Raw genomic sequence first — 45,519 nt, forward strand, 5'->3', positions numbered from 1 at the left:
CTCTCACAGCCAGCGGCTCGAAGCCGTCGCCTCACATCATCCCAGGCTAAAGTCTATGGGTGCAGAAATTTATCTATTTTGATAAGTAGATAAAGAAAAAGGATTAGTTACCTAACAAGTTGCGCTACAAAGTCTGATGCACGAGCGTCTATGTCTTCGGTTTCCCCGATTTTAACCACAACAGCATTCGACAGAACACCGCCACTTTGAAGGGCTGCAACGCCACCTTTGATTTGAGCGATATCTTCTGGAGTCGTTGCACATTGGCCACTTCCGAAAACGCCGACTTTAGTGTTTGCGTCAGGATTTAGGCTATTTAGCGTGCCAATAACCGAAGCTGTTGGTGCCCCTGCATAGATTGGTCCCCCAACAACGATGACATCGTATCCTGAGGTGACCGATGCAGCTGAACTTTTTATCCCTGCCAACGTAACCGTAAAGCCCTGGGATTGTAACTCTGAAGCAACTTTTTCTGCGACACGAGTTGATGCGCCAGATAAGCCGGGGTCGTAGAGAACCAAAGCAGTTCCCATAGATGCCCCTTGAGGTGTTAGGGTCTGTGTGCCCGTTGCAGTGTATGCGGCTAAATCGAGAAATAATATGGCTCCGATGATGACGAAGGCCAGGATTATAACTGCGAAAACTGCGAGGATAATTTTTAAAAGCTTTTTCATTTTGATTTCTTCTCCTTTAGTGTGACTGGTCTGATTTTCCATAAAAGGCTTGTGCAGCGATGAAGAATCGTACAAAAAAGAAAGCAGAACACACCTCAACCTCAAGGGTTTTGTTTACTTTAACGACAAATGTCGTATCTAAAGGCTTAAACCAAGCCGAGAGTAGGATAGCATATTGCGGTTTATGGTGGAGGTGAAAAAGGAAAATGCTGACATACAGAATCGAAGAAGATGAAGATTGGGAAGAAGGCGAAGACGAAGAATGGGAAGAAGAAGAATGGTAAACTAGCCAACTAACTATCTAATTATCTTTCTTTTAACTTTAAGGCAGTTATCGATGTGCTGCTTGCTCAACTTTTGAACAATAACTATTTAGGAGATAATCACATAATTTTTATTGGTATTTCTAATGGAAAAAACTAAACCTGAGAAATCATTAGAGAAAGCTGCCCACGGTATGGCTGACACCATGCTAGCAGTTATAGATAAATTGGCCGGGAAAGAATCGGACATTAAACTGAGTTTTGAAGACTTAACGCTCGATTTAGGAATGTTTAAAGCTACACTCAATGGCTCAATCGTTTTAGACATCGTTTACTCCAAAGAAGCAAAAACCTAACTTGCAGGGCAACAGATATGTCCCTAGCAGACATTTTAGGCCAGATGTTGCTGTCAGGGAAAGTAACTGTATCAACAAATAACGTTGAATCCATTGAAATCAGGGCTGCAAACAAAAAAATCGACGTTAACGCCGTCAACAAAACTATAGTAAAAGAAGCCCTGAAGGCGTCCCGAACTGGCGGAAACCAAGGCTTACTGAAAAGCTTAGATGCAGTGCGGAACAACTTGGATATGTTGAGGGGCGTGGCGGAGGAACTTTCAGACGCCGGGGTAACCGTTACGCTTTCTTATAAGGGCGATTTGGTTGCGACTTTGGGGTCTGAAGCTAAGCCTAAACTGTCAAGTGTTGTCACAGGTACAAAGGCTATTGAGATAAACAACCCGATTAAGCTCATCGAATTAGGTTTATAGTGTGAACCTTTTTCTTTTTTGTGTTAGTTCCGCTCAGAGATTACGTTTAGTAGGTTTTATCTTAAGTTTTAGATTTATAACTCACAAGTTCATTTCATACTTGGACGTTTAGCTATGACGCGAATCGCTGTATTGGACACCGACAAATGCAAAGTCAAAAAATGTAACCAACTCTGCGTAACCTTTTGCCCGATGGTACGTAGCAGAGTCGAAGCCATAAGAGTCGAAGGCAACAAAGCCATAATCTCCGAAACACTCTGCAGCGGATGCGGTATATGCGTCAAAAAATGCCCCTTCAAAGCCATAAGCATCGTCAACCTGCCAGACGAGTTAGAAAAAGATTGCAGCCACCGCTTCAGCGAAAACAGTTTCAAACTCTTCCGACTGCCCATGCCTTCACCCGGCACGGTGTTAGGTTTGCTTGGGCAAAACGGTATCGGCAAAAGCACTTCGCTGAAGGTTTTTGCAGGGGAAATAAAACCCAACCTCGGCAAATTTGAAGAACCGCCCTCTTGGGAAGAAGTTATCCAGTATTACCGTGGCTCCAGTTTGCAGGATTACTTTACGCGCTTAAGCGAGAAGCGTCTCAAAGTCAGCAATAAACCTCAGTACGTGGATAAAATCCCCAAAGCAGTTACGGGTAAAGTCGGGGATTTGCTGGAAAAAGTTGACGAACGCAAACAGCTTGATGCCATCGCTGACGAGTTGGAGTTGCGAAACATCTGGGATCGCCCCCTTGAGGTGCTCAGCGGCGGAGAGTTGCAGCGGGTTGCGGTTGCGGCGGCGCTTAGCCGAGAAGCAGACGTGTACCTTTTTGATGAACCTTCAAGTTACTTAGACGTTAAACAGCGGTTGGTGGTTGCCAGAGCTATTCGCAGCCTCAAGGAGCAGCAGAAAACCATAATCGTCGCCGAACACGACTTAGCCATCATAGATTACCTCTCAGACCAAATCTGCGTTTTCTACGGAGAACCAGGCGTTTATGGCGTCGTCAGCCACGTTCATGGAGTCCGAACAGGCATCAACATCTACCTGCAGGGCTACATACCCGACGAAAACATCATGTTCAGAAAAGAAAGCATAACTTTTCACGAAAAACCCCCCAGCACAGGCGAAAACATCGGTGCCTCTCTGCTTCATTGGGAAAAGATGGAGAAGACCTTTAGTGAGTTTAAACTCGTCATCGAACCAGGCGAAATCAAGACCGGTGAAATCATCGGTATCTTGGGACCAAACGGCATCGGCAAAACAACCTTCGTTAAAATGCTTGCGGGCATCGAAGAAACCGATGACAAACGGCAACTTAGCAAATTAACCGTCAGCTATAAACCTCAATACATAGCGCCAGACTATGAAGGCACCGTGCAGGAGTTGCTCATGAGTGTGGCGAAAGAGAATTTCACGTCAAGCTGGTACAAAACCGAAATCGCTAACCCTCTGCGGTTGCAGGTACTCATGGACCGCAACGTCATGGAGCTCAGCGGCGGCGAACTTCAAAAAGTCGCTATAGCAGCATGCCTCAGCCGAAAAACTGACCTGTTTCTGCTTGACGAACCCAGCGCATACCTCGACGTCGAAGAACGCTTAAACGTAGCCAAAACCCTGCGCCGCGTCGTCGAAGCGCACGGGATCCCCGCGTTTGTGGTGGAGCATGATGTGGTTACGCAGGATTTCATAGCTGACCGTTTGATGGTTTTTAACGGCAAGCCAGGTGAATACGGTTTAGCTCATCCGCCTACAAGTCTGCGTGGTGGGATGAACACTTTCCTCAAAGAAATGGGCATCACCTTCCGACGGGATTCTGTCACTTTCCGCCCGCGCGTCAACAAGGAAGGTTCACAGATGGATGAGTTCCAGAAAGGCATCGGCGAATACTACTACACCAAGATAGCTAAAGATAAAGAAGACAAAGACGAAGAGAAACCTAAACATAAAAAGTAGCCCTAAACCACGCGACGTCTCAACGTCTACCTCCCCTCCCTTATTTAAAGGCACAATACCGCCGCTTTGCCGATCCGCCACTGACCCCCTCCCTAATATATAGAACAGCGGACTAAGTGGATGCCCCTGTGATTACGCGCGGTAATCTCTTTGATGGGTTGTACGAAATAAGCTTAAAGGTGTTTTTTGCTTCAACGTGTTCGAGATTTGAATAGGTCAATGTTGACATCTTCACGGGTTAGTGGCATATTTATAAGGCAGGTGTGACAAATGAATTATTCGGGAGATAGGCGTCTGCAGATATGTTTCGCAATTCGTAATATAGTTTAAAAGCCTAGACGCCTTAACTGTATCAAAACGAAAGGAGATACCCAAATGGTGAAGAACGTGGACGAAGAGAAGATAAAAAGCGTGCTAACTGAGCCGAAGCTCGCCGCCATCAAAGCCATGCTCGAAAAAGATCATGCAATTGACTGCCTGCTTTTGCTCTATGTCGGACGCGGCAAATGGAAAGACGCCAAAGATTTCATGCGAGACAACAAGTTGACCCTAAGTGACGGCACTTTTAGGGCTAGAATGATTGAAATTGAATCTTTGGGTTTAGCCAAAAGCGAACGTATTGACCCACTCAAAAAGTATTATATGAAGACTGAGTTGGGTGAGAAAGTCGCGAAGTTGCTTCTCAAGTTCTTTGACGAGTTAAGTGAATAGAAGAGTCTTTCGCTTTTACTTTTCTTCTTATTTTCTTGTGTATGTTTGTTTTTGTGTGTTTTTTGGTGTAGTATTTGTGGTCTGTATTTTTGTTCAACAGACCAATAGTATTGTTTAGTAAGTCATAATATTTAAAAGCGTCTTTTTGAAAACCATAAGTAAAGCAAATAGGAGACAAACCAAAAAATGAACCCAATATTTAGAAAACTAAAGAAAAACTCGAAAGCACTAAGCCCCGTAGTTGCTTCAATCATCCTCATCGCCGTAACAGTCGCAGTCAGCGTCGTCGTCGCAGCATGGATGGGCGGCATGACCATCGGACTGATGGGAAACGCCGAACAAGTATCAGTAACCAATTATCAGTTTAGTGCTCCTGACACGGTGGTTATAAGCGTAAGAAATACTGGAACCGCTACAGTATCATTGAGTTCTGCAACTATTGATGGTGTCGCAGTTCAAGAAATCGCCCCAGTTGCTCCATCTAGTGATATGAATATTGCTAAAGGCCAAACCGGTACATATTCGCTTACAATTCCAGGCTCAGTTGCAAACTCAGAAGGCGAATTCAGCGCAGGCGCTCAATATTCAATAAAATTGGTCACAGCTAAAGGGACAACCATTCCATATACCATAACATACAACCCATAAAAAACCTACCTTTAGAAAACAATAATTCAGGGGTAAGGTGAAGGATTGCTTCACCTCTATTTTCCTTTTCTCTTTCAAAATCTGGAAGGAGCACACATATCATGGTAACACAAATCAAAGAATACACATCAGCCCAAGCAATAGCAGAAGCCATGGACAAACAACTCGCCGAAACAAAAAGCGTCCTAGGCGAATACCTGCGCAAACTCGACGACATCCGCACTTTGGCGGAAAAATCCAAAAAAATCCGCGACACCGTCCTACGGTTAGCAGGCAAAAAAGCCCCAACCGAGAACCCTGGCGAAATCACCGTGGGTACATTGAACATTGTTTTGGATGCCACACCGTTTCATGAGTTGTCCGCTATAGAATCCGTGGTCCGCAGCCACCAAGAACGGCTGCTGGTGTTGCAGAAAGTGCGTGAAGCCTTGAAGTGGCTGGATCAACTTGGCGACACGGAGGGCCTCAAGTACCTTGTTTTGGAGGACGAGGGCATCCCAGAACGTATCTTGTTCAAAATAGCTTAACCAAAATGGAAAGGAGCACACTTTGTGACTGAGGAACTTCGATCTGTTCTCGGCGAATTCCGCGTTTTAAGCCCAGATATCACAACCGCAGTGGTCTTCGGCTCAGACGGGGAAGCCATAGCCGCCACCGAAGGCACCACACCTGAACAAACCCAAGCCCTTATCACAAACCTCAACAGCATAACCCACGCGCAGTGCATAGGTGGAATCCAAAACTTAACCATCCAAGACGTAAATACTCAACTAACCGTTAACGCTGTTGACGAAACCTATTTTGCTGTGGTTTCTTCTCGGGGTGGGCAGCAGAAAGTTGTAAAGTCACTTACTGAAGTTGTGGCTCCAACGATTATTCGGCTGGCATTGGGGAAACTTGTTGTGAAACCGACAAAAACCGAGTTTACCGCTGAACCCGCTGAGGTGAAGGCTGAACCTGAGGTTTTAGCTGAAGTTGCCCCAGAAGAACCCGCCTTTGAATCAATCACCCAGCCAGAGGAACCACTGGAACCACTTGAACCTCCGTTGCCTAAAGCCCCAACCACGCAGTTTATGGTGGAAAAAATCAGCGGGATCCTAGTGCCTCCCGACACGGTTCGCATAGACAGCGAAGTCATAGACAAGTGGCGCGAACTCTACGGCAACAGACAATTCACCACAGTTCACATCGAAACCTTAGAGGGCAAAACCTTAACCTGCAAATTCAAGCCCATAAAAGACATCAAAGCAAACGAGAAAGGTATGATTCAAGTTCCAGAGCGAATTATCCAAATTTTGGGAAGCGGCAGGGGTAAGTTGGTTGTGGTTAAACCAGTGGTTGAGGAGGCTTAGTCTTGAAACAGGACGCCGTTACCGAAACTCAGCCTCTGCCTGATGCACCGACCATTGCTGTCGGCGAAGACAACTCGGTCTTCACAAGCTTAGCAGCTACCCTGACTGAAATCCGCAAACTCAAAGGCGTCGTTGGCTATATCTTGCGAAGCAACACAGCCGCCATCGTTGACCTGCCACAGCCAGAAACACCTGAATATGCGATGCTATCTGCACAGGTATCTGACAGCAGTAAAGGGATAGCCAAACAGTTCAACTTAACCGACGTAGAAAGCGTTTTGGTAGAAGGAAAAACACATAAACTGCTCTGCATACGCCTCGGCGAAAACAAAATAGGCATCTTCATGGAGAAAACATGCGCTCATGCGTGGATTGTGAAAAGAATTCTCCTCTAAACCCAGAGCCCTCCTTTATTTGTTGAGCAAACAGTCTAGTTAACATATAAAAATCACGTTTTGCCAATTCTTATTGGAAAACATCACTGTTTTCTGTTTTGCCCGCTGTGGCTGCTGCAGGGTGCTTCCATATTTTGAGAGGCGCATCGGCGATGTTTGTTATTAGGTATGTTGCGGGTTTGTTTTTGGTTTTCATGGGCGCCATGGATTGCTTAACCACGGTAGTGGGCACGCTTTACTTTGGTACAGTTGAACTGAACCCGCTGATTTCGGAGTTAGTGAATACAAATTTGTCTGCCTTTGCCGCGTTAAAATTGACTGTTACGGTTATGGTTGGTGTAATTTTTGTTTTAGCCGAAAAAACCTTACAGCGTAGCCGAAACGTTAATGACAAATCGTTTAGAACTGCCTATAAAATCCTGCGGTTTTCCTACATTGGGATTGTTCTGTTCCTTTTAGTTGTCGTCTTAAACAACCTCATCGTTCTGTTGCGGATGCTCTAAGGCAGGCAAGGACTTTAAAGCACCCCATACATACGCTTAAGCTGTGAATACTTTGCCCAGAGAATTCGTCCTGTTTTCACGTATGGGGAAAACCGACCCAAACTTCACCAGTCTCCACGACGCAGGAAGACTAGACATAGTACACGAATGCATCGTAAGTAGCCTATTCCTCTCTCATGGCTTGCGAAGAGACGTGAATTTCCACGCAGTCCTCAACGGACCACCCAACCCTCCAGTCCACCTTCAAATCAACGGCGAAACCCTCTACGACGTACGCACTGACATGGAAACATGGCAGCAAATCCTCAAAAAAACCCTCGCAGGCAAAACACACCCCGGCATCAGCAAAGATAAAACAGCCTTCGAAACCCTCCTAAAAAATAAAGCGCAGACGCATCAAGTGTTTATTTTGGAAGAGGATGGCAAAAACGTCTCGGATGTGGCGTTTCCAGAGCACTGCCTTTTTGTTTTAGGCGACCATGTGGGTTTGCCGAAAAAGGCAGAAGACTTCGCGCTTAGGTTTGGTGAAAAAATCAGCCTCGGCAAAACACCCTACTTGGCGGCTTCCTGCATAACCATAATCAACTACACCCTTGATCAGCAAACTAAACATGGCTCTTGAAGTGCTCCCAGCCTTTTGCCTCAACCTTGCGCCGTTTGCCCTCGATTTCCAGAACAACTTGCCTGTCAAACGTTGCGTGCCCGATGGGGATTAAGCATCCGCCGACGGTTTGAACCACCGCCTGCGCCTCTGCAAACTTGCCAGGCTTAACTGTTAGAACTAACTCGTATTCCTCGCCACCATAGAGTGCTAATTCTAGTGGGTCCAAGTTGTTTTGAGATCCGAATTCTTGGGCTTCAGGTGCGATGGGAGGTTTGTCGATGACGAAGCCTACTTTGCTTTTGCGTGCTAACTCATGTATGCTCCAGGCTAAGCCGTCGCTGGAATCCATAGAAGCTGTAACAAAGTCGTATCCGCGTAACGCCAACCCCTCGCGAAGCCGAGCTTTTGGGTTGTAAACTGCGTCTTCCAAAGCCGCACGCACCGAAGATGACGCCTTACCGCCGTCGAGAAGCATGCGTAGTCCGGCAGCGGTCTTGCCAAACAGCCCTGTAACAGCTAAAATGTCGCTGCCACGTGCGCCACTACGCAGCATCAAACCGCTTCTTGCAGTGCCAAACAGCGATATGCTGATGATTAACTCTTGGGTTTGGTTGGTGTCTCCACCGATAACGTATGCGCCGTATTCTCGTGCGCCAGTGTTGAGGCCGTTGGCGATTTCTGTCACGGCTTGTTCTGTCGCCAACTCTTTGGGTAACCCCAGAGCTACCACAATCGCCGTGGGCAAGACGCCTTTGGATGCGAAGTCGCTTATGTTCATGACAACAGCTTTGCGTGCAGCGGCAAACAGGCTCATCCCCGGCGGCACATCCGTAGAACCCACCAGCATGTCGGTTTTTAGGACAGCCATCCCTTCACCCCAAAGCGGCGCAGCAGAAACGTCGTCGCCGAAAGGAATGGGAAGGTCAGGCATAACGGTGAGGCGTTTCTGGATTAACTTGATGATTTCATGTTCGCCTAAGCGTGCTTCTCCACTCAAAGCATTATCCCAGCTGATAGGGCAAAAAGGCAAACTAGCAAATAAACAAGTAGATACCCCAACACACCTTAAACCAACATTTAAAAATACCCAGCGCCCTCAGATACGCAAAGAAACCATGCCTCGATGGCTCAGCCTGGTAGAGCGGCTGCCTCGTAAGCAGCAGGCCGCGGGATCAAAGCCCGCTCGAGGCTCCATTTGTAGTTTTGTTCTACGAATAGGCGTCAACTTGGCTGGGTTGGGAAGGTTTATTAGATTTTACTATAGGGATGTTTTTGGAGGCAAAGTACATGCGCCTTTTTACGCACGGTTCGCAAGAGAAACTTCGGTGCCCCTACAAGGGATGTGAAAAGCACTTCGATAAGCCAACCGTGATTACAGACACCTCAACTATTCCGCGTCAGACGCATTATGCTTGCCCCTACTGCATGTCACGCCTCGACATAGTCACTGAAAAAACGAAGATAGTGGAATTAAAAGCAGCAGAGTACCCAACAGTTTTTGATTCACCCGCCAAATGCGCCCACTTCAACGGGTTGCTAAACGCACCACCAGGCAGCATGCTTACCCAAGACGAATGCTTAGTCTGCCCGAAAGTGCTCCAATGCAACATACGCAAAAAATAGCTATACACCTTTTGTTGTTCAGCGAAGACGCCGCCTTAAAAGCTTCAAAGAGAAAACATTGTGGTTGTCTCATAACTACTGCAAACGCTTTTACGCTAAAAAAAGCGCAGTTTTAGCGTGTGCCTTACCCTTTAGTTGGGTGAGCACCGTTTTTAGGCAACAATAAGAGGCGCATCATCATTGGTTTTGGTTGAAGGACTAGAAATGCAAGGGGAAACAATCCCCAGATGGCAACTGGAAAAAGCATGGAAAACGCTGAGTGACAAGCCCTTGCCTAAAGTCAAAATGCTACAGTTAAGCGACTACGAATTCAACCATGTGCTGGAGCATAGACGATGCTTGGAGGATGACCTGCGGGAAATAGAGGAATGGGGACGAGTGCTGTCCACGCATGGTACAGACGCCTGTATCTTTAACGCTGAAGACACAGACGACGCAGATTACATCATATTGGTCAGGAAAAATCCGTATCACAGTTTAGAAGAGATTATTCTTCACGAATTGAGGCACATCGCCAACGGTGACCTCTAACCTAACTTGGCTACTGCGCGGCTAAACAGTTCAATTCCATCGGTGCTGGGCAAATCGGCGAAGTACAACATAAAATGAGTCACACCTAAATCAACATAAACCCCCAAAGCCGCCTCGCATTCATCCACTGTTCCGACTAGAGTGTATTTTTTGAAAGCTTCAAGCGAAGTGCCAGCGGGCTTGTATTTGGCGACTCTTTCATCCAAGGCTTTTTGGTCTGCTGCAACAATGATTTGCCCACTTGGCCAGCAAGACCGCTCTATCGCCCAAAAATCTCGGCCGACAGTTCTGCAGTGCCGCTCTAAAACCGCAAGCTTTCGCGTGTAATCCTCCACTGAGGGTATGAATCCCCAGTCGAAGCGGTCGGCGTGTTTGGCGGTGACTTTTAGAGTGTGTTTTTCTCCTGCTCCGCCGACGGTGATTGGGGGGTGTGGTTTCTGTTTGGGTTTGGGTTCGCAGACTGCATCTTTTAGTGTGTAGTATCTGCCTGAGTAGTTGGCTTTGCTCTCTGTCCAGAGTCGAGTGATTACGTCTAATGCTTCATCTAACTGTGCGACCCTAACAGACGGCTTAGCAAAGTCGAAACCGTACGCAGTATGCTCAGCTTCCTGCACGCCTGCGCCGACACCAAATTCTAAACGCCCCTCAGAGATCACATCTAGGGTTGCGGCTTCCTTAGCCAGTAACGCGGGGTTTCGGTGGGCGTTACAGGTTACCATGGTTCCGAGACGAATTCTTTGGGTTGACGCGGCAAGGGCGGCTAGTGTGGTCCAGCATTCAAGAATCTGGGCGTTGTTGTACATGAGGTGGTCGTCTATCCAAACCGAGTCATAGCCCAACTGTTCGCAGGTTAGAACGATTTTTTTGAGTTGCTCGTAGTATGGTTTGGGGTTTTGGGTTTGGAAAGCGTAGAAGGGGAGGAAGACTCCGAATTTGAGGTTACCCAAACATACCACTCTGAGTTGATTAAGCATCTATGGCCGTTGGACAGTAATAGCTTTAGCTATAAATCAGCAGAGCAGATGGGAGTCAGCGGATAGTTATCAAGGTCATTTTTCTTTGAGTATTTTGCCTTCAGCGCCTCTTTTTGGCAAACACAACAGCTTTATAGAATCGCCAATTTGCAGCCCCATTTTGAACAGTTAACCATCCATATACGTTGAAAAATGCACGTTTTCACCATAAAACACCCAAAGTCACCCCAATAAGTAATTATAATTCATAAAACCTATCTAAAACAAACCTAACTACCCCAGTGAATTCCCTATGCCGACTAAACCGCCTTCTATATTCGACTTGATGAATGAAGAAAGCGAAGCGGTTGATGAGGCAGAAGAAAAACGGCGGCAACGCAAAGAACTCCTCGAACCTACAGGCGTCAAAGACCTCTTCAAAGAAGGAAAAATCAGCATAAACAAGTTCACCTGCGTCGGCGGACAATGCAAACTCTGCATCAAAGCCTGCCCAACCAACGCGCTCTACTGGGGCACAGGTGAAGTCGGCATAGTTGACGATCTCTGTGTTTACTGTGGCGCGTGTGTTGCAAGCTGCATGGTGGATGACTGCATAAAGGTCGAGCGTACAGGCGAAGACGGCAAAGTTGAGAAATTTAGCAAAATGTCTGATTTGATTAAGCTGCAAGAGAAAAAGAACGCTAAAAAACGGTTTGAACGAGTAAAGTCAAACGCTATTCTTCTGCGGCGCGCGTACAAAGGAAAAGACGAAATTAAAAAAATTCGTGAACAGCAAAAACTCTACGTCGACCAAGAATACAGAATATAACAAGTACAACACCAACATCAATTTGCAGCTAGTTTGGTTCATTTTTTAGGGGCAATGTAACGTGGAACACGGTTCCTCGACCGGTCTCGCTTTCGACCATGATTTTTCCACCATGTGCTTCAACGATTCGTTTGCAGATAGGCAACCCCAACCCCATGCCCTTTGTTTTGGTAGTAAACAGCGGCGTCCAAAGTTTTTTCTGTGCTTCTTTCGGGATGCCTTGGCCTGTGTCTTTGAATTGGAATTGGATTTCTTCGGGTTTGCTTTGTGCGGTTATTGTTAGTGTGCCGCCGTTTGGCATTGCGTCAAAGGCGTTTGTGATTAGGTTTACAAAAACGCGGCTAACCTTTGCTACATCCACCGACATTTTTGGGGTGTCTTCGAGGTTTTCTTCCAATTTTATGTGGGGTGGCACTTTGACCATGGACAGCGCCATATCCAGTATCGACCTCGGAGTCGCAGTTTCTATCTCAAGCTTCATTTCGCGGGAGTAATCAAGTAGATCTTTGACGATTTTGTTTGAGTAATCTATGCTTTTCTCTATGGCTGAAAGCATATCTCTGCCTGTATCATCCATCAAGGCGCCGTAGTGGTTTTTGAGGTAGAAAGTCGCGGCGCTAATGCTGCTAAGCGGGTTCCGAAGGTCGTGACCAACCATACCTGCCAATTCACCGATGGAGGCAAACCGTTCTGCGGCAACAAGTTTAGCAGCCATCAGTTTGCGGTTGGTGATGTCGTGGATCACACAAGCGAACCCTAAATCATGACCTTTTTTGTTTCGAACAACCGACAGCGAGACCAAAACGTTTCGTGGTTCACCTGATTTTATGGTGAAAATAGTTTCGTGGTTTCGGATTTCTCCTGTTTTAGACAGCTCCAAAAGAATTTGGCGGTCGTTCTTTTCTGTTTTGAATAATTCTGAAAGGGGTTTGCCTATGATTTCTTTCTCGCTGTAGCCTGAGGCTGTAACGAATTCATGGTTTACTCGGATGATTTTTCCGTCGGCGTTTGCCAAAACTAAGGGGTCAGGCATCGCGGACAGGATGTTTTCTGCTGCCACCGCAGGGTTTAGGTTGAATAGCTTATAGCGCCAAATGGCGTAGGCAATTATTCCGCTGAAGAGGCATGTGGTGATGGAGTTTAGGCTTGGAAAAGGTATGTTCATCAAAGGAAAGATTGAAGTCGTGAACAGAGAAGAAACCACGGGGAAGGCTAATCCGAAAGTGATGAATTTGGTTTGGGTCTTTTTAGTATGGTCAGTGCTTCTAAAGTAGTATAATCCGCAAATGATGAGCGCCGAAAGCGCCAACGACGACGCCCAAACACTGTTAACCAACACTACCACGGATTCGGATACTGGCGGCGCAGAAAAATCAAAACCCCACTGTCTGAGTACAGGCGGCGCGGAGATCCAGTTGGTGGTTAAGTCTATGCCTGAAAAGATGGCTGCTGGAACATACATCAAAAGGTAAGTTACCTTGTGTTTGAGCAGGTCGCTTTCTGTGTAGGCAAGGGCGAAATGTATCAGAAACGCTGAGTAGAAGGGCCACAGGAAAAGGATTTTGCCCAATATCGAAGCGGTTTCTATAGATGTGGCTTGATAGCGTAGAAACTCTGCAAACGACCAAAAACTGCTCCACACCAAAGTTAACATGAAAACCTTGTTTACAAGGGCTTTTTTGTCTAGGTAGTAAACGGCGACGGCGGTGATGAGGCAGATGATGCTTGTGAAAAGAGAGAACCATGCAAACGGGGTCATACAGCACCGCCTCTAACTAGACGGCTGTTTTCTCTCTTCTGAATCAGTAAGCATCGTTGTTTAAGCAAGTTTTTCAGCGAGATTTTTGTATTCGCAAAACGAATATAAGGTCTGTGAACAATTAATTCGTATTAAAATGCCACGTTTAGGCTTCTTTTTGTTCTTTGCTTTGGTGTGTTGGGAGTGCTATGGTTATGGTTGTGCCTTTGCCGAGGCTGCTTTTAACAGCGATTTTTCCTCCATGAGCATCTATGAAGCGTTTGCAGACAGGTAAACCAAACCCCATACCCTTCGCCTTCGTCGTAAACATAGGGGTAAAAAGTTTCGTGAGAGTTTCTTGATTCATGCCTAAACCGGTATCTTGAAAACTGAAAACGACAACGTTGTCACTTTTTTTGGTTTTGATTGCTAGTTTTCCGCCTTCTGGCATGGCGTCAAGGGCATTTTTGATTACGGCAGCGAAGGCATGTTCAATCTTGCGAACATCAACTTCCATTGCAGGGTCGTTGGTTGCGTTGTTAACTATTTGGATGTTTGTTGGAATAGTTATCTGTTTAAGCGATGCATCGATCAGGTTTTTAGGGTCAGTCTGCGAGGGGTGCAGGGTGATGGGTTGGGAGTAATCTATTAGGTCGTTGATTATTTTGTCTGAACGCCTAATGCAGCTGTCGATTTCGTCAAGCATCTCGCTGCAAGCAGGGTCCTCGTTGGCGATGTTACTGTGAGTTTTGAGGTAATATGTGGCACTTCGGATGCCCTGCAAAGGATTACGGAGGTCATGCCCAATGATTCCCGCTAATTCCCCGATAGCCGCCAACCGTTCCGCGTTAAGCAGTTTCGTCTCCATTTCTTTGAGGTTTCTGTTTGCTTCTTCCAGCTTCTGCTCTAAGACTATGAAAGAGGGCAGACTGCTTGGGTTCACGGTTTGGGGTCGGTGGAACATGAAAGCGATGAACACCACCCCGAAAACCGCCAGCATAACGGGGATATCAATTGAAGTACCCAGATCAAGAACTAACCCCTCAAACAAAAAGCACAATGCGGCAATCAAAAAATTAAGGTCCGCTGAATCACGGCTTTTAGAGAAGAGGTAGATCAAAATTGGGACAGCGGTTCCAGTTAATAGAATCATCAACCCTAAACGCAGCTCCGTAAAGGGGAACTGAGCAAAAAACGCAGCCAAAGAAAGCACAGTTCCAACCATAAAAACAGCGAATGGAATTTGGAAGTTTTCAACTTTGAAGAGGCTTGACAACGCCGCTATGGCAACTGCAAGAGCCATCGGCATAAACAGCCACTCTCCAGCGGGAAAAAGCGGTGTTCCACCCAACGTTGCTATAATGGGGGCATAAAAACCAAAGGCTGATGTGAAAAGACCGAATGAGAACACGAGTTTACGTTTGTTTTTGTCTTTAAAATAGAGGTATATGAGTATGAAGGAAAGCGTCAGTGACGCAAGGAATGGAACGAACAAGAATAGGCTGTCTTTTAATGCTTGATACATTCATTTCCTCTACGCTAAAGCTGATATGGACCGTTAAAAACCTCTGCGTAACTGAGTCACTTAGTGCTTTGTGTGTAAATAAAATAACGTAAAGTAACGTACTAACGCAAACAAGAACCGCATCCAGATAGGAAAAACATGAAAGCAGACAGGAAAACTGATAAGCCAAAACATTATTCTACAAAAACCACAAGGAAGAAACCGTTATGACTAAAACTTACACTATAGCCGCGCTTAAAGGCGACGGCATCGGCCCCGAAGTCACCGAAGCCACCGTCAAGGTGCTTGAAGCGGTAGAAAAAAAATCAGATTTCAAACTTAACATTCTCTACGGCGAAGCAGGAGCACACTGCATTCCACAACACGGAACAAACCTGCCCGCTGAAACCGTGGAACTTATCAAAAAAACCCACGCATGCCTCAAAGGTCCCATGACCACTCCTGAAGAACCAGGCGCACCCGTCAGCGTCGCTGTTACCCTTCGACGAATGTTTAACCTTTACGCTAACGTGCGTCCATCGCGTACTTTCCCAAACGTGGAATCACTCAAACCCAACATCGACCTCATCGTAGTCCGAGAAAACACAGAAGGCCTCTACTCAGGTGCAGAGTCACTGCTTGCCCCCGGCGTTGGGGTGGCGCTTAGAATTATCACGCGTGAAGCCTCCCTAAAAGTCGCGGATTTCGCCTTCAAGTTGGCGATGAAACGCAAAAAACACTTAACCTACATCCACAAAGGCAACATCCTGCGCATAACCGACGGCATCTTCAAAGATGCAGTTAAAGAAGCACAGAAAAAGTATCCTGAAGTCGAAGTGGACGATTTACACATCGACGCAGCCACCATGCAACTCATCAAGCAACCCGAAAAATACGATGTCATGGTTACAACTAACCTCTTCGGCGACATCCTCTCTGACGAAGCGGCGCAGGTTACAGGCAGCTTGGGCTTGGCGGCAGGTGCAAACATTGGCGAAACCTATGGCATGTTTGAACCAGTCCACGGTTCCGCACCCAAATATACAGGCATGGACCGCGTGAATCCCATCGCAACTATAATGGCGGGCGCTATGATGCTGGATTGGCTGGGCGAGAAGGCAGCGGCACAGAAAATCGAAGATGCAGTCATCGCAGTGCTCAAAGAAGGCAAAGTCCGTACCCACGATTTAGGCGGCACCGCGAAAGGCAGCGAAATCACCGCGGCCATAGTTGCAAAAATTTAATCAACCTTTTTTCTTCTTCTTTGTTTTAGTTCACTGAAACAAAAGTGTTAGAGTCCACGTGGACTTCAACGCCGTTGTTTGCTTCCTTTATTCGGGAGTTAATCAACAAAAGGCGGGGGCTTTCACGTAGCAACCTCTCCAACTCTTCAACCTTCTCGTTCCAAACAACCACCACAACCTCGCCTGAATCATCCCTCAAAGCCAACCGCATAACCACCCCATCCGTGTCGCCTCTGGTGAACCCGTTTTTGCCATAAACCGCCTTCACAGTTCCACACACGTGAACATTGCCCATGTTGCTGTTTAGAGCGCCGATTTTTGTTGTGAACCTCTCTATCGGGGGGATGTTGGTTTTTTCGGGGGGTAACGGTTCGATTTGACTTTTATTGCCCATGTGTAACTCGACTTTGCCATAGCGGTCTTCCCGCGTGTACCCATGCAGGAGGCGAACGGTTTGCCCAGGTTTTAATTCGCCGCGCTCAACTAACTCGGCTTTCTCATTCCAAAGCACCACTCGCAAAAGCCCATCGCAGTCACCCAGCATCAAAGTGGCGAATTTACCAGATTTCTCTTCGCCCTGAAAAGTTTTCACAGGAAAAACCGCAATTAACCGCCCCGACACATTAACATCGTACAAGCCTGCAAGCAGCCGCCCTGACGTTATGGTACCGCAACTCTGAAAGTTGTTCTGCTGAACCGAAACGCCCAGCTTGGCGGCAATCAACCGCAACAGCGTTTCGTCACCCAACAACCCGTTGGTTCTAGCCCGCTCACGCTCCAGTTGCTCTAGGAGCTGAGTTTGGGTTATCTGTGGGTTTTTGGCTGTAATCTCCGCGATTAGGTCTTGGGTGGTCATTGTGCGCCGACACGATTAAACAGTGCAAGCACTTTAAATTTTTGCCTCTCGACTTGGTTTTGAGTATGTTTATTAAAAACGCAGAAGCCATGTTGTTTAGGTGCGCTGCAGTTGGAGTTGTCCCTTTTAATCACAATCGGCATAGCACTAGTAATAGTTGGCGTTGTACTGATTGTTGCCGCGCTTATCCGCGCCTCAGTTGGCGGCGAAAAAAGCGGTGAAAGCCGAGTAAGCGGCGCTGGGGTAATCATGATTGGGCCGATTCCCATAATTTTTGGGACAGATAAGAAAGCGGTTAAAACGGTTTTGGTTTTGGCGATAGCGCTTTCAGTGGTTGTTTTAGTTACTTTTTTGGCGTATTATTGGCTGTTGAGGTAGATGAAATTGTTCAGTGAAGAAAGCAGTGAAGGGGGAGTTGCTGTTTCTGGCAGAGTGATGAGTTTGCTGCTGGCTGGTTTTGTGCTTGTTTTTGTCGGCATCGCCGTTATAGTTGTGGCGTCGCTGGTTTTTGGCAACGGTGGAAGCGTGGGCGGCGTAATCCTCATCGGGCCCATACCGATCGTTTTCGGTTCAGGCCCAAACGCTGCATGGTTAATCGGCATAGGCGTAGTTTTAACAATAATCAGTGTTGCAGCGTTCTTTATCCTAAACAGGCGTACTAAAAGAAGCAACTAAAAATTGGGGTTTATTCTTCTGTTTTCTCTTCATCTCTACCGTAGTAGGCATAAAGGAAAATCAACGCTAAAGCAATGCCAATCGAGCCCATCAAGACGTACTGGAGTGTTACGAAGTATTCGCTTAATCCCATTGGGGTTCCCTCTGTATATCCTACTGTTGTAGCAACTTACATATTTAAATCTAAACCCAAAAAACCGCTTGAGCTTAAACTTCTTTTTTGACCTTGTCAGCAGGCGGCTTTTTCCATTCGTTCATAAGCATGTCGTAGCATTCGTCGTTTTCCTCGTAGGTTTTGAACCAGCCGAGGTTTTGGGCAAGCTTTTGTGTCAACAGATGGTAGCACATGTGGACTTTTTTGTCGAGCACCCGAAAGTAGAAGTCATCGCAGGTACAAAACTCCGCTTCAGGCATGATAAGGTAGTCACGTTCTCTGCCCACAACTATCCAGACAACTCTGCCTGACGGCTTAAAGATGTACTTTTTTACTCTGCCTTCTGTTACGGCGTCGAGGGCTTTGGTGAATCTTTGCCCAAACAATTCGTAGAGATCGTTGAGGTTGTCGCCTGAAAGTTTACCTGCAGCTTTGGCTTCTCTACAGATAGCATTTAGCGTTTCAACCTCAGAGTTATCGCTCATCGTACTCAAGCAACATATAGAAGGAGAGAGAATTTAGACTTTTAGCCTATACTAATTGGTTCACCACGGCTTTTAGAAGGTTCCTGCTTTGGCAAAACCACTTCTAAGACGCCGTTTTTGTAGGTTGAGGTGGCTTCTTTGACTTTAACTTTAGCTGGCAACTGGACTTCCTTGTAGTACTTGTACTGTGGCGTGTCCACGGAGATGTCAAGGGAGTCTTCGGTTCCGTGCAGTTTTATGTCGGTTTTCTCCACACCTGGCAACTCGGCTACCACGCGGACTTCAGCAGGGTTATCCACGATGTCCACCAGGGGTTCGCGTTCTTCTTTGACTTCTGGAGGTCCTTTGAGGCCTTTTTTGATGTTGCCGAACTCTTGGATTTCAGGTTTGCCGTCGGGTCCGATTTTCATACTGTAACCGTACACGAATGGCCCAAGCTCCTTCACAGTGCTGCCGTCAGGCAAAGTACGCTCCTTTACATATTCTTTGGGCACTTTCTGGGTGAAGTCTTTGAGTTCCTCATCCATCATCCGCTCCATCTCTTTAAACATGTTATCTATGTCGCCGAAGAAGGGGTCTCTGTTTGAGCTACGACGTTTTTTGACCCATTCAGAAAAATCGTCGTTATCTGACACACACATCACCAGTCTATTGAGGGGGATTGCAAACCAATAAATATATTGTAACAAACAAACCCAAACAAATGTCCTTTAAATAAAGAAAAGAGTCCTCACAACAGAAACAGCTGCATCTGAGGGTTATTTGCCGATTACACGCATATTCTCTACCATAACCCATGGAGCAATCAAAGAACCCATCTGCCGCTCGTTACCCCCCACTACCGCGACGTTTTTAAGGAGGTCAAATATGTTGCCTGCTAACATCACACCTCTACATGGATGCGCTGTTTCGCCGTTTTTAATTCTCCAGCATAATGTTGCCACCACTGAAAATTCTCCGTTAACGGGATTGCTGCTGTGTGCACCTTGAAGGTAGTAGACAAGCAAACCGTCACCCAACTCTGAGAGCATTTGCTTGGAGGTTTTGTTGCTTGGAAGTATGTGGAAGTTAGTGGTTTCAACTCCTGGCGTGGAGAGGTAACCTGCGCGTGATGCGTTGCCAGTACTTTCTTTTGATTCCTTTTTGGCGGTGTAGCTGTCGTAGAGGAAGTTACGTAAGATACCCTTTTCGATGACTGGCGTTTTTTGTCGAGGTATGCCTTCGCCGTCGAATACGGAGGTCCGTAATCCAGCAGGGTACAAGCCGTCGTCGTAGACAGTTAGATTTTCCGAGGCGACCTGTTCACCAATTTTGCCCTTAAACGGCGATTGATTTCTCTGTACACTATCAGCTTTAACCGCACCCATTAGAGTGTATGCAAAGAGGTCTTGGAGAGCAAATTGAGTTAGAATGACTTTGGCTTTTTTTGATTCGACAGGTTTAGGTTTTAGCGCTGAAACCGCCAGTTTAGCTGCTTCCTTGCCAACCCACTCGGGGTCAAGACGGTAGTTTCTTGCGGCGTTGAATTCAAAGCAAATCGGAGTCACCGCGCCGCCTTCTTTTGCCAGCGTCGCGAGGCTGCACTCGACGATGGTGCCCTTATCGTAGCCAGTGATGCCACTAGAATTAGCGATAGCAGCTGAAACACATCCGCTTCCCACTCCGCCCTCAACTGGAAACACACGCTTATCCACACCGCCCGCGGCATCCAGCATCGTCGAGGTGACTTTAACTAAATCTTCAGGGCTGAGCGCAACAATTTTCTCGTCGAAAGTGCCTTCGGTGCCGCTGTATTGTTTCTTTTGGGGGAGTCCGTTCCAGTCTGGGTCGGGTTTGCTTGCTTTCGCTGCGCCTAGTGCACGGGCAACCACGTTTTCGATGGCGCCTTGGTCGTTGATTATGTTGGTGTAGGCGAAGCCGATGGCCTTGTTTGCGACGACGCGCACGCCTATGCCGCGGTCGATTATGCGGTTGGTTTTGCTGATTTGCCCCAACTCTACGCCGATGTTAACTGCTTGACCGTCGTAAACGTAAGCTTCTGCTTCCGCTGCACCCAACTTAAGCGCCGCTTTCACCGTGTTCTCCGCTAAGTTGAGCATAATGTTTTTTTCAAGCGCTGCCACCGACAACCACCTCGCTGACTCTTATGTGCGGTCCACCGTCACAGATAAACGCTGTCTGACCCTTACCACACCTTCCAGGGTCCAAATGAAAATCTTTCCCGACACCATCCACTTTATGCAGGGTTTCAAGTGTGTTGCCGCTTATGGATGCGTTGCGCACTGCTGGGCCGATTTCTCCGTTTTTGATTTCGTATCCTTCTTGGATACCGACTTGAAAAGTGCCGTCTAAGCTGGCTTGACCTCCGCGGAAGCTCTTGAAGTAGTAACCTGATTTGACGCCTTCAAGGAGTTCTTCGAGTTTTTGATCGCGGGGTGCCATGTAGGTGCATCGCATACGGATGATGGGTTCCACACGGAAGTCTTCTGCCCGCGCGTTGCCTGTTGGGGCGGTGTTGAATTTGTGTGCGGTGTCGCGGTTATGCATCAAGCCAGAGACGACGCCGTCTTTTATGAGCAGGGTCTTTTGGCTGGCGACACCTTCGTCGTCGTACTTGAATGCGCCAAACGAGCCCTCCACTGTGCCGTCGTCGTAGAAAGTGACAAGATTTGAGCCTATTTTTTTACCCATATTGGAAGCCAGTACACCGCCTGAAAGCGCCAAATCCGCCTCCGCCAAGTGCCCAAACGCTTCATGCACAAACACGCCAACAACGTTTGGACCCAACACAACGGGGAATCTGCCACCCTTTGGGCATTTTGCACTAATTTGTTCGACGGCTCGTTTCGCAACGGTTCTGCCTAATTCTTCGGGTGCGTATTCGTCAAAGAGTTCGTAGCCTTTAGTGGAACCTATTTCTTCGCGGCTAAACGTAAACTCGCCGTTGTTTTGGGCTGAAGCGGTGACACGAGCCCACACGTAGAGCTTATCCTGCTCGATTGCAGCGCCTTCACTGTTAACGAAAAAGCCCTTAATCAACAAGTCAGCATAGTCTATTCCACAACTTTTGATTTGCCCATCGAAACCGAGGATAGCTTTATTTATAGTCAGCGCGGTTTTGATTTTGTCCTCCACTGACACTTCAGAGGGGTCTTTTTTCGGCTTAACTGTTACATGGTCTTCAACTGCCTTCGATGGCGCCAGCTTAATCGGCGTCTTGAGGCGTGTGCTCGCCAGTTTTGCCATCCGACAGGCATCCGACAAGGCACCCTCCAAAATGGCCGCGTCCAGCGAACCAACCGAGGCAAAACCCCATGCACCATTGACGAGCACACGGATGGCGACGCCGTTTTCTATCCCCTGCTTGGCGGCTTCCACCCGTTCCTCTTTGAGCGTCAGCATCGTTTTTGCGATGTGCTGTGCTCTTGCTTCTGCGTACTGTGCTCCGAACTTGTCGGTGGCGGCTGTAGTGATTTTTGTGAGAAGGTCCTTCAAGATAATCGGTCCTATAGCGGTAATAGGATTTTTGTGGGGGGATAAAACGGTTACGTTTTCTCATCTAATGGGGGCTGGTGCTCTACAGTACGCTTTAAGAATCTGGTTACGTCTTGTTTAACTAGAAATGGTTTTTAAGGTTTCCTAAACGGGTTTCGCAGAGGCTTTTGATGAACAAAAAACTCGTCATCAGCACAGTTTCACTTCTGACAATTACACTGATAGCCACGCTTCCTCTCGTAGATTACCATTTCAACTCAACTAAAACGATGGCTCTTCACACTTCCGGCAGCAAAATCTTGGATGCTTACGGCAACGTCGTTTATTTGCGAGGCATCGGCCGCTCGGGGGATTTGCAGTCGCCGTCTGGCATGTGGTCAGAGCCAGGAGAACAGGTTTTTAGCTGGGACCAAAAATGGCGACCTATAGAGGAGAATCTGCACAAAATGGATGCCACATTGCAGTGCTACCGCGATTACTGGCACGTCAACATGATACGCATCTTCATACCCGTGGATTGGTGGTGGACAGACAACATCTCACGCGCGACCTATGAACCCGAAGCCGCCAACATAACCATAAGCTATCGACATTACCTCGAAACACTGGTACAAGAAGCAGCCAAATACGGCATCTACGTCGATCTATGCCCCTACAGCGCCGTAAACGGCTACCTGTTTAGCAGAACCTTCGAGGGGGAACCCGGCACATGGGTACCCAACACCGCCAGCTACCAATTCATCCAAACCGTAACCTCCGATGCAGGACGAAACGAGATGGAGTTTTGGCGGCTATGGTGGGGCAGCGTCGTTGAACGGTTGGGTGGATACAGAAACGTGATTTTTGAGTTGTGGAATGAACCAGGCGACAACAAAACCGCCTTCTTTAGCTACATGATTGAAGCTTACAAAACCATCCGCAACTTAGGCAACCAAAATCTGGTGTTCATGCAGTGGGAAGTAGGCATCGTGCCAGGCTGGCAGAGCCTCACTTGGGCACCTGAACTTTTCAGCCAACTAAAAAACGCCACAAGCAAAGCACCCCTAAACGTAGCCTTTACCACACACACCTACATGCATTCCCCTTACCCCAACCTGCAATGGGCACACAACTACGAAGAAGTCAAACGCCAACTAAACGCACCCGACATGGTGCCCCAAACCAGAAACATCAACTGCACAGTACCACTGGTTTTCAACGAAATGGGCGTGCTCGACGCAGATTTCATCTACAACTACTGGGCCAGTGTTGAGGAACGCTTCGGCGGAGGCAACTTGACTTTGGCGCAGAGACGCGCCCGCGAATACAGCTTCTGGACAGCGATTCTGCAAAACGCCAAAGACCTTGGTATAGGTGTCTGCGCTTACTATTGGATGCAGGACTCGGTGTCGGTTGCTTACGGTTACGCTGGGGAAGCACTAGTTTCAAGTGATGTATGGACTGGAGGTTCGCCTACACCTAACTTTGCAGGCAAAACCTTCATAGAAACCGCTTAAACCACAACAGAATATTTGGGCAACGCTGAACCACGCGACGTCTCTGCGGAGAGGCCCCCTCCCCTTATATAAAGGACAAGCGGTTTGCCGCTCCGCCACTAAACCAACCTGGAAAAACGTTTAGCAATACTTTAGTCCTGATCGTCTTTGCTGAAGGTAACGCTTTTTTCCTTCAAACCCCCATCAAGTACAACGTAGATGGTTGCCGATGAGGTTAAGTTTGTCTAACGGAATTTTCAGTAAACTTCGCATTAACGAGAATTTCAAAGCTGCCAAAAACCTCGGATTCCAAGACATCGAATTCAACATGAAATCCATCAAAAAAGAACATGACACCGACGTTTACCGCGAACAGAAGGCGTTGGCGGCTTCAGGCTTAAACTGTTTAACTCTACATTCAGCCGTGTTGCACGTTAAAGACCCCATTGAAGTGCATCAGGCGGTGTATTACGGCAAGATTTCGCTGGAGTGCGCCCGAGCCTTAAAGGCGCCATTGATGACTGTGCACTCAAACGTCTCAAAGAAGCTGCCAGCTAAAGTTAGAGCTGAATGTTTAGAAGCAGTTTTTGGGGAAATCAACCCTTTCGCAAAAAAGTTAGGCATCAAACTCTCACTGGAAAATCTCTCGTTTAACTCAACTGGGTTTGGCAAAAATGTTGAGGAACTCGAAGAGGTACTTGGCGTCATCGACCCAAAGGGTGAGATGGGGTTCACGTTTGATTTGTGCCATGCATTGGAGACAAAGGTTGTTGATGAATTGCTAGACAGGTTTGGTAGCCGCGTCTGCAACGTGCATATGGCTGATAAGCATCACAAGCCTTTCTTTGAGAGAAAAACCGAACTTACCCATTTTCTATCGGCGCTGCATGGTTTCGGTTATGATGGCCCTATTACGTTAGAGCTTGTGCATACTACTTCGATGGCTGACATCGCTAAAACCAAAAAATTATTCGAAAACCTGTTAAAAGAGTATTAAACGTCAAACTGTTTCGACACTTTTTCTTTTTTTGTTTAATTTTTTGAGGGAAACATTTTTCTTTTTTGCTTCAGGATGCTAAAGGTGAGAAAGAGGGCAAACGCTTGCGTTCACGTAAGGTTAGGGAGGACACTTTAGGTAGCGGAAAATTTTTACTTGAACTATACCGAAAAGCCCTAACATTGCCTGACCAAGAACTCTACGATTACTTTTTAGACCACGCAGTTAACCTCACAAAAAGCAAGATAGGTTTCTTTCACTTCGTTAGCGACGACCAAAAAACAATCGCGTTAACCACTTGGAACAAAGAAGCGCTGAAAAACTGCACAGCCAATTATGTTAATCACTATCCGATGGCTGAGGCGGGGAACTGGGCTGACTGCATCCGTTTCAGGCGCCCCATAATTTACAATGACTTCAAAAATAGCCCAAACCAGAAAGGTCTCCCAAAAGGGCATGTTCCACTAAAACGGATGCTGGGAATACCCATAATTGAGAAAGGAAAAACAAAAGCAATTTTTGGGGTTGGAAACAAAAAAGCTCCCTATACTCAGAGAGACATTGACCAGCTTGAATTAATCGGAACAGAACTCAACCGAATAATAAGTCAGCGCCGCGCGGACGCAGAATTGTTGGAGTCTAAAGAGAAGTATCAGGTGCTCTTTGAGAACATGGTTGATGGGTTTGCTTTCTGTCAAATGGTTTATGATAAGCAGGATAAACCGCGGGATTTCATATGTTTAGAGGTTAACCAAGCTTTTGAGCGGATATTGAGGGTGAAAAAGGAGCAGGTGCTTGGAAAAAAAGCAACAGAAGCTTTCCATTCGCTTAGAAATGTTGACCCGCATGTTTTTAACACTCTGGGGTTAGTAGCGTCTACTGGGTTTGAAGAGAAATTTGAAATATTCATAGATGCATTCGGTATTTGGTTGGATGTATCTGCTTTTAGCCCAAAAAAAGGGTACTTTGCTGTTATAATCGAAGATATTACTCAACGTAAAAAAGCTGAAGAAGCGCTAAAAGAAAGCGAAGGACATCTAAAACGAAGCCAAGAAATCGCGCATGTAGGCAGTTGGGAACTGGATTTAGTTGCTAACAAGCTGGTGTGGACTGATGAGGTTTACAGAATTTTTGGAGTTAAACGCTCAGAATTCGGTGCAACCTATGGAGATTTTTTAAGTTGTGTGCACCCTGTCGACCGCGAAATTGTTGATAAGCAGTATAATGCTTCACTCGACGAGGGTAAAGACAACTTTGAAATTGAGCACCGTGTGGTAAAAAAAGAATCAGGCGAAGTACGGATAGTTCACGAAAAATGTTTCCATATACGGGACAAGTACGGCGAAGTAATTCGCTCTGTTGGTATGGTTCAAGACGTCACTGAACGCAAAAAGGCAGAACAAGCCCTAAGAGAAAGCGAAGAACGCCTTAAACTGAAACTTGACTCAGTACTCTCTCCAGATATCGAGATAGGCGAAAACGACCTCGCAAACATAATCGATGTGCCTTCATTACAGTCCACCATGGATCGTCTCTACGAAGTTACAAACATGGGTTTTGCGTTAATCGACCTCAAAGGAAAAGTTCTCGTTGGGACAGGGTGGCAAGATATCTGTACCAAATTTCACCGCGTCAACCCTCGCACATGCAAAAACTGTATCGAAAGTGACATTGAACTTTCAAGGGGCCTCAAAAAGGGTCAGATAAGCCTCTATAAATGCAAAAACAGCATGTGGGATGTGGTTACTCCGCTTTTCATCGGCGACAAACACGTCGGCAACGTCTTTTTCGGTCAATTCTTCTTTGACGACGAAATCCCAGACCGAAGCATTTTCGTTACTCAAGCAGAAAGATATGGGTTCAACAAGGAAGAATATCTCGCGGCATTTGACCGTGTTCCCAGGTTTAGCCGCGAAAACACTGAGGCATTGATGCGGTTTTATGCGGGGTTGTCTGAGATGCTGTCTAAAATTAGCCTTGCAAACCTAAAGCTTGCTAAATCGTTGAACACACAAAAAGAGTTACAGTTCAAGCTGGAAGATAAAGCTGCTGAAGTAAAAGCGTATGCTTCCCAGATGGAGCAGCTAGCCGAACAGAGGGCTAAGCAGCTTAAAGATGCCGAACGCTTATCTGCGATTGGCGCCACCGCTGGTATGGTTGGTCATGATATCCGTAACCCGCTGCAGGCTATTACTAATGAACTGTACTTGGCGCGCAAAGAAATAGAGGCCCTGCCAAATGGGGAAGAAAAAACCAGCTTGCAGGGAAGCATCCACAGTATTGAAGAAAATCTTGTCTACATCAACAAGATTGTTGCGGACCTGCAGGATTTCGCCAGACCACTTAACCCAAAACCAGAACCAGTTTTCATAAAGAAGTCGATTGCCGACGCGCTTTCGATAGTGGTTGTTCCAGATAACGTGAAGGTTACTTTGGAAATCCAAGAAAACATGCAGCAACTAAAAGTAGACCCTACAATGATAAAGCGGGTTATTGTGAATTTGGTGCAGAACGCAGTTCAAGCTATGCCTAAAGGCGGCGACCTCACCATAACCGCTTCAACCAAGAAGCATAACATGGAGATTTCGGTGGAAGACACAGGTGAAGGCATCCCAGTTGTTGTGCAGCATAAACTTTTCACGCCTTTGATGACTACTAAAGCCAAGGGGCAAGGTTTCGGTTTAGCTGTAGTTAAACGGATGACTGAAGCGATGGGTGGAACAGTGGCTTTTTGGAGTGAAGAAGGCAAAGGAACCAAGTTTACGCTGAAATTTCCAGTTTAGGGCTGTTTTTTGAAGCACACAGCTGCGTATCCGACGACGCTTGAGGGGTCGCCTGTTATGTCGCCGCTATTGTGGTAGCTGAGAAGTTCAGCTTTGGCGCAGACGCCGTCTGCGTAGGTGATTAGGCTGGTGATTGGAGCGTAACCGCAGGCACTGATGTTTTCTGCTTCGACGACATCAAAGAAGCCTTTGGCGTCAAGAGCGGCAACTCGATTTAGCGCTTTGTGGTCTTTGGCGGCTGCTGATTTAGCGGATTCGTAATGCGTCATATCTGAGGAAGCGATAACCACGGTGTTTGTGGCGTCTAGGGCTTCAGTTAGGGCTCTGCCGATTTCGACGGCTGAATCGTAATCCTGCATCAGGTAGCTTATCGGCACGATTTTGAAGTTGTCGCCGTATAGGTACTGCAGAAAGGGTAACTGCACCTCCAAAGAGTGTTCGAAGCGGTGTGCTAATTCGTCGATGTCGAGGTATTTGGTTTCGTGCAGTATGTCGTCGGCTAAGGCTGTGTCGATTTCGATTTTGCCCAGTGGTGTCTGCCAGGTGCCTTCACGCATAATCGAGAGGGCGCTTCCGTAACCCGTGTGGTTGGGGCCAAGCAAGACGACGGTGTCGGGTTTGCCATCTTGGGCTAAATGGTAAAAAGCATGTGCCGCCACGGGGCCGCTGTACATGTAGCCTGCGTGGGGGCAAATTAAACCCACGATTTCTCGTGGATGGGTAGTTTTGTTTATGGTTGGATGTTTTTGTGGTCCGAGTCTATGAAGGAAACAGGAGGTAAGCTGTGCTCTAAGCGCTTCGGCGTCGCCCTCATAAAATTGAGAAGCAACAACTGGACGCCGAATGCTGGGCAAACCTCTAGGGTTCCTCCTCCTCTTCGCGTGTAACTTTGGCTTCGAAGTCTTCGATGGTGACTGGTGGGTCTTTGTCGGGGCCTAGTTCGCCTCTTTCGCGGAGGACTTGGCGTGCAAGTAGCCAGAAGATGACTGCGAGTGCGCGGCGGCCTTTGTTGTTGGTTGGGATGACTAAGTCGACGCCTGCGAATTCGTTGTCGGTGCTGCATAATGCGACTATTGGTATGCCGACTGTGGATGCTTCTTTAACTGCTTGAGCGTCTGCACGTGGGTCACATACAACTATGACTTCGGGGTCAACACGGTTCTGGTACTGTGGGTTGCTGAGTTGTCCTGGGATGAATCTGCCGATGAGTGGGGTTGCGCCGGTTAGTTTGCAGAACATTTTGACTGGTTCATGTGCGTATAAGCGGGTTGCTGCGATGGCAACTTTAGATGGTTCGTAGCGTGAAAGGAACTTTGCGGTTGTACGGATGCGGTCGTCTGTTTTCTTTACATCTAGGACGAATAAGCCGTCTGGTCGAACACGGTAAATGAAGGGTTCCATGTCAAGGGTCTTCATCCTTGTGCCGATGTGGATGCCTGCGCTTAGCAGGGTGTCTCTTGGGAGAAGCAGAGTCTCTTCTGGGCCAGTTTCGGAAACCTCGATATCCTCGTCTACTGCTTCGTCGGCGACTTCGTCTTCCGCTACGTCAGGTGCGGCTTCAACGGTTTCTTCCACAGGAGCCTCTACGGTTTCGATTTGTTCCTCGACTGGTTCTTCTTCAGGTAGATTTTCTGTTGGTTGATTTTCTTTTACTTGGTCTTCAGACATTCTATTCATCTTCTCTTTTAGCGTATGTTTAAGTCAGCCATCTTGGCTCGGGTGCCAAGGAAATGCTCGATTCTGATGAGCTCGTTTAGTTTGGCTATACGTGCACCTTCCACGACGCCTGTTTTTATGATGGGGCATCTGTAGGCGACAGCCAAGTGTGCGATGTGCCAGTCGCATGTGTCTCCACTGCGGTGGGAAACAACGGCGCGGTAACCGTTATGCTGGGCTGTCTCGATTGTTTCAGCTGCATCGGTTAAGGTGCCTATCTGGTTGACTTTGATGATGATGGCGTTTCCAGCGTTAATCTTAATTCCGTTATTTAACCTTTCAGTATTGGTTGTGAATAAATCATCGCCGCAGATTATGCAATTTTTAGCTTTTTTGGTGAGTTCGGCGAAGCTTTCGAAGTCATCTTCATGGAAGGGGTCTTCGACAAAATTCAGATGATACTTCTCGATTAACTCAAGCATGTATTCAAGCTGCTCGGAAGTGTCGCGTTTTTTGCCCTCCATCTCGTAAACGTATTTCTCTTCTTTAGGCTTCCAAAAGTTGGAGGCCGCGACGTCTATGCCGAAGCCGCATTCAAAATCCATCTCGTTTCCCACTTCCTCACAGGCTCTCGCGATCACTTCAAAAGCGTCGTCGGTGCCGATGTTAGCTATCCATGCGCCTTCGTCGCTTTTGCCGCCCGTAAAGGTGCTGCTTTTCTTCTTAAGCGATTCATAAATTTTTTTGTGGATAAGGGTGTTGGCGGTTTGGGCTTCAAGGAAGCTCTCTGCGCCATGGGGCAGGGCGAGGTATTCTTGGATGCTTGGGGTTTTGCCGCCTCGGGCATGTGCACCACCGCTTATACAGTTACCCAATGGATAGGGCATGGTGTTTGCGGCGTTTCCGCCCAAAAACTGGAATAGAAGTAAACCGTGTGAGTTTGCGGCTGCTTCCGCATTAGCGAGGCTGATGGCGAATGCGGTGTTACCGCCGATGTTTTTTAGGTCCGCTGTGCCGTCGATTTCGTGAAGGGTATTGTCGATTTCTTCTTGGAAATCAGCGTTTAACCCTGCGAGTTCGGGAGCGACCAATTCGTCAACTTTCTTTATGGCTGCTTCTACGCCGCCCTGCGGATAATAGATGACTTCGGCTTTGCCTCGGCTTTTGCCTGCGGGTGCGCCTGCACGTCCAAATCCGCCTGCTGTTATTACATCGACTTCTATAGTTTCTTCTCCGCGGTTATTGAAAATTTTCCTAGCTATGAGGTCCTCGATGATTGATGACACGCAGCTTTAACCTCGACGCTATAGTTTTGTCACGCGCTTATTTTAGGTTTCGGCACAAGCGCTCCATAGCTTACTGCCCCTGCACCATGCCGAGGCCTTTTTGGTTGCTTAATGCCTGAGGTGTCTTTGTCTATTGGATGGAAGTAAGTTCAGCACATGCCTATGGCATAGCAATACTCAATATTCAGCTAGTGGACTACGATTTTCAGCCCTCTTATTGAGGAAATCGCAAAAATTCAGCCAAAATCCTAATAAAGAGAAAAAAATTTTCCTTAAAAATGGGGACTCCATGAACTACGATCCACATGTTGAAAGAATATTTCAAGACACAGTCGAAGCACACTTCAAATTAATGGGCTACAACACGCGACCCCACACTGCCTTACACACACGCCCAACCCACATCCGCGCAGAAATGCATACACACCCCAAAGGTCCACAAAAAATCCTCATAGCCTGCACCCACAACCAATCCCTTGATCTCCCACAAGTACAGAAATTCTGCTCCAAAGTTGCCTTCGCCAGAGAAACCCATCAAGCCGACTCTGGATTACTCATATCCAACAAAGAATTCAGCCCCGAAGCCATCACTTGGTGCGAAAAACACTGCTCATTTGTCAAGCTAAAAACCTTCAAAGAACTGATCTTAACCTCAGCAAAATGCCGCAAACTGCTAAAGAAATTCCCAACAGAAGAAATAAGCTAAACCCTATTTTTCCTTTAACTGTTTATTGAGTAATTCAAACAACTTAAGTTCATCCTCTGTTATGCCGTTTTTCCGCAGTTTTTCTATACAACGTTGATATTGTTTTTCAGAAAAACACGACTGCTTAAGAACATCTGTCGTAAAGTGCATAGTTCGCTTGGCTTTTGTGCCCCTGCAAAGCGCCGCCGTTTGCTGTTTGAATCGGTTTAGGGGTTTGCAGTCCCGGGATTGGAATCCGAATGGGGTGTTGGGGAATTGCCGGCAACCGTCAGGTCGAACGGGGTAGATTGAGCATTTTTTGTTCTCTAAGAAAGGGCAGGGTGTGTGCATGATGTATCGGTCGTATTCCGCTGAATCTTTTTCCCAGCGTTTACCCATTTCCTCGTAGATGGCTTGTATTTTAGCGTGTAACTGCGGGTTTTCTTTTGGGGTTATTTTTACTTTGCCTGCCACTAAGAAATCTTCCATTTTGCAGCAGACACCGCATTGGTCGCAGACAAAAGGTAAATTAATCGACCATACGCCGTCTTTAGATTCGAATTCTAAATGTACATAGGTGGTGTCAATCATAGGGATTAACATAGAAGAATTTTTGAGGGTTTCAACTTTTCGCTAAGCCCCAAGTTGTTGGCCGCATCTGGAGCAATATACAGCATCGGATTGGTTTAGGGCACCGCAATGTGGGCAATATTTACCTTGACCTGTAAAGGTGGCGGCTGTGTAAGATGGTTCAGAGACTGGGATGGAAAAGAAGCCTTTGGCTACAAACCCCCAGGCAACGTACTGAATCAAACCTCCAGGAAAAGACGCTAAAAGCATCTCGTAGTAACCGATTAAACCGAGAAGCCCTAAAACCGCAAACACAACCCCAACAGCCACATTCACAACGCCGCCTGCAACGAAAATTTTTGCGGCAATCCTAAACAGGGGCGTTGCTGATTTTTCAGCTAACAGGTTAAACGCTTTATAGTTGAAGAGCACCCAAACAAGCGAAACAACCGTCATCGCCGCCAACAACGGTGCGTAGTAAGGTGTTATTAGGGATTGTATTTGGGGCGTTGATGCAGATGGTGTTAGGCCAGAGGAAATTAAACTGAATATGCTGACCATAAATATGGCTAACCAGAATATCCCGATTATTATAGCCATAACAACTGCAATTATTAGTCCATAGAGAATGTAGTTGAATATTCTTCTTTCTGCGTAGTCTTTGGAGAAACCGTACATTGCAACTAGGAATAAAATGAACCCTACAAAAGTCAAGAAGGAAAGTACGCTTGCGATGATGAGTGTCCATAAATTTAAAGAACTTTGCAGCACACCGAGTTGCACGACTGATATAATTGTGCTGATTACCCCGAGTAACATTAGGCATGCTCCAGTGCCGCCGAAAGTTCTGTTGCTCTGAATAGTCACTTACATACCCCACGCTACTATTTGGGGTCAGAGGATAAGTATTTTGTTCAGTTACTGAATAGCTTTTTCTTTAAGTTTAATCTCGCTTCCGACACGCAGTTTATCCACTTCTGCCCTTTGAGGCAACTGGACGGCTATGGTTTTTTCGAGGCATGTTTTGCCGTATTTTACTGTGGCTTGGGCTGTTTTGGCGTCTGAGTAAAACGCTGTTAACTGAGCCGCCTTCTCAATCGCCATTTTTGTTTTGGGTCCCTGCAGCAAGGTGGTTGGGCCAACGATGGTGGGCAACTCAAAATAATAGTCAGCTTTGGCGCGGTTGGCAACTAAAAAGCTGTTTTCCGCTTGATTTCTACCCACAATTATCTTGCTTTCACCAACTCTAAAATGTCTGCCAATCCGCAGCAACGCAACATCCGCAGCCGAAACGCGTTTTTTGTGTTCGAAGAGGTCGCGGAGTTTTTTAGCGTATTCTTCACAAGTCAAAAGACAACCCCCAGCAGGAGACGGGAAAACTGTAATGCCGTATTGTTTGGCGAGTTCCATCTGGGGTTTACGGCCTCTGCCCTGTATGCTTAAAAGTTTTGAGCGGTCGATTAACCCTTTTTTCTCTGCCTCAGTCTCCGCCAACAACTTCGCAGACAGAGGCCTCAAAAGTTTACCTTTTAACCCTGCCTCTTCCGCGATGATTTTTAGTGCTGCACCATGCTGAGACATGGGGCGTTCACCGAGCACTTCGCCTGTAAAGAGGAAGTCTGCTCCGATTTCTTTGGCGTATTTTTTAGCTTGTTTTAGGATGAAGATTTTGCAGTCGACGCAGGGGTTGATGTTTTTTCCGTACCCGTGTTTAGGGTGACGTAGCATTTGGAGGTATTCTTTGTCGGCGCTTTTTATGACAAGAGGCACTTTGAGTTGTTCTGCAGCTAGTTGGGCTTCACTTTTGCCGTCCTTCTTTGGAATACCAAACGGCGTTTTAAGGTTGAAAGCGATGACTTCTATACCTTGTCGACGCACCAATTCGGTTGCGAGAATGCTGTCTAAGCCGCCAGAAAGCAAGCTTATGGCTTTAACCTTGCGCATAACAATGATTTACCTTCTTTTGGCACATAATAATGTACCTGTTTTTCTCATAAAAAATGGCAAGAATCTAGATGTTTACTCCGAATTTGTCCATACCGAGTTGACGTTTATAGGCTTGATTGCAGAATAATTTAAAAAGCCAAACTAAATTAACCCTAATAGCTTTGCACCTGTACGAAAGGAGAAACATCGGTGGACATCAGCATCTTCATTCCCGTCTACAAACAGTCCGATCAATTAGGCGGAATGCTTGATGCCTTGTGCGCCCAAAACGTTTCTAAAGAAATCTTTGTAACCGTAGACGCGCCAACCGACGAATTCAAACAGAAAATCAAGCAACTCGAAAGAGAAAACGTCACCTTCATCTTAAACCAAGAGCGGGTCGGGAAATCAAACGCCCTAAACAGCACCGTTCCACTGTCATCGGGCAAAGTCCTGCTTTTCCTCGACGCAGACGTCGGCATCCCAGACGACCCAGACTACCTCCGTAAAATCGTCATGGAAATGCAGCACAACGACGTTTTGGACATAAAAAAGAGAGTAACTAAAGACAAGTCGTTTCTCTCAAAAATGGCCTACTATGAGTACTTGACTTTTAACATAAGTTCTTGGCTTGCTTCACGCTATATGCATAAGTGCCCCGCAGTAAACGGCGCCGCCTTCGCCATCAGAAGGGAAATGTTCGAGAAAGTCGGCGGCTTCCGCAAAGTCGTCGCCGAAGACATAGACATCGCCACCCGCGCATTTCTCGCAGATAGCCGTTTCGTCTATTCACACGACGTAGAAGTCAAAAACGTGGTACATGGTGATTGGAAGAAGTGGTTTACGCAGCGACGCAGGTGGGCAATTGGGCAGGCATTGTGGCTTAAAGACTGGTACAAGCAGCTTGCAAGGCGCTTTATCAAGAAGCCGCAGGTTTTCTTACCTAGCTTGTTCTTCCTCTATCCCTCGGCAACCGTTTTCTTCTTGAGCGCCGTGGTGCCGAGTCTTTGGATGTACAATTCGCTGCTGTTTTTTTCGCTGTTTCTCTCTGTCAAATTCAACATCGCATTACCGATTTTCCTTATATCTCTAGCAACCGCTGACGTGCTCAAAGTGCTACTTATTTCGCTTTCAGGGTTTGCAATTACAGCAGCAGTTTTCTACGGCTTCTCTCGCAAGTTGGGGTTCAAGGAATTAAAGTTGCATGAACTTTTCGTTTATTACTTCTTCTATTCCTCAGTTTGGATGGTCATCATCATTGTGGGCCACATTCAGGTTTTGTTAGGAAAGAAAGCGGGGCCAGACTGGAAAACATAAAGCCACACGCTGGTAAGTAACGTTTAAGGCATGCTTGTGGTTGTATGGGTGCTACCTCATAGGCTTATATGGGGTTTGCAGCCTCTAAATAGATTAAGGGCTTCTTTTGGGTATAATTTTGAGGCAGTTAGATTCTTCGCCGATTTTAGCCGGTACTCAACCTGTGCAAACGCGTGAGGTTGAGCTGCTAAAGCGTGACGGCACGCTGATTTTGAGTGGACACCAACCCACCCTGCTGCCATACCCTGGCTTCTTTTACCGCATGTACCACTCCAACATCATGGACATCTGTCCCTACGACCCGCTGAGTCGTCACAGCGACCGTTACCAGCATCGAGTTAAAATCGGCAAAGACACCCATTGGCGATGGCTCACCCTGCCCATCGAAGCCTCAAGTACCTGCTCAATTATGGCAGCGAAGCTTAAAACTAACTTTTTAGGCGAGCGGTGGACGGAACTTGAACAGGTATACCGTACCTATCCCTTTTGGGACCAATACAAAAGTGAGTTGAAGGAGATTTTCTTCTCTTATCGGTACCTCTGGGAATTAAACCTCCGCCTCATCCTGTGGCTCCGGGACATCTTAGGCATCAAAACCTACATATCCATCTCTTACAGTTCAGAAGGCTGCGACACAACAGAACGCGTCGCCTCACAGTTCTCAAACTACGGCTCCGTCGTCTACCTCGCGGGAAAAGGCAGCATGGAGTACTTGGATACGCAGAAATATGAGCGCCTCACTAACTCGACTATCGCTTTGGTGACTTATACGCCGCCGACGCCCTTCTCGACTGTCTCCATCTTAACTCCGCTGCTGATGTATCCAGCCAAACAAGTGCTCGAGAATCTAAACATCAAGCGGGAACCCATAAAGGTGATAGTTAACGGCGCAGAATACAGCGTCAACTACCTAAACAGTTAACTAAGCACCCATTAACTTGAGGAAGATTGCTTTTGCTGAGTACAATCGGTTTTCTGCCTGTTCGTAGATGACTGATTTGCTGCTTTGGATGGCTTCGGCGCTGATTTCGTAGCCGCGGTGGATGGGCATGTCATGCATGATGTAGGGGTCGCAGCCTTTGAGCAGTTGCGCGTTGATTTGGTAGGGCATCATGAGTTTGATGCGTTTCTCTTTTTCTTGGGCAAACTTGGGGTCAGTGAAGAACTCCATGTCAATCCACGTGTCAGTGTAGACAAAGTCCGCCTCCTTAACTGCCTTCTTAACGTCTAGGGATGTTTCCCAGAGCCCCGTTTTCTTCGCTTCCGCCATTAACTCTTCATCGTGTGCTGCTTCGTTAAAAATCGGCGTAACCGTGGTTAATTTGACGCCTGTTTTGGTGCAGCCTTCAATTAGGCTGTTGGTGACGTTGTTGTGGACGCCTATGTAGACCAGTTTTGCGCCTTTGAGTTTACCGTGATTTTCTTTTATGGTGATGAGGTCTGCGAGTACTTGGCTGGGGTGGTATCTGTCGTCGCATCCGTTGATAACTGGCACTTTGGATGCCGCCGCCATCTTGAGCAAATCCGAATTGTAGAGCAAACGCGCCATGATGCAATCCACGTTTCGGGAGAGGTACTGGATTTCGTCGCCTATGTCTGCTAACGTGAAATTAGTGCTTCTCCAATCGATGAACAGGGCGTGACCGCCGAGTTGGGTCATGGCGACTTCAAAGGAGACGCGGGTGCGGGTGGAGGTTTTCTGGAAAACCAAAGCCGCTGATTTACCCAAGAATGTTTTTAGGTATTTTTTGGGGTTTTGTTTGACTTCTAAGCCTAAATCAACCAGCGCTGACAGTTCCTTGATTGAAAGTTCCTTAAAGTTAAGTAAATGCATCTATTCTGTGCCTTCAATACGGTTCAATTAAGCATCCAATAATAAGCTTTATGCAAAAGCTTTTTCCACACCTGCCTTCAATCACTTCTACGTGACACAAATGATTTTGCTGGTTGCCTCAAACAAGGATGTTGCAAGCCTCAACATCAAAGAACAACTCCTAAAACGCTACCTCTTTAACAAAACCCCCACAACCTTCCAAGACAACCCCATATACACCGCAGACGTAAACCGCAAAAGAGTAGACCTGATAACCCTAAACGAAGAATCCGTACGCGCCCAAGACCTACCCGCAAAGTTTCCAGACACAAAAATGGTCGTTTTCATCTCTAGGCACAGTAGCCAAAGCGGCAAACCCACACTCTCCGTGCATACCCCCGGAAACTTTGGCGATGCAGAACTCGGTGGATTACCCAAAACCGTTTCAGTTGCGCCCGCACTCGCTATGCAATCTGTCCTAAAAGCCCTAACCCACTATAAAGACCAGCTGAACCTTTTCCATTATGACGTTTGCTATGAATGTACACATCATGGACCAAGCCTCAACGTTCCAACCATGTTCGTGGAGTTGGGCAGTACTCCCGAGCAGTGGAGCGATGCCAAGGCTGCGGAAGCGGTAGCTCACAGCGCCATGACCGCCATCGCCACCTTTGAGGCGCCAAGTTCTCACCGCGCGGTTTTAGGCATCGGTGGAACCCATTACAATCAGCAGTTCACGCTTATGGCGTTGATGGGCGTCGCCACCTTCGGTCACATGATACCAAAATACGCCGTACCCTACATCGACGCTGATATGATTAAGCAATGTGTCGAAAAAACCCTTGAAAAAGTGCCGCTAGCGTTTCTGGATTGGAAAGGCATCAAAAGCGAAGACAAACTGGGGTTGCTTTCTGCCTTGGAATCTGCTGGGTTACCATACAATAAAGTCTAACTCGCCCTTTTTCCATCGGGGGATATGTTTAAAAGGGGTTGTGGAGTAGTCTTTTGAACCTAAACGTTTATTATTCCTGATGAAATCTTGAGTGTGCGGTAAATATGGGAATTAAATCTTGGCTTACGCAGGCAGCAAGAACGTTAAAGCTAGCCGTTAAACCTGGCCGCGAAGAGCTGTGGCTCTCGATTAAAATCAGCCTCTTAGGCATCGGTGTAGTCGGTTTAATAGGCTTCGTGATTAAGCTGCTATCGTTTGCTTTAGGCGGTTCATCAGCATAGAAGGATGCCAAATACATGGATAAAAAAGAAGAGCTCTCACAAGTAAAAATTTTCGCAATCAAAACCACCACTGGACAAGAACGCAACGTGGCACGGTTGATTGCCTCCAAAGTCGAAATGACCCATGTTCCCATAAAAGCTCTTCTGGTTCCAGACACCCTCAAAGGCTACGTCTTTGTAGAAGCAGACGGTCCCCACCTAGTAGAAGAAGCCATCTCAGGCGTACGCCATGTCCGCAGCAGAATCCCAGGTCTCATCAGCTTCAGCGAGATTGAACGCTACATCGTCCGCAAACCCGTCATGGAAGACCTCAACGAAGACGACGTGGTAGAAATCACTGGTGGACCCTTCAAAGGCATGCGCGCCAAAATCACAAGGCTCGACAAATCCAAAGGCGAAGTCACCCTCGAATTACTTGAGGCAACCTTCACTTTGCCCATCACAGTACATTCAGACTATGTAAAACTAGTAGAAAAAGCAAAAGCATAAAGTGAAAACCTATGGCAGATAAAAAAGTTGTAGAATTAATCGTCAGCGGCGGTCAAGCCAACGCAGGTCCACCATTAGGTCCAGCTCTTGGCCCCTTAGGCGTCAACATCGTTGCAGTAGTCAACAAAATCAACGAAGTCACCAAAGACTATGCAGGAATGAAAGTTCCCGTCAAGGTGAGCGTTGACCCTGAAGATAAAACCTTCGAAATCACCGTCGGTACACCCACAGCATCCGCACTCATCGTTGCCGAATTAAAAATCGAGAAGGGCTCCGGTACACCCCACAGTGTCAAGGCAGGCGACTTAACCATGGAGCAACTGGTCAAAATCGCCAAGATCAAAGGTCCACAACTCTTGGCCCCTGACACCAAGATGGCAACCAAAGAGCTTCTCGGCACCTGCGTAAGCATGGGTGTAACCGTAGAAGGCAAAGACCCCCGAGAAGTCCAGAAAGAAATCGATTCTGGCACCTACGATAAACTATTCGCTTAGTTAAGCGAATATTTTTATAATGGGTTTCTTATCCCCTATTGGCACGAGGCTTAAAAATGCCCCTAGACAACAAGACAATATCTGAAGCAATAAAACAAGCAAAGTCTAAAGCTGGAGACAAAAAATTCAACCAGACCATAGACCTGATTCTCGACATCCAAGAAATCGACATGAAAGCACCCGAAGGCAAAATCCAAGAAATAGTCGAACTTCCACACGACACTCTTAAACCCAACAGTGTCTGTGTCATTGCTTCAGGTGAATTCGCATTAAAAGCAAAGAACTCTGGCGCTGACCGTGTAGTTGAACGCGCAGACCTAGACGGCTTAAACGGCAAAAAGAAGGAACTGCGCCAACTCGCAAGTCAATATGACGTGTTCATTGCAGAAGCACCCTTGATGCCGCTGGTCGGCAGGATTTTGGGTCCAGTTCTGGGTCCAAGAGGCAAAATGCCTGTTCCAGTTGCACCAAACGCAGACATCGCTGCCTTGATCGCAAAGCACCGCAAGACAGTGGTTGTCCGCATGCGCAACCAACCAATCATTCAGGTTCCCATCGGCTCGCAACAGATGAAAGACGAAGACCTAACCGACAACGCGATGGTGGTTCTTCGTGTTCTCGACGGCAAACTTAAACGTGGACTGAAGAACGTAAAGTATGCGTTCATAAAGACCAGCATGGGCGAGCCAGTCAAAATTAAACCATAAACTGAGAGACGAATATCATGCCATCCCAACAAGTGTTAGAGCAGAAATCAACCGAAGTAGAAGCCATCAAAGAAATATTCAAAGAGTACAAATCCGTCGGCATAGCTAGCCTCCAGAAGGTTCGCGCTTCACAGCTTCAAGAACTCAAGAAAAGCATGAAAGGCCAAGTTTACCTGCGCGTATTAAAGAATACACTGATCAAAATAGCAATTGAACAAATGAACCAAGCTGAACTCAAAAAACTTGAGGAATACTTGGAAGGATCAAACGTCTTCCTATTCACTGACCTCAACCCCTTCAAACTTGCACTGTTGCTTGAGAAGGGCAAAGTCAAAACCACCGCTAAAGCAGGCGACATAGCCGCAGATGACGTCATCGTACCTGCCAGCAACACAGGTCAACCACCTGGACCCGTAATCAGTCAACTTAACGCTGTAGGTTTACCCACCAAAATCGAAAACGGCAGCGTCTGGATCAGCAAAGACACACTCGTAGTTCGCAAAGGTGAAGTCATCAACGACCGCTTAGCAGGTGTCCTCTCAAAACTCGGCATAAAAGCAGTTGAATTAGGCATCTCAATGCGTGCAGTCTTCGACAACGGTCTCATGATTACAGGCGACAAACTCAAAGTAGACGTAGCCGCAACCAAACGCAGCGTCGAAGCCAGCAACCAAGAAGCCTTCGCATTGGCTCTCAGTGTCGGTTACCCCTGTAAAGAAACCATCAAACCGCTCCTGCAGACAGCACACCAGAAAGCAGTTTCACTCTCAATCGGTGCAGCCATCCCAACCAAAGACACCATCGCAGACCTCATCCGCAAAGCCAACGCACAAGCAACCAGCCTACAAGAGAAAACTAAGCCCAAAGCGGCTTAAACCCAATTTCCTTTTCATTTCATAACGTTTCGTTAGAATTTTCAGCTATGATTTTCTCTGGGTCGATGTACCCTCGCAGCATCCAAGGCCCATGGTAGTATTGCCTGTCACCAAAGAAACGCAGAGATAAGGCTTTTGTTGGACAATCCTTGAAGCATCTGCAGCATGAGATACAGAGATGATAATTAATGCTTGGTGACTTATTTTGGATTTTGACGGCGTCGGATGGGCAGATTTTAGTGCATTTCATGCATCCAACACACTTATCGCTGTCTGTGATGTAGAGGCAGACTTTGAACAGTTTTAGAACAAATAACTTGACCACACGGATAAGCGTTAAAAATGCTGCTCCAAAAATGTGTTTGCCAGTTGTTGAATCGACGTATTCTTTGCTATTCTCCAAGACGTGGGCAAGAGTGTAGCCAAATGCGACAGCCCTTTCAATGTCGGTCTTTTTTATCGGGTGACTTTCAGAAAGTCTTTTTGAGTAAACAATTCCATCCATACAGCCTCTAAACGTCATCTCAAAAGCGCCAATCACTCTACCGTTTTGCTTTTCAATCAGGCTAATCATCTCCGCGGTGGAGCCGAAATGCCAGATGCCCGCGGTTGAAAACAGAAAAACACGTTTACCCGCAAAATCAAAATTTTTAGCCCAGTTTTTGATTGGCTCGGCGAAACCGCCGTAGATTGGAGCACCGACGCCGAGGACTTTAGCGTCTGTGAGGTTATGTTTACCCGTTTTTAGTTCTTGAATAGGGATTAACTGGGTTTGGAATCCTTTTTCTCCGAGTCCAAGAGCGATAAGTTTAGCGACGTACGCGGTGTTGTTGGATGAAGAAAAGAAGATAATGGGAATAAGCATGTGCTTTGCGCCGCTGTTTTATCTGTAGAGTTTGGCTATAACACTTTTGATTCTATTTTATAGAGTACAACTGTGCGCAATCCTTAATTGCGACGCAAAACTCATTTTTTGATGGCGATTTTTATGCCCATCTACATTCTTCTGTCTACTTTAACCTCAGAGGGCAGAAAAACCCTCAAAGAAAGACCTGAACGAATAAAAGAAGTCAACAAAGAAATCGAAGCCTACGGCGCCAAAGTGTTGCAGCAGTATTCTGTTTTGGGACGCTACGACTTCGTCAACATCGTTGAAGCACCCAACAACGAAACAATAACCCGTGTCTCCATAGAGTTGGGTTCCAGGGGAACCGTGCATATCATGAGTATGCCCGCGATACCGATAGATGAATTCTTAGCTATGCTGAAAAAATAGTGAAAATGGGGCTACTTGTCTAGGCGGTGCCTGTAACATTCGTAGTCAGGCAATTTGCGAGTGTAGTCCCCATTCATCAACGTAGAGGATATGATAAAGTCCGCTGAGGAGCGATTCATCGCTATCGGGATATTCCACACAACCGCCACACGCAACAGGGCTTTTACGTCTGGGTCATGGGGCAACGGCGCCAGCGGATCCCAGAAGAAAATCAGAAAATCTATTTCGCCATCAGCAATGCGTGCCCCCACCTGCATGTCTCCACCAAGCGGACCCGATTCCAGCATATGTATGTCTAAGCATAGTTCCTGCTTAAGCAGTTTGCCCGTGGTGCCTGTCGCATAGAGATAATGCTGCTGCAGGGTGCCCAAGTTGTATTTTGCCCACTCAAGCATGTCCTGTTTTTTGTTGTCGTGAGCCACGAGGGCTATTCTTTTTTTATGTTTTATTATTGCTGGTGGCTTCATGTCAATCTCTTCCTATGCTACAAGCCTCACAGCAATTAATCATTTAATTGTTGCGCTGTTGAACAGTTCACAAAAAACGGCTTTTGGGAATAACCTTATTTAGGCAAATTCGCGGTTAGCCGTTTCTGGGGAGATAATAGAGTAGTGGGGTCTCTGAAAAGCTTAGCCCAGGGCTTCTTGGTTGCCACTGGGTTAGTTTGGATATTCAACATCGTTGCTCTTGTCAGGGGCGGTGATGCATGGTTAGGCTTAGCTTACCTGCTTATCCTGCTTATCCCAGCGGTCAGCTTACTCAGTCTCAAATTCAAACATCTCAGTAACACCGTAACCCCAAGCGGAGTAGCGAAATGGCGCACTGTGCTATTCGCATTTCAAGGCGTAGCCTTAGCGTTCTGGAGCTACGATTTACTCACAACCGTCTACGCCATAGATATAACAGGCTTAGCCATCGAACTGAATCCGTTGGGGTGGCCTCTGGGCATATTGGGTGCGTTTGCTTTCTATGGGCCCTCCTTGTTGTTTTCTTACGTGTTGCTGTTTAGGCTCAAAGAGAACATTTCTTTCTACGCTGCAATTCCTCTAACAATGGTTTCTATGTGTATGAGCCTGATGAACCTCTTTGCGGGCGCCCAGAACTTCCAAGTATTCGTGCACACCGCAACCTTAGCGGCGAACGTCCGTTTTGAGTTAATAGCTTTAGCTGCCGCTTTGAACTTGGTTGTTCCGTTTGTTTTGACTAGAAGAATGTTGCAGCCTAAACCGCAACTGAGTATTAAAACAACTTAACTGCCTGTCTGTTGGTTTTTGTTGAGAATTAAGATAACTTTTTGGTCATGACGTAGGCGTCTTCACCGTCGCTGTAGTAGCCGTTTATGGTGCGGGTGATCTCGAAACCCAGCTTCTTGTACAGTGAAATTGCCGATTCGTTGGTCACGCGGACCTCTAAAAAGCCCTGTTTAGCCTTGTAGTACGCCATCCCTTCGAGTGCCTTGTTGATAATGGCTTTGGCCACGCCTCTTCTGCGAAACTGGGGCAAAACCGCAATCGAAACCACATGGCCTTTGCGGACTAAACCGCCAAAACCATAGTTTGACAACCCTACCTCGATGCGGCACATGATGTACCCCATGATTTTGCCGTCATCTTCAGCTACAATGAAGGTTTCTGGGAACCTTTGATGTAGATCTACAAAGAAGAAGTCTGTATAGTTCTCTGGTAAGCAGACGCGGTTGATTTGCATGACGTTTTGAAGGTCATCGGGTGTGAATTTGCGTAGCGTGAAGGATTGTTGCATCGTTTCGCCTTGCCTAAACAGAGTTTCAGTGTTGAGAATTAAAGGTTACGCTTGAAGCACCAATCATAGGCCAACATAACCCGCAAATTACGGCGGGTTTTAAGCTTTGTTTTCTTCAGGAGCCTTATAAACAGGCAAAGTGCTGCTTCCCTGAGGCATAGCCCAAACACGGGACGCTGACCCCGTGATCTTGAAAGCCTCGTTTAAAGCGTCGTTTACTGCCCGTGCGGTTTTAAGCTTAAAAATACTGGTGGCATAGAAGTCAGGCATCGAAGAAACCAGAATAATCTGATGATTAAGCAACGCCTTTAGAAGGTAGTATGCGCGTTGACCACCTACGACGAAGTTTCGTTTAAGCTCCCGCTCCATGTTCTTGAGTTCGCCTAAACGGGACATCCAGTCATAGAACACTTGGTTCCCATACCCCTCCAAGCATTCAGCCACCAAAATGATGACCCCACCCCGTTTAACAGCATCCAAGGAGGCGTCCACCCCTTTAAGTGCTTGATAGAGCGTTAAATCCCACGGGTAACCGCCTGCGCTGACGACGATGATGTCTGCTCGGCGATCCACCGTTACACGATACATGTCATCCACGAGTTTTGTGGCTTCCAAGAATGCCGCTTCTAAGTCCCCAGCGAAGGCTTTTACGATTTCGCCCTTCTTGTTCTCAACCACGTTGAGGATAAAGTCTACTTTGGCTAGCCGCGCAGCTTCTGTCATGTCGATGTGTACGGGGTTATTTTCCAAGTTGCCTGCCGTCGAGTTAGCGTTCACAAGCAATGAGTGGTTGTGTCGGATGGTTTCTACTCCGCTGATTGCTGGCAACACACTTTTTCTGCCCCCGCCAAAACCAGCGTAATAGTGATACTGCACATCACCCAGCAGCACTTTAACGTCTGCTTCCGCGAAGACACGGTTAACGTGTACTTTGTTGCCGTGTGTTTTGGTAGTGCCAACATAAACTAAGTCGGGGGCTGATGCGTTGTGGTTTATGGCTTTGATTCGTTTTGAGACTTCCACACCCAAAAGCTGAGTTGCTTCTTCAGCCGTGACAGCTCGGTGAGTGCCACAGCCAAAAATAACAGTGATGTTTTCGTCTTTGACGCCTGCTGCATTCAACTCTGCAAGAACTGGAATAAGTATGCGTTCGCTTGGGGTGCTACGGGTGGCGTCATCAACTACTATGGCGACTTTGGATTCGGGTTTAGCGATTTCACAGAGGCGTTTGGATGCGATGGGTTCTTTTAGGGCGCGTTCAACCTCTGCTTTTTGGTCGGGTGCGCCTGGGCGGTCTTTGGGTTCGATGGTGCCAAGCAGGTTTCTGGCGGGAACTCGAACACATACATCAGTCTTTCCGTAGGGAAGCCAAACATCAACCATAGCCGAGTCACGTACTAATTGAAGTTACACGGCGCAGGAAACTATTAAGCCTTGTCAATTGAAGATGTTTAAACTCTTTTCTGCTGGAGTATAGCTATAGTTTATGAGTAACAAAATCAGCCGTTAAATTACCACAAAAGTACAACTAAAAAAACACAGTCGATTTAGATACCAAAAACATCGCACCCAAAACGAGGAGACACAAAAGCGAAGCCGGTTGAGTCTAAACCCCACAGTAATCACCGACGGCCTTTAGCACTTCTTAAAGCCATGTCTCCTTGATGTAATCTCAGAGGCGGTCTTTACCAGTTTCCACAAGACTGTCCGCGTGCTACCGTAGAGCGTGTTCCTCAACCGGCAAATACCCCTTTCTCTGCATCGGATTTATTGGTTTGTGACTACTCCGTGCTAGCAACAAAAACGGGGAAGCCACCAGAAAAAGAACCGGCCCTTTTTTTGGTTTTGCAAAAAAATGCAGGTTGAGTCTAAACCCCACTTAGCAAATACGTGACCAAAAGTTTTTCAAGCCCTTCCTTGATGCTATCTCGGACTAGTTCTTTAGCTTCTTTTGGTCTGTACAGGATGCTTTGTGGAGCCTGTTCCCCAACCTGCAATTAGATAACGCCCAACGATTGAATATAACCCTATGTTGGCACCCAGACGCTACAACCTGAAACGATAAACTTAAACAGCACCATGCCGAACAGTATCGGATGCTGGTGGCGGGGTATCCGAGCCAGGTCTAAATAGGTGGCCAGACACCGCAAGGTGCACCTAAGATATGGAGGAGGACTTAAGATCCTCTGGCGCAGGCCTTCGTGGGTTCAAGTCCCACCCCCGCCACCA

Annotated in this window: 53 protein-coding genes and 2 tRNA genes; 32 read left to right on the plus strand and 23 right to left on the minus strand. The window is 47.0% G+C overall.

The features are described from left to right. Window positions 1-107: 107 nt before the first annotated feature. Window positions 108-674 (minus strand): flavodoxin domain-containing protein, encoded by a 567-nt coding sequence (locus NWE96_10720; GenBank protein ID MCW3984446.1) that lies wholly within the window; start codon window positions 672-674, stop codon window positions 108-110. A gap of 409 nt (window positions 675-1,083) precedes the next feature. Between NWE96_10720 and NWE96_10725 the strand changes: the two genes are divergently transcribed. The 8 genes from NWE96_10725 (at window position 1,084) to NWE96_10760 (ending at window position 6,753) form a co-directional block, all read left to right on the plus strand. Further along, a complete protein-coding gene (locus NWE96_10725) occupies window positions 1,084-1,293 on the plus strand; it encodes a hypothetical protein (protein ID MCW3984447.1) in 210 nt (69 codons plus the stop codon). A gap of 17 nt (window positions 1,294-1,310) precedes the next feature. After that, window positions 1,311-1,706: a hypothetical protein gene (locus tag NWE96_10730; GenBank protein ID MCW3984448.1), complete on the plus strand. Its 396-nt coding sequence runs from the start codon at window positions 1,311-1,313 to the stop codon at window positions 1,704-1,706. 114 nt (window positions 1,707-1,820) lie between these two features. Next, window positions 1,821-3,647: a ribosome biogenesis/translation initiation ATPase RLI gene (locus NWE96_10735; GenBank protein ID MCW3984449.1), complete on the plus strand. Its 1,827-nt coding sequence runs from the start codon at window positions 1,821-1,823 to the stop codon at window positions 3,645-3,647. A gap of 375 nt (window positions 3,648-4,022) precedes the next feature. Continuing rightward, window positions 4,023-4,358, plus strand: a complete 336-nt coding sequence (locus NWE96_10740; protein MCW3984450.1) for a hypothetical protein — start codon at window positions 4,023-4,025, stop codon at window positions 4,356-4,358. A 186-nt stretch (window positions 4,359-4,544) separates the two neighbouring features. Continuing rightward, complete coding sequence (locus NWE96_10745; GenBank protein MCW3984451.1) at window positions 4,545-5,006, plus strand: hypothetical protein; 462 nt, start codon at window positions 4,545-4,547, stop codon at window positions 5,004-5,006. Between the two features lie 101 nt (window positions 5,007-5,107). After that, window positions 5,108-5,533: a hypothetical protein gene (locus NWE96_10750; GenBank protein MCW3984452.1), complete on the plus strand. Its 426-nt coding sequence runs from the start codon at window positions 5,108-5,110 to the stop codon at window positions 5,531-5,533. 24 nt (window positions 5,534-5,557) lie between these two features. Next, window positions 5,558-6,358 carry a hypothetical protein gene (locus tag NWE96_10755; GenBank protein ID MCW3984453.1) on the plus strand — a complete coding sequence of 267 codons (801 nt, stop codon included), beginning with the start codon at window positions 5,558-5,560 and terminating at the stop codon, window positions 6,356-6,358. A 2-nt stretch (window positions 6,359-6,360) separates the two neighbouring features. Next, window positions 6,361-6,753: a roadblock/LC7 domain-containing protein gene (locus NWE96_10760; GenBank protein MCW3984454.1), complete on the plus strand. Its 393-nt coding sequence runs from the start codon at window positions 6,361-6,363 to the stop codon at window positions 6,751-6,753. Window positions 6,754-6,823: 70 nt separating this feature from the next. Here the strand turns inward: NWE96_10760 and NWE96_10765 are convergent, their stop codons facing one another. Then, window positions 6,824-6,958, minus strand: coding sequence for a hypothetical protein (locus tag NWE96_10765; protein ID MCW3984455.1), 135 nt, complete (start codon window positions 6,956-6,958; stop codon window positions 6,824-6,826). Between NWE96_10765 and NWE96_10770 the strand changes: the two genes are divergently transcribed. Next, window positions 6,957-7,256, plus strand: a complete 300-nt coding sequence (locus NWE96_10770; GenBank protein MCW3984456.1) for a DUF5658 family protein — start codon at window positions 6,957-6,959, stop codon at window positions 7,254-7,256. The two genes, NWE96_10765 and NWE96_10770, sit on opposite strands and share 2 nt — an antisense overlap. 52 nt (window positions 7,257-7,308) lie before the next feature. Continuing rightward, window positions 7,309-7,878 (plus strand): tRNA (pseudouridine(54)-N(1))-methyltransferase TrmY, encoded by a 570-nt coding sequence (locus NWE96_10775; GenBank protein ID MCW3984457.1) that lies wholly within the window; start codon window positions 7,309-7,311, stop codon window positions 7,876-7,878. Here the strand turns inward: NWE96_10775 and thiL are convergent. Then, window positions 7,862-8,857 carry a thiamine-phosphate kinase gene (gene thiL, locus NWE96_10780; protein MCW3984458.1) on the minus strand — a complete coding sequence of 332 codons (996 nt, stop codon included), beginning with the start codon at window positions 8,855-8,857 and terminating at the stop codon, window positions 7,862-7,864. The two genes, NWE96_10775 and thiL, sit on opposite strands and share 17 nt — an antisense overlap. 120 nt (window positions 8,858-8,977) lie before the next feature. Between thiL and NWE96_10785 the strand changes: the two genes are divergently transcribed. From NWE96_10785 to NWE96_10795, 3 genes are all read left to right on the plus strand, one after another. Beyond that, a tRNA-Thr gene (locus tag NWE96_10785) sits at window positions 8,978-9,054 on the plus strand. 93 nt (window positions 9,055-9,147) lie between these two features. Next, a complete protein-coding gene (locus tag NWE96_10790; protein MCW3984459.1) occupies window positions 9,148-9,483 on the plus strand; it encodes a hypothetical protein in 336 nt (111 codons plus the stop codon). A gap of 180 nt (window positions 9,484-9,663) precedes the next feature. After that, window positions 9,664-10,014, plus strand: a complete 351-nt coding sequence (locus tag NWE96_10795) for a hypothetical protein (GenBank protein MCW3984460.1) — start codon at window positions 9,664-9,666, stop codon at window positions 10,012-10,014. Here NWE96_10795 and NWE96_10800 read toward each other — a convergent pair. After that, window positions 10,011-10,961, minus strand: coding sequence for a TIGR03560 family F420-dependent LLM class oxidoreductase (locus NWE96_10800; GenBank protein ID MCW3984461.1), 951 nt, complete (start codon window positions 10,959-10,961; stop codon window positions 10,011-10,013). The genes NWE96_10795 and NWE96_10800 overlap by 4 nt on opposite strands. 319 nt (window positions 10,962-11,280) lie before the next feature. Here NWE96_10800 and NWE96_10805 point away from each other — a divergent pair, with 319 nt between their 5' ends. Beyond that, the gene (locus tag NWE96_10805) at window positions 11,281-11,796 is read left to right on the plus strand and encodes a hypothetical protein (GenBank protein MCW3984462.1); all 516 of its coding nucleotides are present in this window, start codon (window positions 11,281-11,283) and stop codon (window positions 11,794-11,796) included. A 28-nt stretch (window positions 11,797-11,824) separates the two neighbouring features. On the opposite strand, the gene NWE96_10810 is transcribed toward NWE96_10805, so the two are convergent. Both NWE96_10810 and NWE96_10815 read right to left on the minus strand, forming a co-directional pair. Beyond that, a complete protein-coding gene (locus NWE96_10810) occupies window positions 11,825-13,555 on the minus strand; it encodes an ATP-binding protein (GenBank protein ID MCW3984463.1) in 1,731 nt (576 codons plus the stop codon). A gap of 145 nt (window positions 13,556-13,700) precedes the next feature. Then, window positions 13,701-15,059, minus strand: coding sequence for an ATP-binding protein (locus NWE96_10815; protein MCW3984464.1), 1,359 nt, complete (start codon window positions 15,057-15,059; stop codon window positions 13,701-13,703). Window positions 15,060-15,265: 206 nt separating this feature from the next. On the opposite strand from NWE96_10815, the gene NWE96_10820 reads away from it, so the two are divergent. Next, window positions 15,266-16,282, plus strand: a complete 1,017-nt coding sequence (locus tag NWE96_10820) for an isocitrate/isopropylmalate dehydrogenase family protein (protein MCW3984465.1) — start codon at window positions 15,266-15,268, stop codon at window positions 16,280-16,282. 25 nt (window positions 16,283-16,307) lie between these two features. On the opposite strand, the gene NWE96_10825 is transcribed toward NWE96_10820, so the two are convergent. Further along, window positions 16,308-17,138: an OB-fold nucleic acid binding domain-containing protein gene (locus tag NWE96_10825; protein ID MCW3984466.1), complete on the minus strand. Its 831-nt coding sequence runs from the start codon at window positions 17,136-17,138 to the stop codon at window positions 16,308-16,310. 111 nt (window positions 17,139-17,249) lie between these two features. On the opposite strand from NWE96_10825, the gene NWE96_10830 reads away from it, so the two are divergent. Next, window positions 17,250-17,516 (plus strand): DUF131 domain-containing protein, encoded by a 267-nt coding sequence (locus tag NWE96_10830; GenBank protein MCW3984467.1) that lies wholly within the window; start codon window positions 17,250-17,252, stop codon window positions 17,514-17,516. A 6-nt stretch (window positions 17,517-17,522) separates the two neighbouring features. Continuing rightward, window positions 17,523-17,813: a DUF131 domain-containing protein gene (locus NWE96_10835; GenBank protein ID MCW3984468.1), complete on the plus strand. Its 291-nt coding sequence runs from the start codon at window positions 17,523-17,525 to the stop codon at window positions 17,811-17,813. Window positions 17,814-17,823: 10 nt separating this feature from the next. Here the strand turns inward: NWE96_10835 and NWE96_10840 are convergent, their stop codons facing one another. From NWE96_10840 to NWE96_10860, 5 genes are all read right to left on the minus strand, one after another. Beyond that, a complete protein-coding gene (locus NWE96_10840) occupies window positions 17,824-17,946 on the minus strand; it encodes a hypothetical protein (protein ID MCW3984469.1) in 123 nt (40 codons plus the stop codon). Window positions 17,947-18,020: 74 nt separating this feature from the next. After that, window positions 18,021-18,452 (minus strand): hypothetical protein, encoded by a 432-nt coding sequence (locus tag NWE96_10845; GenBank protein ID MCW3984470.1) that lies wholly within the window; start codon window positions 18,450-18,452, stop codon window positions 18,021-18,023. A 41-nt stretch (window positions 18,453-18,493) separates the two neighbouring features. Then, the gene (locus tag NWE96_10850) at window positions 18,494-19,087 is read right to left on the minus strand and encodes an Hsp20/alpha crystallin family protein (protein ID MCW3984471.1); all 594 of its coding nucleotides are present in this window, start codon (window positions 19,085-19,087) and stop codon (window positions 18,494-18,496) included. Window positions 19,088-19,210: 123 nt separating this feature from the next. Next, window positions 19,211-20,575, minus strand: a complete 1,365-nt coding sequence (locus NWE96_10855) for a TldD/PmbA family protein (GenBank protein ID MCW3984472.1) — start codon at window positions 20,573-20,575, stop codon at window positions 19,211-19,213. After that, entirely contained in the window at window positions 20,562-21,947 is a 1,386-nt protein-coding gene (locus NWE96_10860; GenBank protein ID MCW3984473.1) for a TldD/PmbA family protein, read from the minus strand. Before NWE96_10860 ends, NWE96_10855 begins: the two co-directional genes overlap by 14 nt. 170 nt (window positions 21,948-22,117) lie before the next feature. Between NWE96_10860 and NWE96_10865 the strand changes: the two genes are divergently transcribed. From NWE96_10865 to NWE96_10875, 3 genes are all read left to right on the plus strand, one after another. After that, the gene (locus tag NWE96_10865) at window positions 22,118-23,443 is read left to right on the plus strand and encodes a glycoside hydrolase family 5 protein (GenBank protein MCW3984474.1); all 1,326 of its coding nucleotides are present in this window, start codon (window positions 22,118-22,120) and stop codon (window positions 23,441-23,443) included. Between the two features lie 220 nt (window positions 23,444-23,663). Next, on the plus strand, window positions 23,664-24,419 hold the full coding sequence (locus tag NWE96_10870; GenBank protein ID MCW3984475.1) for a sugar phosphate isomerase/epimerase: 756 nt from the start codon (window positions 23,664-23,666) through the stop codon (window positions 24,417-24,419). Window positions 24,420-24,523: 104 nt separating this feature from the next. Then, entirely contained in the window at window positions 24,524-27,202 is a 2,679-nt protein-coding gene (locus NWE96_10875; GenBank protein MCW3984476.1) for a PocR ligand-binding domain-containing protein, read from the plus strand. Here NWE96_10875 and amrB read toward each other — a convergent pair. Genes amrB through NWE96_10890 form a run of 3 tightly spaced genes read right to left on the minus strand, consistent with a single transcriptional unit; the run spans window position 27,199 to window position 30,144 of the window. Continuing rightward, window positions 27,199-28,056: an AmmeMemoRadiSam system protein B gene (gene amrB / locus NWE96_10880; GenBank protein ID MCW3984477.1), complete on the minus strand. Its 858-nt coding sequence runs from the start codon at window positions 28,054-28,056 to the stop codon at window positions 27,199-27,201. The two genes, NWE96_10875 and amrB, sit on opposite strands and share 4 nt — an antisense overlap. Window positions 28,057-28,060: 4 nt before the next feature. Next, window positions 28,061-28,870, minus strand: coding sequence for a 30S ribosomal protein S2 (gene rpsB, locus NWE96_10885; protein ID MCW3984478.1), 810 nt, complete (start codon window positions 28,868-28,870; stop codon window positions 28,061-28,063). A gap of 17 nt (window positions 28,871-28,887) precedes the next feature. Further along, window positions 28,888-30,144 (minus strand): phosphopyruvate hydratase, encoded by a 1,257-nt coding sequence (locus tag NWE96_10890; protein MCW3984479.1) that lies wholly within the window; start codon window positions 30,142-30,144, stop codon window positions 28,888-28,890. A gap of 289 nt (window positions 30,145-30,433) precedes the next feature. Between NWE96_10890 and NWE96_10895 the strand changes: the two genes are divergently transcribed. Next, a complete protein-coding gene (locus NWE96_10895; protein MCW3984480.1) occupies window positions 30,434-30,850 on the plus strand; it encodes a restriction endonuclease in 417 nt (138 codons plus the stop codon). A 3-nt stretch (window positions 30,851-30,853) separates the two neighbouring features. Here NWE96_10895 and NWE96_10900 read toward each other — a convergent pair whose 3' ends face one another. Genes NWE96_10900 through NWE96_10910 form a run of 3 tightly spaced genes read right to left on the minus strand, consistent with a single transcriptional unit; the run spans window position 30,854 to window position 33,343 of the window. Beyond that, window positions 30,854-31,420: a YkgJ family cysteine cluster protein gene (locus NWE96_10900; GenBank protein ID MCW3984481.1), complete on the minus strand. Its 567-nt coding sequence runs from the start codon at window positions 31,418-31,420 to the stop codon at window positions 30,854-30,856. A gap of 42 nt (window positions 31,421-31,462) precedes the next feature. Further along, window positions 31,463-32,266, minus strand: a complete 804-nt coding sequence (locus NWE96_10905) for a DUF996 domain-containing protein (protein MCW3984482.1) — start codon at window positions 32,264-32,266, stop codon at window positions 31,463-31,465. Between the two features lie 51 nt (window positions 32,267-32,317). After that, the gene (locus NWE96_10910; GenBank protein ID MCW3984483.1) at window positions 32,318-33,343 is read right to left on the minus strand and encodes a tRNA 4-thiouridine(8) synthase ThiI; all 1,026 of its coding nucleotides are present in this window, start codon (window positions 33,341-33,343) and stop codon (window positions 32,318-32,320) included. Between the two features lie 192 nt (window positions 33,344-33,535). Here NWE96_10910 and NWE96_10915 point away from each other — a divergent pair, with 192 nt between their 5' ends. Beyond that, window positions 33,536-34,642 (plus strand): glycosyltransferase family 2 protein, encoded by a 1,107-nt coding sequence (locus NWE96_10915; GenBank protein ID MCW3984484.1) that lies wholly within the window; start codon window positions 33,536-33,538, stop codon window positions 34,640-34,642. A gap of 118 nt (window positions 34,643-34,760) precedes the next feature. Next, complete coding sequence (locus NWE96_10920; protein MCW3984485.1) at window positions 34,761-35,564, plus strand: WbqC family protein; 804 nt, start codon at window positions 34,761-34,763, stop codon at window positions 35,562-35,564. On the opposite strand, the gene NWE96_10925 is transcribed toward NWE96_10920, so the two are convergent. Further along, entirely contained in the window at window positions 35,565-36,476 is a 912-nt protein-coding gene (locus NWE96_10925) for an ornithine carbamoyltransferase (protein ID MCW3984486.1), read from the minus strand. It lies immediately after the preceding gene. A gap of 100 nt (window positions 36,477-36,576) precedes the next feature. On the opposite strand from NWE96_10925, the gene NWE96_10930 reads away from it, so the two are divergent. From NWE96_10930 to NWE96_10955, 6 genes are all read left to right on the plus strand, one after another. Further along, window positions 36,577-37,407 (plus strand): hypothetical protein, encoded by an 831-nt coding sequence (locus tag NWE96_10930; protein MCW3984487.1) that lies wholly within the window; start codon window positions 36,577-36,579, stop codon window positions 37,405-37,407. Window positions 37,408-37,511: 104 nt separating this feature from the next. After that, window positions 37,512-37,688 carry a protein translocase SEC61 complex subunit gamma gene (locus NWE96_10935; protein MCW3984488.1) on the plus strand — a complete coding sequence of 59 codons (177 nt, stop codon included), beginning with the start codon at window positions 37,512-37,514 and terminating at the stop codon, window positions 37,686-37,688. A 15-nt stretch (window positions 37,689-37,703) separates the two neighbouring features. Beyond that, window positions 37,704-38,177 carry a transcription elongation factor Spt5 gene (locus tag NWE96_10940; GenBank protein MCW3984489.1) on the plus strand — a complete coding sequence of 158 codons (474 nt, stop codon included), beginning with the start codon at window positions 37,704-37,706 and terminating at the stop codon, window positions 38,175-38,177. Between the two features lie 11 nt (window positions 38,178-38,188). Further along, entirely contained in the window at window positions 38,189-38,671 is a 483-nt protein-coding gene (locus NWE96_10945; GenBank protein ID MCW3984490.1) for a 50S ribosomal protein L11, read from the plus strand. A gap of 56 nt (window positions 38,672-38,727) precedes the next feature. Further along, window positions 38,728-39,378 (plus strand): 50S ribosomal protein L1, encoded by a 651-nt coding sequence (locus NWE96_10950; GenBank protein ID MCW3984491.1) that lies wholly within the window; start codon window positions 38,728-38,730, stop codon window positions 39,376-39,378. A gap of 17 nt (window positions 39,379-39,395) precedes the next feature. Continuing rightward, complete coding sequence (locus NWE96_10955) at window positions 39,396-40,253, plus strand: 50S ribosomal protein L10 (protein ID MCW3984492.1); 858 nt, start codon at window positions 39,396-39,398, stop codon at window positions 40,251-40,253. Between the two features lie 19 nt (window positions 40,254-40,272). On the opposite strand, the gene NWE96_10960 is transcribed toward NWE96_10955, so the two are convergent. Then, window positions 40,273-41,118: an EFR1 family ferrodoxin gene (locus NWE96_10960; GenBank protein ID MCW3984493.1), complete on the minus strand. Its 846-nt coding sequence runs from the start codon at window positions 41,116-41,118 to the stop codon at window positions 40,273-40,275. 123 nt (window positions 41,119-41,241) lie between these two features. Between NWE96_10960 and NWE96_10965 the strand changes: the two genes are divergently transcribed. Continuing rightward, complete coding sequence (locus tag NWE96_10965) at window positions 41,242-41,529, plus strand: GYD domain-containing protein (GenBank protein MCW3984494.1); 288 nt, start codon at window positions 41,242-41,244, stop codon at window positions 41,527-41,529. Between the two features lie 11 nt (window positions 41,530-41,540). On the opposite strand, the gene NWE96_10970 is transcribed toward NWE96_10965, so the two are convergent. After that, on the minus strand, window positions 41,541-41,996 hold the full coding sequence (locus tag NWE96_10970) for a methylglyoxal synthase (GenBank protein ID MCW3984495.1): 456 nt from the start codon (window positions 41,994-41,996) through the stop codon (window positions 41,541-41,543). Between the two features lie 144 nt (window positions 41,997-42,140). On the opposite strand from NWE96_10970, the gene NWE96_10975 reads away from it, so the two are divergent. Continuing rightward, window positions 42,141-42,782: a hypothetical protein gene (locus NWE96_10975; GenBank protein MCW3984496.1), complete on the plus strand. Its 642-nt coding sequence runs from the start codon at window positions 42,141-42,143 to the stop codon at window positions 42,780-42,782. A gap of 28 nt (window positions 42,783-42,810) precedes the next feature. Here the strand turns inward: NWE96_10975 and NWE96_10980 are convergent, their stop codons facing one another. Together NWE96_10980 and larA are read right to left on the minus strand one after the other, a co-directional pair. Beyond that, window positions 42,811-43,290, minus strand: coding sequence for a GNAT family N-acetyltransferase (locus tag NWE96_10980; protein ID MCW3984497.1), 480 nt, complete (start codon window positions 43,288-43,290; stop codon window positions 42,811-42,813). Between the two features lie 99 nt (window positions 43,291-43,389). Continuing rightward, on the minus strand, window positions 43,390-44,673 hold the full coding sequence (gene larA, locus NWE96_10985) for a nickel-dependent lactate racemase (protein MCW3984498.1): 1,284 nt from the start codon (window positions 44,671-44,673) through the stop codon (window positions 43,390-43,392). A gap of 721 nt (window positions 44,674-45,394) precedes the next feature. On the opposite strand from larA, the gene NWE96_10990 reads away from it, so the two are divergent. Then, a tRNA-Leu gene (locus NWE96_10990) sits at window positions 45,395-45,519 on the plus strand.

This window comes from Candidatus Bathyarchaeota archaeon, assembly GCA_026014685.1.
Taxonomy (GTDB): Archaea; Thermoproteota; Bathyarchaeia; order Bathyarchaeales; family Bathycorpusculaceae; genus Bathycorpusculum.

Bases quoted from the DNA above. Each gene is read 5' to 3' on its own strand.
- larA (MCW3984498.1), bottom strand. From the start codon at position 44,673: ATGGTTGATGTTTGGCTTCCCTACGGAAAGACTGATGTATGTGTTCGA.
- NWE96_10820 (MCW3984465.1), top strand. From the start codon at position 15,266: ATGACTAAAACTTACACTATAGCCGCGCTTAAAGGCGACGGCATCGGC.
- NWE96_10730 (MCW3984448.1), top strand. From the start codon at position 1,311: ATGTCCCTAGCAGACATTTTAGGCCAGATGTTGCTGTCAGGGAAAGTA.
- NWE96_10770 (MCW3984456.1), top strand. From the start codon at position 6,957: ATGGATTGCTTAACCACGGTAGTGGGCACGCTTTACTTTGGTACAGTT.
- NWE96_10865 (MCW3984474.1), top strand. From the start codon at position 22,118: ATGAACAAAAAACTCGTCATCAGCACAGTTTCACTTCTGACAATTACA.
- NWE96_10900 (MCW3984481.1), bottom strand. From the start codon at position 31,420: ATGATTGACACCACCTATGTACATTTAGAATTCGAATCTAAAGACGGC.
- NWE96_10930 (MCW3984487.1), top strand. From the start codon at position 36,577: ATGATTTTGCTGGTTGCCTCAAACAAGGATGTTGCAAGCCTCAACATC.
- NWE96_10815 (MCW3984464.1), bottom strand. From the start codon at position 15,059: ATGTATCAAGCATTAAAAGACAGCCTATTCTTGTTCGTTCCATTCCTT.
- NWE96_10965 (MCW3984494.1), top strand. From the start codon at position 41,242: ATGCCCATCTACATTCTTCTGTCTACTTTAACCTCAGAGGGCAGAAAA.
- NWE96_10940 (MCW3984489.1), top strand. From the start codon at position 37,704: ATGGATAAAAAAGAAGAGCTCTCACAAGTAAAAATTTTCGCAATCAAA.
- NWE96_10960 (MCW3984493.1), bottom strand. From the start codon at position 41,118: ATGCTTATTCCCATTATCTTCTTTTCTTCATCCAACAACACCGCGTAC.
- NWE96_10765 (MCW3984455.1), bottom strand. From the start codon at position 6,958: ATGGCGCCCATGAAAACCAAAAACAAACCCGCAACATACCTAATAACA.
- NWE96_10720 (MCW3984446.1), bottom strand. From the start codon at position 674: ATGAAAAAGCTTTTAAAAATTATCCTCGCAGTTTTCGCAGTTATAATC.
- NWE96_10745 (MCW3984451.1), top strand. From the start codon at position 4,545: ATGAACCCAATATTTAGAAAACTAAAGAAAAACTCGAAAGCACTAAGC.
- NWE96_10840 (MCW3984469.1), bottom strand. From the start codon at position 17,946: ATGGGATTAAGCGAATACTTCGTAACACTCCAGTACGTCTTGATGGGC.
- NWE96_10945 (MCW3984490.1), top strand. From the start codon at position 38,189: ATGGCAGATAAAAAAGTTGTAGAATTAATCGTCAGCGGCGGTCAAGCC.
- NWE96_10895 (MCW3984480.1), top strand. From the start codon at position 30,434: ATGAACTACGATCCACATGTTGAAAGAATATTTCAAGACACAGTCGAA.
- NWE96_10805 (MCW3984462.1), top strand. From the start codon at position 11,281: ATGCCGACTAAACCGCCTTCTATATTCGACTTGATGAATGAAGAAAGC.
- NWE96_10845 (MCW3984470.1), bottom strand. From the start codon at position 18,452: ATGAGCGATAACTCTGAGGTTGAAACGCTAAATGCTATCTGTAGAGAA.
- NWE96_10910 (MCW3984483.1), bottom strand. From the start codon at position 33,343: ATGCGCAAGGTTAAAGCCATAAGCTTGCTTTCTGGCGGCTTAGACAGC.
- NWE96_10810 (MCW3984463.1), bottom strand. From the start codon at position 13,555: ATGACCCCGTTTGCATGGTTCTCTCTTTTCACAAGCATCATCTGCCTC.
- NWE96_10750 (MCW3984452.1), top strand. From the start codon at position 5,108: ATGGTAACACAAATCAAAGAATACACATCAGCCCAAGCAATAGCAGAA.
- NWE96_10970 (MCW3984495.1), bottom strand. From the start codon at position 41,996: ATGAAGCCACCAGCAATAATAAAACATAAAAAAAGAATAGCCCTCGTG.
- NWE96_10740 (MCW3984450.1), top strand. From the start codon at position 4,023: ATGGTGAAGAACGTGGACGAAGAGAAGATAAAAAGCGTGCTAACTGAG.
- NWE96_10725 (MCW3984447.1), top strand. From the start codon at position 1,084: ATGGAAAAAACTAAACCTGAGAAATCATTAGAGAAAGCTGCCCACGGT.
- NWE96_10790 (MCW3984459.1), top strand. From the start codon at position 9,148: ATGCGCCTTTTTACGCACGGTTCGCAAGAGAAACTTCGGTGCCCCTAC.
- NWE96_10825 (MCW3984466.1), bottom strand. From the start codon at position 17,138: ATGACCACCCAAGACCTAATCGCGGAGATTACAGCCAAAAACCCACAG.
- NWE96_10935 (MCW3984488.1), top strand. From the start codon at position 37,512: ATGGGAATTAAATCTTGGCTTACGCAGGCAGCAAGAACGTTAAAGCTA.
- NWE96_10980 (MCW3984497.1), bottom strand. From the start codon at position 43,290: ATGCAACAATCCTTCACGCTACGCAAATTCACACCCGATGACCTTCAA.
- NWE96_10925 (MCW3984486.1), bottom strand. From the start codon at position 36,476: ATGCATTTACTTAACTTTAAGGAACTTTCAATCAAGGAACTGTCAGCG.
- rpsB (MCW3984478.1), bottom strand. From the start codon at position 28,870: ATGTCTGAAGACCAAGTAAAAGAAAATCAACCAACAGAAAATCTACCT.
- NWE96_10950 (MCW3984491.1), top strand. From the start codon at position 38,728: ATGCCCCTAGACAACAAGACAATATCTGAAGCAATAAAACAAGCAAAG.
- NWE96_10955 (MCW3984492.1), top strand. From the start codon at position 39,396: ATGCCATCCCAACAAGTGTTAGAGCAGAAATCAACCGAAGTAGAAGCC.
- NWE96_10735 (MCW3984449.1), top strand. From the start codon at position 1,821: ATGACGCGAATCGCTGTATTGGACACCGACAAATGCAAAGTCAAAAAA.